Source organism: Virgibacillus litoralis, assembly GCF_017873675.1.
GTDB classification, from domain to species: Bacteria; Bacillota; Bacilli; order Bacillales; family Amphibacillaceae; genus Lentibacillus; species Lentibacillus litoralis.
This window is the reverse complement of sequence record NZ_JAGGKK010000021.1, coordinates 1-57,671: the sequence shown is the minus strand read 5'-3', so window position 1 is coordinate 57,671 and position 57,671 is coordinate 1. Positions and strand designations below refer to the sequence as shown.

General features: G+C 35.6%; 60 protein-coding genes, 2 pseudogenes and 1 riboswitch (1 of these 63 running past the window's edge). Of the genes and pseudogenes, 17 read left to right on the top strand and 45 right to left on the bottom strand.

Going from position 1 to position 57,671, the window contains the following annotated elements; translation table 11 throughout:
* The 4 genes from buk to J2Z82_RS16340 form a co-directional block, all read right to left on the bottom strand.
* On the bottom strand, nt 1-327 hold the 5' end (the start) of the coding sequence (buk, locus tag J2Z82_RS16355; RefSeq protein WP_209481893.1) for a butyrate kinase. 759 nt of this gene lie to the left of the window's left edge; only the first 327 of its 1,086 coding nucleotides appear in the window; the start codon lies at nt 325-327; the stop codon falls past the left edge of the window.
* Nucleotides 328-358: 31 nt separating this feature from the next.
* A complete protein-coding gene (gene bcd, locus J2Z82_RS16350; protein WP_209481892.1) occupies nt 359-1,453 on the bottom strand; it encodes a branched-chain amino acid dehydrogenase in 1,095 nt (364 codons plus the stop codon).
* Between the two features lie 13 nt (nt 1,454-1,466).
* Nucleotides 1,467-2,369: a phosphate butyryltransferase gene (gene yqiS, locus J2Z82_RS16345; RefSeq protein ID WP_209481891.1), complete on the bottom strand. Its 903-nt coding sequence runs from the start codon at nt 2,367-2,369 to the stop codon at nt 1,467-1,469.
* Between the two features lie 109 nt (nt 2,370-2,478).
* Entirely contained in the window at nt 2,479-4,554 is a 2,076-nt protein-coding gene (locus J2Z82_RS16340) for a sigma 54-interacting transcriptional regulator (protein WP_209481890.1), read from the bottom strand.
* Between the two features lie 139 nt (nt 4,555-4,693).
* Here J2Z82_RS16340 and J2Z82_RS16335 point away from each other — a divergent pair, with 139 nt between their 5' ends.
* Together J2Z82_RS16335 and J2Z82_RS16330 are read left to right on the top strand one after the other, a co-directional pair.
* Nucleotides 4,694-4,924, top strand: coding sequence for a DUF2627 domain-containing protein (locus tag J2Z82_RS16335; RefSeq protein WP_209481889.1), 231 nt, complete (start codon nt 4,694-4,696; stop codon nt 4,922-4,924).
* 45 nt (nt 4,925-4,969) lie between these two features.
* Nucleotides 4,970-6,319 carry an aspartate kinase gene (locus J2Z82_RS16330; protein ID WP_209481888.1) on the top strand — a complete coding sequence of 450 codons (1,350 nt, stop codon included), beginning with the start codon at nt 4,970-4,972 and terminating at the stop codon, nt 6,317-6,319.
* Between the two features lie 70 nt (nt 6,320-6,389).
* On the opposite strand, the gene spo0A is transcribed toward J2Z82_RS16330, so the two are convergent.
* The 26 genes from spo0A to J2Z82_RS16200 all read right to left on the bottom strand — a co-directional run bounded on the left by spo0A (nt 6,390) and on the right by J2Z82_RS16200 (nt 28,126).
* Nucleotides 6,390-7,169, bottom strand: a complete 780-nt coding sequence (gene spo0A / locus J2Z82_RS16325) for a sporulation transcription factor Spo0A (RefSeq protein ID WP_209481887.1) — start codon at nt 7,167-7,169, stop codon at nt 6,390-6,392.
* A 252-nt stretch (nt 7,170-7,421) separates the two neighbouring features.
* On the bottom strand, nt 7,422-8,705 hold the full coding sequence (gene spoIVB / locus J2Z82_RS16320) for a SpoIVB peptidase (RefSeq protein WP_342453655.1): 1,284 nt from the start codon (nt 8,703-8,705) through the stop codon (nt 7,422-7,424).
* Between the two features lie 303 nt (nt 8,706-9,008).
* A complete protein-coding gene (gene recN, locus J2Z82_RS16315; protein WP_209481885.1) occupies nt 9,009-10,730 on the bottom strand; it encodes a DNA repair protein RecN in 1,722 nt (573 codons plus the stop codon).
* Nucleotides 10,731-10,746: 16 nt separating this feature from the next.
* Entirely contained in the window at nt 10,747-11,196 is a 450-nt protein-coding gene (ahrC, locus tag J2Z82_RS16310) for a transcriptional regulator AhrC/ArgR (RefSeq protein ID WP_092492614.1), read from the bottom strand.
* Nucleotides 11,197-11,215: 19 nt separating this feature from the next.
* Nucleotides 11,216-12,046, bottom strand: a complete 831-nt coding sequence (locus tag J2Z82_RS16305; RefSeq protein ID WP_209481884.1) for a TlyA family RNA methyltransferase — start codon at nt 12,044-12,046, stop codon at nt 11,216-11,218.
* 67 nt (nt 12,047-12,113) lie between these two features.
* Nucleotides 12,114-12,698, bottom strand: coding sequence for a hypothetical protein (locus J2Z82_RS16300; protein ID WP_209481883.1), 585 nt, complete (start codon nt 12,696-12,698; stop codon nt 12,114-12,116).
* A 682-nt stretch (nt 12,699-13,380) separates the two neighbouring features.
* A complete protein-coding gene (locus J2Z82_RS16295; protein WP_209481882.1) occupies nt 13,381-14,271 on the bottom strand; it encodes a polyprenyl synthetase family protein in 891 nt (296 codons plus the stop codon).
* Complete coding sequence (locus J2Z82_RS16290; RefSeq protein ID WP_209481881.1) at nt 14,268-14,501, bottom strand: exodeoxyribonuclease VII small subunit; 234 nt, start codon at nt 14,499-14,501, stop codon at nt 14,268-14,270. The genes J2Z82_RS16295 and J2Z82_RS16290 overlap by 4 nt, the downstream gene beginning before the upstream one ends.
* Nucleotides 14,494-15,843, bottom strand: a complete 1,350-nt coding sequence (gene xseA, locus J2Z82_RS16285; RefSeq protein WP_209481880.1) for an exodeoxyribonuclease VII large subunit — start codon at nt 15,841-15,843, stop codon at nt 14,494-14,496. The genes J2Z82_RS16290 and xseA overlap by 8 nt, the downstream gene beginning before the upstream one ends.
* Complete coding sequence (gene folD / locus J2Z82_RS16280) at nt 15,833-16,693, bottom strand: bifunctional methylenetetrahydrofolate dehydrogenase/methenyltetrahydrofolate cyclohydrolase FolD (protein ID WP_209481879.1); 861 nt, start codon at nt 16,691-16,693, stop codon at nt 15,833-15,835. Before folD ends, xseA begins: the two co-directional genes overlap by 11 nt.
* A 14-nt stretch (nt 16,694-16,707) precedes the next feature.
* The gene (gene nusB / locus J2Z82_RS16275; protein WP_209481878.1) at nt 16,708-17,088 is read right to left on the bottom strand and encodes a transcription antitermination factor NusB; all 381 of its coding nucleotides are present in this window, start codon (nt 17,086-17,088) and stop codon (nt 16,708-16,710) included.
* 225 nt (nt 17,089-17,313) lie between these two features.
* The gene (locus tag J2Z82_RS16270) at nt 17,314-17,700 is read right to left on the bottom strand and encodes an Asp23/Gls24 family envelope stress response protein (RefSeq protein ID WP_092492607.1); all 387 of its coding nucleotides are present in this window, start codon (nt 17,698-17,700) and stop codon (nt 17,314-17,316) included.
* 12 nt (nt 17,701-17,712) lie between these two features.
* Complete coding sequence (gene accC / locus J2Z82_RS16265; RefSeq protein WP_209481877.1) at nt 17,713-19,074, bottom strand: acetyl-CoA carboxylase biotin carboxylase subunit; 1,362 nt, start codon at nt 19,072-19,074, stop codon at nt 17,713-17,715.
* A gap of 13 nt (nt 19,075-19,087) precedes the next feature.
* Nucleotides 19,088-19,594, bottom strand: a complete 507-nt coding sequence (accB, locus tag J2Z82_RS16260) for an acetyl-CoA carboxylase biotin carboxyl carrier protein (RefSeq protein ID WP_209481876.1) — start codon at nt 19,592-19,594, stop codon at nt 19,088-19,090.
* A 532-nt stretch (nt 19,595-20,126) separates the two neighbouring features.
* Nucleotides 20,127-20,690, bottom strand: coding sequence for a SpoIIIAH-like family protein (locus tag J2Z82_RS16255; RefSeq protein WP_209481875.1), 564 nt, complete (start codon nt 20,688-20,690; stop codon nt 20,127-20,129).
* A 12-nt stretch (nt 20,691-20,702) separates the two neighbouring features.
* Nucleotides 20,703-21,338 (bottom strand): stage III sporulation protein AG, encoded by a 636-nt coding sequence (gene spoIIIAG / locus J2Z82_RS16250; RefSeq protein ID WP_245251756.1) that lies wholly within the window; start codon nt 21,336-21,338, stop codon nt 20,703-20,705.
* Entirely contained in the window at nt 21,335-21,967 is a 633-nt protein-coding gene (gene spoIIIAF, locus J2Z82_RS16245) for a stage III sporulation protein AF (protein WP_209481873.1), read from the bottom strand. The genes spoIIIAG and spoIIIAF overlap by 4 nt, the downstream gene beginning before the upstream one ends.
* Nucleotides 21,968-21,980: 13 nt before the next feature.
* Nucleotides 21,981-23,156 carry a stage III sporulation protein AE gene (gene spoIIIAE, locus J2Z82_RS16240; protein ID WP_209481872.1) on the bottom strand — a complete coding sequence of 392 codons (1,176 nt, stop codon included), beginning with the start codon at nt 23,154-23,156 and terminating at the stop codon, nt 21,981-21,983.
* 36 nt (nt 23,157-23,192) lie between these two features.
* Nucleotides 23,193-23,585, bottom strand: coding sequence for a stage III sporulation protein AD (gene spoIIIAD / locus J2Z82_RS16235; protein WP_209481871.1), 393 nt, complete (start codon nt 23,583-23,585; stop codon nt 23,193-23,195).
* Nucleotides 23,586-23,591: 6 nt separating this feature from the next.
* Complete coding sequence (spoIIIAC, locus tag J2Z82_RS16230) at nt 23,592-23,798, bottom strand: stage III sporulation protein AC (RefSeq protein ID WP_092492599.1); 207 nt, start codon at nt 23,796-23,798, stop codon at nt 23,592-23,594.
* Nucleotides 23,799-23,816: 18 nt separating this feature from the next.
* Complete coding sequence (gene spoIIIAB, locus J2Z82_RS16225) at nt 23,817-24,332, bottom strand: stage III sporulation protein SpoIIIAB (RefSeq protein WP_209481870.1); 516 nt, start codon at nt 24,330-24,332, stop codon at nt 23,817-23,819.
* The gene (spoIIIAA, locus tag J2Z82_RS16220; RefSeq protein WP_209481869.1) at nt 24,277-25,257 is read right to left on the bottom strand and encodes a stage III sporulation protein AA; all 981 of its coding nucleotides are present in this window, start codon (nt 25,255-25,257) and stop codon (nt 24,277-24,279) included. The genes spoIIIAB and spoIIIAA overlap by 56 nt, the downstream gene beginning before the upstream one ends.
* Before the next feature lie 178 nt (nt 25,258-25,435).
* A complete protein-coding gene (efp, locus tag J2Z82_RS16215; RefSeq protein WP_209481868.1) occupies nt 25,436-25,993 on the bottom strand; it encodes an elongation factor P in 558 nt (185 codons plus the stop codon).
* A gap of 19 nt (nt 25,994-26,012) precedes the next feature.
* Complete coding sequence (locus J2Z82_RS16210) at nt 26,013-27,074, bottom strand: M24 family metallopeptidase (RefSeq protein ID WP_209481904.1); 1,062 nt, start codon at nt 27,072-27,074, stop codon at nt 26,013-26,015.
* Nucleotides 27,075-27,088: 14 nt separating this feature from the next.
* Nucleotides 27,089-27,520 carry a type II 3-dehydroquinate dehydratase gene (gene aroQ, locus J2Z82_RS16205; RefSeq protein WP_209481867.1) on the bottom strand — a complete coding sequence of 144 codons (432 nt, stop codon included), beginning with the start codon at nt 27,518-27,520 and terminating at the stop codon, nt 27,089-27,091.
* A gap of 90 nt (nt 27,521-27,610) precedes the next feature.
* Entirely contained in the window at nt 27,611-28,126 is a 516-nt protein-coding gene (locus tag J2Z82_RS16200) for a YqhR family membrane protein (RefSeq protein WP_245251755.1), read from the bottom strand.
* 277 nt (nt 28,127-28,403) lie between these two features.
* Between J2Z82_RS16200 and J2Z82_RS16195 the strand changes: the two genes are divergently transcribed.
* A complete protein-coding gene (locus J2Z82_RS16195; protein WP_209481865.1) occupies nt 28,404-28,778 on the top strand; it encodes an SA1362 family protein in 375 nt (124 codons plus the stop codon).
* Nucleotides 28,779-29,280: 502 nt separating this feature from the next.
* Here J2Z82_RS16195 and J2Z82_RS16190 read toward each other — a convergent pair.
* The 4 genes and pseudogenes from J2Z82_RS16190 to J2Z82_RS16175 all read right to left on the bottom strand — a co-directional run.
* Complete coding sequence (locus J2Z82_RS16190; protein WP_209481864.1) at nt 29,281-30,171, bottom strand: patatin-like phospholipase family protein; 891 nt, start codon at nt 30,169-30,171, stop codon at nt 29,281-29,283.
* 81 nt (nt 30,172-30,252) lie between these two features.
* Entirely contained in the window at nt 30,253-30,672 is a 420-nt protein-coding gene (gene mntR / locus J2Z82_RS16185; RefSeq protein ID WP_209481863.1) for a transcriptional regulator MntR, read from the bottom strand.
* A 215-nt stretch (nt 30,673-30,887) separates the two neighbouring features.
* Nucleotides 30,888-32,654 (bottom strand): annotated as a pseudogene (locus J2Z82_RS16180) (vitamin B12-dependent ribonucleotide reductase); the annotation flags it as partial.
* Nucleotides 32,655-32,963: 309 nt separating this feature from the next.
* Nucleotides 32,964-33,758: pseudogene (locus tag J2Z82_RS16175) on the bottom strand (ribonucleotide reductase N-terminal alpha domain-containing protein); the annotation flags it as partial.
* A 435-nt stretch (nt 33,759-34,193) separates the two neighbouring features.
* Between J2Z82_RS16175 and J2Z82_RS16170 the strand changes: the two are divergent.
* Nucleotides 34,194-34,565, top strand: coding sequence for a rhodanese-like domain-containing protein (locus J2Z82_RS16170; protein ID WP_209481860.1), 372 nt, complete (start codon nt 34,194-34,196; stop codon nt 34,563-34,565).
* Nucleotides 34,566-34,587: 22 nt separating this feature from the next.
* On the opposite strand, the gene gcvPB is transcribed toward J2Z82_RS16170, so the two are convergent.
* The 3 genes from gcvPB to gcvT are packed head-to-tail and all read right to left on the bottom strand — an operon-like array spanning nt 34,588 to nt 38,508.
* A complete protein-coding gene (gene gcvPB, locus J2Z82_RS16165; protein ID WP_209481859.1) occupies nt 34,588-36,045 on the bottom strand; it encodes an aminomethyl-transferring glycine dehydrogenase subunit GcvPB in 1,458 nt (485 codons plus the stop codon).
* Complete coding sequence (gene gcvPA, locus J2Z82_RS16160) at nt 36,038-37,387, bottom strand: aminomethyl-transferring glycine dehydrogenase subunit GcvPA (RefSeq protein ID WP_209481858.1); 1,350 nt, start codon at nt 37,385-37,387, stop codon at nt 36,038-36,040. Before gcvPA ends, gcvPB begins: the two co-directional genes overlap by 8 nt.
* 14 nt (nt 37,388-37,401) lie before the next feature.
* Nucleotides 37,402-38,508: a glycine cleavage system aminomethyltransferase GcvT gene (gene gcvT, locus J2Z82_RS16155; protein ID WP_209481857.1), complete on the bottom strand. Its 1,107-nt coding sequence runs from the start codon at nt 38,506-38,508 to the stop codon at nt 37,402-37,404.
* A gap of 169 nt (nt 38,509-38,677) precedes the next feature.
* Nucleotides 38,678-38,766, bottom strand: a riboswitch (glycine riboswitch).
* Between the two features lie 138 nt (nt 38,767-38,904).
* On the opposite strand from gcvT, the gene J2Z82_RS16150 reads away from it, so the two are divergent.
* Both J2Z82_RS16150 and J2Z82_RS16145 read left to right on the top strand, forming a co-directional pair.
* Nucleotides 38,905-40,563 (top strand): DEAD/DEAH box helicase, encoded by a 1,659-nt coding sequence (locus J2Z82_RS16150; RefSeq protein WP_209481856.1) that lies wholly within the window; start codon nt 38,905-38,907, stop codon nt 40,561-40,563.
* Nucleotides 40,553-41,347, top strand: coding sequence for a YqhG family protein (locus J2Z82_RS16145; protein WP_209481855.1), 795 nt, complete (start codon nt 40,553-40,555; stop codon nt 41,345-41,347). Before J2Z82_RS16150 ends, J2Z82_RS16145 begins: the two co-directional genes overlap by 11 nt.
* A 677-nt stretch (nt 41,348-42,024) precedes the next feature.
* Here J2Z82_RS16145 and J2Z82_RS16140 read toward each other — a convergent pair.
* Together J2Z82_RS16140 and J2Z82_RS16135 are read right to left on the bottom strand one after the other, a co-directional pair.
* On the bottom strand, nt 42,025-42,204 hold the full coding sequence (locus J2Z82_RS16140; RefSeq protein ID WP_209481854.1) for a YqzE family protein: 180 nt from the start codon (nt 42,202-42,204) through the stop codon (nt 42,025-42,027).
* Between the two features lie 65 nt (nt 42,205-42,269).
* Complete coding sequence (locus tag J2Z82_RS16135; RefSeq protein ID WP_209481853.1) at nt 42,270-42,764, bottom strand: shikimate kinase; 495 nt, start codon at nt 42,762-42,764, stop codon at nt 42,270-42,272.
* A gap of 102 nt (nt 42,765-42,866) precedes the next feature.
* Here J2Z82_RS16135 and comGA point away from each other — a divergent pair, with 102 nt between their 5' ends.
* The 9 genes from comGA to J2Z82_RS16090 all read left to right on the top strand — a co-directional run bounded on the left by comGA (nt 42,867) and on the right by J2Z82_RS16090 (nt 47,877).
* The gene (gene comGA / locus J2Z82_RS16130) at nt 42,867-43,883 is read left to right on the top strand and encodes a competence type IV pilus ATPase ComGA (RefSeq protein ID WP_209481852.1); all 1,017 of its coding nucleotides are present in this window, start codon (nt 42,867-42,869) and stop codon (nt 43,881-43,883) included.
* Nucleotides 43,840-44,895, top strand: coding sequence for a type II secretion system F family protein (locus J2Z82_RS16125; protein ID WP_209481851.1), 1,056 nt, complete (start codon nt 43,840-43,842; stop codon nt 44,893-44,895). Before comGA ends, J2Z82_RS16125 begins: the two co-directional genes overlap by 44 nt.
* 14 nt (nt 44,896-44,909) lie before the next feature.
* Nucleotides 44,910-45,233, top strand: a complete 324-nt coding sequence (gene comGC, locus J2Z82_RS16120; protein ID WP_209481850.1) for a competence type IV pilus major pilin ComGC — start codon at nt 44,910-44,912, stop codon at nt 45,231-45,233.
* Nucleotides 45,233-45,664, top strand: coding sequence for a competence type IV pilus minor pilin ComGD (gene comGD, locus J2Z82_RS16115; protein WP_209481849.1), 432 nt, complete (start codon nt 45,233-45,235; stop codon nt 45,662-45,664). Before comGC ends, comGD begins: the two co-directional genes overlap by 1 nt.
* The gene (locus tag J2Z82_RS16110; RefSeq protein WP_209481848.1) at nt 45,651-45,992 is read left to right on the top strand and encodes a type II secretion system protein; all 342 of its coding nucleotides are present in this window, start codon (nt 45,651-45,653) and stop codon (nt 45,990-45,992) included. Before comGD ends, J2Z82_RS16110 begins: the two co-directional genes overlap by 14 nt.
* Nucleotides 45,940-46,389: a ComGF family competence protein gene (locus tag J2Z82_RS16105; RefSeq protein ID WP_209481847.1), complete on the top strand. Its 450-nt coding sequence runs from the start codon at nt 45,940-45,942 to the stop codon at nt 46,387-46,389. The genes J2Z82_RS16110 and J2Z82_RS16105 overlap by 53 nt, the downstream gene beginning before the upstream one ends.
* Nucleotides 46,361-46,732 carry a type II secretion system protein gene (locus J2Z82_RS16100; RefSeq protein WP_209481846.1) on the top strand — a complete coding sequence of 124 codons (372 nt, stop codon included), beginning with the start codon at nt 46,361-46,363 and terminating at the stop codon, nt 46,730-46,732. The genes J2Z82_RS16105 and J2Z82_RS16100 overlap by 29 nt, the downstream gene beginning before the upstream one ends.
* Before the next feature lie 128 nt (nt 46,733-46,860).
* Nucleotides 46,861-47,559 (top strand): helix-turn-helix transcriptional regulator, encoded by a 699-nt coding sequence (locus tag J2Z82_RS16095; protein WP_209481845.1) that lies wholly within the window; start codon nt 46,861-46,863, stop codon nt 47,557-47,559.
* Between the two features lie 75 nt (nt 47,560-47,634).
* On the top strand, nt 47,635-47,877 hold the full coding sequence (locus tag J2Z82_RS16090; protein ID WP_092492571.1) for a DUF2626 domain-containing protein: 243 nt from the start codon (nt 47,635-47,637) through the stop codon (nt 47,875-47,877).
* A 421-nt stretch (nt 47,878-48,298) separates the two neighbouring features.
* Here J2Z82_RS16090 and J2Z82_RS16085 read toward each other — a convergent pair whose 3' ends face one another.
* Complete coding sequence (locus J2Z82_RS16085; protein WP_209481844.1) at nt 48,299-48,925, bottom strand: MBL fold metallo-hydrolase; 627 nt, start codon at nt 48,923-48,925, stop codon at nt 48,299-48,301.
* 172 nt (nt 48,926-49,097) lie between these two features.
* On the opposite strand from J2Z82_RS16085, the gene J2Z82_RS16080 reads away from it, so the two are divergent.
* Nucleotides 49,098-49,265: a DUF2759 family protein gene (locus J2Z82_RS16080; RefSeq protein ID WP_209481843.1), complete on the top strand. Its 168-nt coding sequence runs from the start codon at nt 49,098-49,100 to the stop codon at nt 49,263-49,265.
* A gap of 461 nt (nt 49,266-49,726) precedes the next feature.
* Here the strand turns inward: J2Z82_RS16080 and J2Z82_RS16075 are convergent, their stop codons facing one another.
* From J2Z82_RS16075 to J2Z82_RS16060, 4 genes are all read right to left on the bottom strand, one after another.
* On the bottom strand, nt 49,727-51,631 hold the full coding sequence (locus tag J2Z82_RS16075; RefSeq protein WP_209481842.1) for an LTA synthase family protein: 1,905 nt from the start codon (nt 51,629-51,631) through the stop codon (nt 49,727-49,729).
* 222 nt (nt 51,632-51,853) lie between these two features.
* Nucleotides 51,854-52,825: an ROK family glucokinase gene (locus J2Z82_RS16070; protein ID WP_209481841.1), complete on the bottom strand. Its 972-nt coding sequence runs from the start codon at nt 52,823-52,825 to the stop codon at nt 51,854-51,856.
* The gene (locus J2Z82_RS16065; RefSeq protein WP_209481840.1) at nt 52,825-53,037 is read right to left on the bottom strand and encodes a YqgQ family protein; all 213 of its coding nucleotides are present in this window, start codon (nt 53,035-53,037) and stop codon (nt 52,825-52,827) included. The genes J2Z82_RS16070 and J2Z82_RS16065 overlap by 1 nt, the downstream gene beginning before the upstream one ends.
* Nucleotides 53,038-53,108: 71 nt before the next feature.
* Entirely contained in the window at nt 53,109-54,566 is a 1,458-nt protein-coding gene (locus J2Z82_RS16060; protein WP_209481839.1) for a spore germination protein, read from the bottom strand.
* Nucleotides 54,567-54,701: 135 nt separating this feature from the next.
* On the opposite strand from J2Z82_RS16060, the gene J2Z82_RS16055 reads away from it, so the two are divergent.
* A complete protein-coding gene (locus J2Z82_RS16055) occupies nt 54,702-55,565 on the top strand; it encodes a hypothetical protein (RefSeq protein ID WP_209481838.1) in 864 nt (287 codons plus the stop codon).
* A 267-nt stretch (nt 55,566-55,832) separates the two neighbouring features.
* Here the strand turns inward: J2Z82_RS16055 and J2Z82_RS16050 are convergent, their stop codons facing one another.
* Complete coding sequence (locus J2Z82_RS16050) at nt 55,833-57,374, bottom strand: rhomboid family intramembrane serine protease (protein WP_209481837.1); 1,542 nt, start codon at nt 57,372-57,374, stop codon at nt 55,833-55,835.
* Nucleotides 57,375-57,671: the final 297 nt, after the last annotated feature.

Sequence of the window (57,671 nt, the reverse complement as noted above, 5' to 3'; positions counted from 1 at the left end):
CGCATGTTCACCGTTATAACCAATCTTTAAGTCTTCAAGCATTGCCTCATTTACTTCATAAGTTCCACCCTCAATCGGACGCAAAAGACCCCCCCGGCCACAAACAGCACTCAGTTTTGAGATATTTATCCCTTCATAATCTAGTTGTTCGAGTATTACTCTCCTTCGAAAATCGTATTGATCTATCACACGGCTGAACTGTGCTATGTTATCAGCATCGTGACGAATTGTCTTTTCAAAAATACAATTTTCATTATCGAATACACCTATTTTCGTTGATGTTGATCCTGGATTAATGACTAATATTCTAAAGAGTTGATTTAACAATTCTACTTACCTCCGTAACCTAAGACTGGCTCTACCGTCTGCTAAGAGTATGATGACCGTTTAATAGAAATTGACTTCGTGATGTGCTAACTGACTTAATCCGTTCCTCAGCCATGCGGTCTGCTGCAACATATGTTGGTACGTTATCGCGCCTGGAGATTTCAAATACACGAGTTAAACTGTCGTATATCGTTTCAACTTTTTTCATTGCTCTATGCTGATTGTAGCCATTAAGCTCATCCGCAACATTAATTACCCCGCCAGAGTTAATAACATAGTCTGGTGCATAAACAATTCCTTTTTCATGAATGATATCACCATGTTCTGTTGATTTAAGCTGGTTGTTGGCGGATCCAGCAATTACTTTAGCTTTTAATTGCGGTATAGTATCATCATTTATTGTTGCTCCCAAAGCACATGGGGCATAAATGTCACAATCTACAGCATAGATATCGTCTGGTCCTACTGCTTCAGCACCAAATGCATCTACAGCACGCTGCACTGCTTCTTTATTTATATCTGTAACAATTAATTTCGCACCCTCTTCATGCAGGTATTCACACATTGTGTAAGCAACATTTCCGACACCCTGTACGGCCACTGTTTTACCCTCAAGAGAATCGTTACCATATGCTTCCATTGCAGCCGCTTTTATTCCTTTATAAACTCCGTAAGCCGTTACTGGTGAAGGATTACCGGATGATCCGAATTCTGGTGAGATACCTGTAACAAAGTCTGTCTCCATATGAATTAAATCCATATCTTGAACCGTAGTCCCTACATCCTCAGCAGTAATATAACGACCATTTAGGCTTTGGATATATCTGCCAAAGGCCCGGAATAACTCCGGATTTTTGTCTTTTTTAGGGTCTCCAATAATAACTGTCTTTCCCCCACCAAGGTTAAGACCAGCCGCTGCGTTTTTGTATGTCATACCTTTTGCTAAACGCAGTGCGTCCTCAATAGCGTCAGCTTCAGAATCGTATGTCCACATTCTTGTTCCGCCAAGAGCAGGTCCAAGAGTAGTATCGTGAATCGCGATAATTGCTTTTAATCCAGAATTTTTATCCTGACAAAAAACAAGTTGTTCATAATCATAACTTTCCATATAAGTAAAAATTTCCATAATAATGTTCCTCCTAAAATGTTTTTGAAGATACTAGTGCTAAAGATAAAGAATATAATTTACTATCACTTGAGTCAGTTCGAGATGTTAATACAATTGGTGCTTTTGCCCCGCTAATGACAGCGGCAACCTTTGCATTGGCAAAATACATAAATGATTTATATAGTGCATTACCTACTTCAATTGTAGGTACCATTAAAATGTCTGCATTCCCTGCTACTTCAGAGTGTATACCTTTGTGATCGGAAGCTTTACGGGATACAGCATTATCAAATGCTAAAGGTCCATCAATTGTACACCCCTTAATCTGATTACGTTTTTGCATCTGAGTTAACAAAGCAGCATCCGTAGTCGCTTGCATTGCTGGATTGACAACTTCGACCGCAGCAAGCACGGCAACATTCGGGTTAGATATATTAACTCCTCTGGCAACCTGAACCGCATTGTTTATAATTTGTTCTTTTTCCTGCAATGTAGGCGTTAAGTTCATTGCCGCATCAGTTAAAAAAACAAGTCGATCCTGATTTGGAATTTCAAATAGCGCGACATGTGATAAAACACCGCCAGTGCGTAAGCCGCTTTCTTTATTCAAAACTGCTTTTAACAATTCTTTAGTGGAAACATTCCCCTTCATCAGGATATCGGCTTTTCTATCATGGACTGCTTTAACAGCAGCATCAGAAGGCTTACTGTCGACATGGATGATAGTTATCTGTCCCTTCGTCAAATCCAATTCGACGGTTCTTGCCATTTTTTGGATTTCTTGTTTAATGCCAAATAATAGAAAAGAACATAATGACTGATCTACAGCCTTTTTAACAGCAAGTAATACCTCTTCATCTGCTGCATTTGCTATCGAGACAACTTGATTTTTTTCGCGTTGAGCCTGTTGTTTGAGCTCTGTTAATGTCTGCATTGGATACCTCCAGCCTCCCTAACACTATATATATGCAAAATCTGTGCCAACACCTTAAACATTGAAAGCGCTTTATTCATATAGTTTCGGTCCATGCAATATATTGCGTTTATGAAAAATTTTGCATGTCATCTTTTTCAATCTTGTATTTTTCAAGTTTATAATAAAGATTACGTATTGAAACATTTAATTCTTTTGCGGTTTGTGTTTTATTATAGTTATTTTCTTTGAACACATTTCGGATAAATTCTTTTTCATAATGTTCAACAGCATCTTGTAATGTTTTGTTTGCTGTTCCATCTACCTCCATCTTATCTTTAGAAGAATCAGGAGAGGTAAGTAAATTGGGGATATGCTCTTTTTTAATTACCTCTTCGTTCATATCCATATAAATCATTGCTCGTCCAATCATATTTTCCAGTTCCCTTACATTGCCAGGCCAATGATAATTCTTTAAATATTCACTTGCATCATAATTTATTGCTTGAACATTTCTTCCATAATCCTGGTTTATTTTACGAATCAGATGTTCGATAAGACTCGGTAAGTCATTTATACGCTCCTTCAATGAAGGGATGTATATAGGTAACCGATTCAAACGATAATAAAGATCTTCTCTGAATTTTTTATTCATAATGGCTTTTTCCAAGTTAACGTTTGTTGCTGTTATAATACGAACATCAATTGTAATAGGGTCAGTTCCTCCTACACGGACAATTTCCTGCTCTTGCAAAACACGCAGCAGTTTCGCTTGCATATGGAGTGACAGCTCACCAATTTCATCAAGGAAAACACTCCCATGGTTTGCTTCTTCAAACAGCCCCTTTTTACCACCTTGCTTAGCACCCGAGAAAGCACCTTCCTCATATCCAAATAGTTCGCTTTCTAATATCGTCTCAGCAATTGCAGCACAGTTAACTCGGATAAATTTATTATGTTTACGGTCACTCTCATTGTGTATCGCATGTGCAAATAACTCTTTCCCTGTGCCAGATTCGCCACGAAGCAGGACAGTAGCTGGTGTTTTCGCTCCTACTTTCGCTTGCTCCAAGGCTATTTTCATCTCAGATGATGGACCTATTATGTCATCAAACGTGTATTTCGCTTCCAAATTACGAATAATTTGCCTTGCACGTTTTAGCTCACTTGTCAGCGACTGGATTTCTGATACGTCATGTAAAACCCCGACACTTCCTTTTAATTTTCCATCAACAATAACCGGTGCAACATTTACTAAAACGTCTTTTTTAGCTGGTCCTACTTTCATACGAACTCCCCGCACACCACGTCTTGTTTTGAGAACCTTCATATGCATGCTTTCACCTTCTGAAATATCAGCGGTTGCTGGTTTACCTACAATATCAGCTTCTTTTAAACCTGTAATCCTTGTGTAAGCAGGGTTTATCATGATCCCAGTTCCATTTTCATCTACAACCGTTATCGCTTCATCAGAAGACTGTATAATAGCTTCTAGCATCGTTTTTATTTCTTTTAGGTCGGTATTTTCTTCAGCTAAATTCATTACTTCTGTAATATCTTTAAAAACAGCAAAAGCACCAATTAGCCGATCATCAGCATTTATAATCGGAATTCTTGTTGTAATGACTTTCTTATCATTTTCTAATACAAGTTTTTGATTAACTTCCCTTCTTCTGCTGCGCAAAACATGAGGCAGCCTTGTATCAGCAATAATATTTTTTATATCTTGACCTTTAAATTTATCTTTCGAGATACCTACAATACGTTCAGCACCTTTGTTAACGAACTGAACGATTTCCTGGTTATTAATAACAATCATTCCGTCACGAATGTTGTTAAGAATTAACTCCTGATTATCTGTTTGAATTCTTAATCGATCTAGTAATGATTCTTTTTCTTCAAATAGCTCGGATATTATGTATGCGACGGTACCAGGTATAACAACAGTCTTACGATTTCTTCTCTCTAGTAACTCTTCTAGAACTTTCTCATCACCTGTTGCCTCAATAATGATATCAATATCTTTATTAATCCAGTTTTCCCAAGTATAATCGGAAGGAATACCATACTTTTTTGCTTTCTTTAAACCTGGCGCTGTACTGTTTCTATCCACCACACCAACAATCTTCATGCGGTCTGTATTATATAGTATTTCTAATAAAGTACTGCCGCCTTTACCAGCACCAACAATAAGTACTCGTTTCATATGTATCCCCACCTTGCAATATTTTGCATCTTTAATAATACTTTATTCTGCAGTTCTAAGCAAATTTTGATTTATTCCTATTTCTTATAATATTTGCTATACTAAAAAAATGATGATTTACTAATAAAGGGGAAGAAACATGATTCGTATAATTGCGGTTTTATTATTACTTATCCCAGGGCTTGTTTCTGCATTTGGTATAAAGCTTATTCGCGACACATTGTTTGATGATGTTCACCCAATATTCTTCAATATTGGAATACAGTTTGCAGCTGGTTTTATATTATTTTTAGGTGGAATCGCCTTCATCGGTGGATTTATTGTCCATCGCGACCGAAAAAGACAACAGAATAAAAAGAAGAGAAGATAATTTTAATATAAAAAGAAATAAAAATTTATTGGAGTGGTAGAAAAAATGAAAGTAGCAAAATTTGGAGGAAGTTCTGTAGCAAATGGAAATCAAATTAAGAAAATTGGAGCAATTATTAAAAGTGACCCTGCAAGAAAACTTGTAATTGTATCTGCTCCAGGTAAAAGGCACCAAGATGATACCAAAATGACAGATCTTCTTATTCAATTAGGAAATATAGCTTTCCAAGACAAGCCTTATACGGATAATTTAAATGTTATAATGAATCGCTTTTCAGAGATTGTAGAGGAACTCCGAATTTCCCCAACGATCCTGGATGATATTAAGAATAATATACAGGCAATTATTAACAATAACGAATCGGACCAAATGAAGATGGATGCGTTGAAATCCATTGGGGAAGACAGCAGCGCCAAACTAGTAAGTGAATACTTAAAAACAATTGGATTAAATGCACGTTATTTGAACCCAAAAGATGCAGGAATTATCGTCAGTAATGAACCTGGCAATGCACAGATATTACCAGAAAGCTTCTCAGAGCTTTATAAATTACGCCAGTATGACGAAATAGCGGTTATTCCTGGATTCTTCGGGTTTACAAAAGAAGGAAAACTGATGACCTTTTCTAGAGGAGGTTCAGATATTACCGGATCAATTGTTGCAGCAGGAATTAAAGCGAAATTATATGAAAATTTTACCGATGTCGATTCAGTTTATACTGTAAATCCGAGTATCGTATCAAATCCGAAAGAAATTACTACTTTAACATACAAGGAGATGCGTGAATTATCATATGCTGGTTTTTCCGTATTTCACGATGAAGCACTAATCCCTGCATTTCAACAAAAAATACCTGTATGTATAAAGAATACAAATAACCCAGATGCTCCGGGAACAATGATTGTCTCTGAAAAAAATAAGAGCAGAAAGTGTGTCGTTGGGATTGCAAGTTCTAAAGGCTTTTCAAGTTTATATGTAAGTAAATATTTAATGAACCGTGAAGTTGGATTTGGACGAAAATTACTGCAAATATTAGAGAGAGAAAATATCTCTTTCGAACATGCTCCATCAGGAATTGATGAAATGTCAGTAATAATTCGAAATAGCCAACTGTCAGCTGCTAAAGAGGAAATAATAGTAAACAGAATCAAGGATGAGTTACACCCTGACAGAATTACGTTTCATCGAGACCTCGCTATGATAATGATTGTTGGTGAGGGTATTGTGAGTACTTTAGGTATAGCACAAAAAGCAACAACCGCACTTACGGACGCACATGTTAATATTGAAATGATTAACCAAGGTTCATCTGAAGTGTCAATTATGTTTGGTATTCAGTCTGAAGGATTGGATCGCGCAATACCGTCCTTATACAATGCTTTTTTTGGTAGTTAAGAAAAATATCTGGCGATACAAAATAAAAAACCTGTATGTGAATGCTATTTACATACAGGTTTTTTATATCTTAACTTGCTTTATGTTCCAATCGTAATCGATCAGCTACCATGGCAATAAACTCTGAATTCGTAGGCTTTGCTTTAGAAATACTAACGGTATAACCGAATAATGCTGATATCGAATCAATATTACCACGACTCCACGCTACTTCAATTGCATGACGGATAGCTCGTTCCACGCGTGATGCTGTAGTATTGAATTTTTTTGCAATATCTGGATAGAGAACTTTTGTTATGGAACCTAATAGTTCTATATCATTATAAACCATTGTAATGGCTTCCCTTAAATACATATAACCTTTAATATGTGCTGGAACACCGATTTCATGAATTATATTAGTTATACTTGCCTCTAAATCCTTTTTCTTACGCTCTTTATTATTTGCCTTTTTAGGACTTGATTGTAATGTGATATTTCCTTGTACTTGGCGGATTTGATCAGAAAGATTATCCAAATCGAACGGTTTCAAAATAAAATATGACGCTCCTAAATCTACAGCTTTTTTCATAACTTCTTCCTGTCCAAAAGCAGTAAGCATAATTACGTTAGGATATTTTTCCCTTTCTGTGCCACGAATAGTATTTAACACTCCCAAACCATCTACATGAGGCATGATAATATCTAAAACCAAAACATCCGGCTGCATCTCCTCCAACATTTCCAGACATTCTCTTCCGTTATACGCAACACCAATAACTTCAATATCCTGCTGATCTTCAAAGTACTCTTCCATCAGCTGAACAAGTTCCCTGTTATCATCGACTAAACAAACTGAAATTTTCTCCACTAAAACTTCCTCCTTTTATGTAATTCGAACTTTATCCAAGTAACATATTCGACATAAGATTCAAATATCCTTTTTTTTATCAAAAAACTTTGGTTTTTTTTGCATTAACTTTGATTTTCTCTTATTATCTTGCTTTATCGATATAATTCGATATAATTTGACAAAAATGTGACAGTTTTGTCGAAAAATATATATAAAGTATAACATAAAAAAGACTTGTCATAGGTGATTTCCTATAACAAGCCCTTTTTATTAGCTTGCTTTATCTTTTTCATCATATATTTCTATTCCTGCTTCTTGTAGCATCCATTCAATGTGAACACCGTATCCTGAGGTTGGATCATTAACAAATACATGCGTCACTGCGCCAATAATTTTACCATCCTGAATAATTGGACTACCACTCATTCCTTGAACAATACCACCAGTTTTCTCCAAGAGTTCAGGGTCCGTAATTTGAATAATCATTCCTTTAGTTGCCGGAAAGTTTTGCGGCACACTACTTACGACCTCAACTTCAAATTCTTCAACTTCCTCACCCTCAACAACTGTAAGGATTTTTGCTGGACCTTCTTTGACCTGGTGAGAAAGTGCGATAGGCATAGGTTTGTCATATTTTCCATTTTTTATCGGACTATTCAACTCGCCAAAAATACCATACGGACTATTCTTGGTGATACTTCCAATTTTATTATCTTTAACCGAAAACTTAGCCTGTTTTTCACCTGGTGTACCATTGTTTCCTTTTTCAATTGAAGTTACATTCGATTGGACAATAGTTCCATTATGAATTTCAATCGGCTTTTGTGTATCCATATCGGAAATTACGTGTCCAAGCGCTCCATATTTCTTGGACTTTGGTTCATAAAATGTCATTGTCCCAATACCTGCAGCGGAATCCCTTATATAGAGTCCAATACGATATTCCTCTTCCTTACTATCCTTAACAGGGTCTAATGTCGTTTCAATCGTTTCCTTTCCCCGCTTAATCGTTAGCTCAAGCTTTTTATTTTCTTTCCCCGCTTTTTCTACATACGGTTTTACATCTTTCATTTTTTTAATTTCGTTGCCATTTATTTTCAGAATTACATCACCCACTTGGATATTTGCATCTTCCCCTGGTGACAACATTCCATTACCACTCTTAATTTGGTGATGTCCAACTACAAGTACTCCCAATGTATGAAGTTGTACACCAATGGATTGACCTCCAGGAGTCACACGAATATCATCAAGTACTGAAACATCCACTTTTTTTATTGGAAGTCCAGCGACTTCATAAATGAGCTGACTATTTCCAGGTTCTTTTGCATAAAATTCGGAGGAATCAATAGTGTGGTTACTATTACCCGAGGAACCGATATCTACATTGCTCCCAAGGACTGGAACATCTATAGATGAAGGTTGGTTATCAAATGTTACAACTTGATTAGGAATGGCAAGGTAATCTTTGATTGGTGTTATAAATGGTACTGCCAAAACTGCGGTTAACAGCAGGACACCTACCCATATTCGAATATTATTTATATGCTTCACCCAATTCACTCTCCTCGTTTCCTAACCCATACCAATAATTTATTCATCTCTGTACTTCTAATTTGACCTAACTGCATGTGTTTTAAACTGGTGAAAAATAAGAAAAGATGTGTAACATTTCCTTTTTAGTAAATTGGGGAACAATATGTATTGGAAAACCTAAAATTTCGTTAAAAGCTTTTATGAATGCGAAATTTTTACTTTCAAAAGCTAACGTTATACTTTTGCAGTAAGAAATACATTATAAGTGTAAATAAAAAAGCCAGATAGTATAGCATCTGGCTTTTGTTTCTAGTTTATCCATTAAATTTTGGATTTATAGGTTGATGCTAATTCAAGTAATTCATTAGCATGTTTTTGAGCAGTTTCTGTTAATTTTGTTCCAGTAATCATTCTGCCCAACTCATCAGTTTTTTGTTTTACTGACAGTTCTAACACTTCAGTTGAGGTTCTTTTATTTTTTTCCAATTTCTTAATAAGCTTGTGTGTGTCTGACATTGCAGCAACTTGTGGCAAATGGGTGATACATAAGACCTGTGATTGATTTGATATTTGGTAAATTTTTTCAGCTATAGCCTGAGCGACTCGACCGCTAACACCTGTGTCAACTTCATCAAAAATCACACTTGTAACACCCTGATGCTTTGCAAAGATCTTCTTTAACGCAAGCATAATCCGTGATAATTCACCACCTGAAGCAGTTTTATTTAATTCTTTTAGTGGTTCACCTGGATTAGTTGAAATTAGAAAATGTATATAATCAAAACCATTTTTATGCAATTTAACATTTTCTTTAAAGGTTCTCTGTTCTGTACTTTCTTTGGTATCAAATTGAACTGAAAAAGAAGCTTTCTCCAAATAGAGACCTTTTAGCTCTTTTTGAATATCTTTCTTCAATGATTGGGCTGCTTTTTTTCGCAAATCATGTAATTGTTTTGCTTCCAAGTATGCATCCTGACTAACTCCATTAATTTCTTCTGCCAACTTGGATAAATGTGAGTCTTTGTTTGTTATTTGTTCGATTTCTTCTTCAATTTTACCCATATACTCCAAAATTTCATCTACAGATGACCCATATTTTTTCTTTAAGCGATTTATTTCATTTAATCTAGACTCAATTTCGTTAAGTCGTCCTGGGTCATATTGTAATGTATCAATATAATTACGTAAATCATACATAAGTTCTTCAATCAAAAAATAATGATTTGACATTTCCTCAGCCTTTTCAGCAATAAAAGAGTCATATTCCTGGTTATCTTGAAGTGCTTGATTCGCTTCATTTAACCATTCGATCCCTTTTTGTTCACCATAGAGAGCATTATATGCATCCTGGAGTCCTGTATAAATTCGCTCAAAGTTCACTAATTGACTACGTTCTTCGCTCAACTCGACATCTTCGTTTGGAACTAACTCAGCTTGTTCCAGTTCACTAATTTGAAATTGCAGTAAATCTAAACGATGTGTCATTTCCTGCTCATTTTCACTTAACTCTTTATAACGCTTTTTTAGTGATGAGAGCTTTTCATATAACTTGGTGTATTCATCTTTAGATTTATTAATTTTCTTTTCATCAAATTGGTCGAGTAAGTCGATATGATTTTCTGAATTCATAAGTGATTGTGTTTCATGTTGACTATGTATATCAATTAAATACTTTCCAAACTCTTTTAATATTGCCAATGTTACTAATTTACCGTTCACTCGGCAAATACTTTTTCCACTCGCAGTAATAGTTCTATGTAATACAACCATTTCATCTTGGATGTCAATACCATAATAATTGCCTGTAGCATAAATTTTGTGATCTTTAGAGTCGAGAGTAAACAAGCCTTCAATTTCTGCTTTACTCGTCCCGTGCCGTACAAATTCAACTGATCCTCGGCCACCAGCAAGTAATTGCACCGCATCAATAATAATTGATTTACCTGCACCAGTTTCTCCTGTTAAAACAGTAAGACCCTCATTAAATGTAATAGATATTTTATCAATAATAGCGAAATCCTGTATAGACAGTTCTGTTAACACATATGTCCCCCCATTACTAAAGCATACTTATAAAACGATTCTTAATAGAATCTGAATCCTGCTCCGTTCTGCAAATAATTAAACATGTATCATCACCACAGATGGTTCCCATAATCTCTTCCCATTCTAAATTATCGATTAAAACGCCAATGGCATGAGCATTTCCAGGTAACGTTCTTAATACTATAAAATGACTAGCATGTTCAATTTTAACAAAAGCATCTGTAATTAAGCGCTTCAATTTATCTAAAGGATTAAATCGTTGATCTGCCGGTAGACTATATTTATAATCACCATTCACTGATGGAACTTTAACAAGATGCAATTCTTTAATATCTCGTGATACTGTAGCTTGGGTTACATTGTAGCCAAGTGATTTTAATCGATCAACCAGCTCGTCCTGCGTTTCTATTTCACTATCGGTAATTAGTTCGCGTATTTTAATATGACGTTGGATTTTACTCATGGAAAGCCTCCATATACTACTAATAATTTTGTTTGGTTATTGTCAATTCCTGATGGGCATCGTCTACTATTGTTTCTAATTCAATATCTGATGGCCTAAATCCTTCTTTTTCAGTTTTCCAGCCCCAATGAGCCAAAAATTCTATATTACCTTCGCCTCCTGTAATAGGAGAATAGGTTAGACTAATTAACTCAAATCCTTCTTTTTCAGCAAAGTCTGTAATTTTTCTTAATACAGCAAGGTGTACACTTTTATCACGTATAATTCCTTTTTTCCCGACTTGATCTCTTCCAGCTTCAAATTGCGGCTTTATTAATGCAACTATGTCACTATTGATTCTTAATAATTGGCTTAGAACTGGTAAAATTATTGACAGAGAAATAAATGATACATCTATTGTTGCAAAGTCAGGTGAACCATAACTTATCATTTCAGGAGTTACATAACGGAAGTTAGTCTTTTCCATTACCACCACACGTTCGTCATTTCTTAATTTCCAATCTAATTGATTATATCCTACGTCAATCGCATAGCAAAGTCGTGCACCATTTTGTAATGCACAATCGGTAAATCCACCTGTTGATGATCCCACATCAACCATAATTCTGTCTTCGAGAGAAATAGCAAAATAATTTAATGCTTTTTCGAGTTTTAATCCGCCACGGCCCACATATGGAAGCGTCTTTCCTTTTACTGTAATTGGAATATCTTCATCAACCTTCATTCCAGGCTTTTCTAGTCTATGCTGCTCAGAGAACACTAACCCAGCCATAATTACCCGTTTTGCCTTTTCTCTAGTTTCGATTAATTTTCTGTCTACTAACATAATATCTAAACGTTTTTTAGCCATTAAAAAGTTTCCTCTGCGTAATTATTTGGATGTTTAAAAAAATGTGTACCTAAAGTCATTTAACCAATTATTTTTTTTTCTCTTTTGGCAGTATGCGAATTTTAAAGTTACTTTCTATAAAGGCTATAACCTTCCCTGCAAAAGATATTATTTTAGTCGAAGCATTTATTGCTAAGTATTTGCCAATTGCTTTTCCACCCACTGTAAATGCTGCAACAAAACTGGTAATTAATACTGATAATACGATTTGTATTGTTGAACCGTCACCCTGTCCAAAAAGGTTAGCTATTTGGAGTACGACTATTGCAGATGCCGTACCACTAACAATTCCAGATATATCGCCAATCACGTCATTACAAAAGCTAGCAAACTTATCAGCATTTCGAATTATAATAACTGATTCTTTAGCACCTTTTACCTTTTCCGCTGCCATTGCGTGAAACGGCGCTTCATTTGCTGCAGTTGATGCTATACCTAGCATGTCGAAAACGACTCCAATTAATACGATGATAAATACAATGACTAAACCTACAATCCAGGCTACTTCACTTAAGATAGAGGATGAGATTATTGAAAAAATAGCCGCTAACACAAATGTGATAACGGCAATAATTAAACTAAATTTAACTGATTTTCTTATTTGTGATTTCATTTTCGACCTCTAACTAATTTGGATATGTAAATTAGGAATGGTCATTTAAAAGGTTAAAATTGCGGCTTTAGGTCCAGTAGGTTTTCCCAGATGACAACCCATTGTTACCAAACAGGCGGTTCCCCTTTAATATCATCTTAGCTTGGTTTCCCAAAGCTAGACTGGATTACCACTTAGTCCGCACTATATTCCCTTTTAAATGTCTTTGGAACAGTCTAGGAGATTTCCTCAGCAGTCTTTAACCGCCCCCTAGCCTCTTTTGCAGTGTTGATTTCATAGAGATAAAAATAATCAAGCTAGTGGCCACTTGGCTTGTTATTTACGACTCTAATCCCCTCACCACCACTCAAGGCAGGCTACGCTGCAAATAAGGTGTCCCTTTCCCTATTCTACAGGTTCATACCCCATTCCATAGTGATCCCTAGGCTTAGTTATCACCACAGATATGGGCCTCCGCGGTAATCGGGTCAACGCCCACATGCCTTTGTGGATCGCCCGAAAACCTTAACTCCCAGCACTGACCCAAGGCTGGGCGCCTCAAGCCAACACAAGGAACTTCATCGATGTGCCCTTTGGCGGATTTTTAGGCCCGCCTTCAGAAACGGAAGACTGACTAGAATACTGCACCATTCCTATTATAATTTTATTATACCATATTATTAGAAATAATTCTAATAAGTGCTTAATAATCACGATTGCTAAAATAATCTGTAAGCAACATTAAATAAGATATCTCGGCATTCGCATTTTTCAAAGCATTTTTTGCCATTTTTACATAATATTGCTTTTTCTCTATAGCTCCATCTAACCCCAGTAATTTTGGGTATGTATTTTTTTGGTTAGCCTCATCACTACCCACGGGTTTACCAATTTTATCCGGATCCCCAGTTACATCCAAAATGTCATCTTGTACTTGAAATATTAATCCTAAATAATAAGCAAATTCATCTAAGTATTCAACCTGTGTATCCGTTGCTTGCCCAATGTATGCTCCAGACCTAATTGCAAACCTAAGTAATTCTCCTGTTTTTAGTGTATGAATTGTTTCCAGTTCTTGAAGGGTAATTTCTTTCTTTTCTGCTTCCATATCAAGTATTTGACCTGCCACCATACCCTTAGGTCCACTTGCTTCTGCAAGAAGTTTGGTAATATATACTTTCTGCGCATCTGATAAGTAGGAATCATTTGTAATTAGTTCAAAACTATAAGTTAATAAAGCATCTCCAGCTAAAATGGCTGTTGCATCGTCAAATACCTTGTGATTTGTTGGCTGGCCGCGACGAAGATCATCATCATCCATTGCTGGTAAATCATCGTGAACAAGTGAATACGTATGGATCATTTCAAGAGCTATCGCAGTGGATAATACTTTTTTCATGTTTGTACCATATGCCTTAAAGCCTGCCAGCAATAATATAGGTCTAAGGCGTTTTCCTCCAGCCTCTATGGAATATAGCATGGATTTCTTTAAGCGAACAGGAATGTCCAAATTGTGCATATGGGTTTTCATTTCTTCTTGTAACATTGATTTATTCTCATTAATAAAATCATTTAACTTTTGCTGCACAATCATTCTTCCTCCTGTACCTCAAATGATTCAAGTTCGCCCTGCTCATTCATAATTTGTGTCATCTTTTCTTGAACATTTGTTAATTTATCGCTGCATACTTTGGAAAGCTTCATCCCTTCCTGGTAATAAGTTATTGCTTTTTCCAATGGAACATCGCCTTCTTCTAACTTTCCAACAATTTTTTCTAATTGTACCATTGCTTCTTCAAATGAAATATTGTTTTCCTTATCCATTGTTCTCCTCCTTTACGTCTAATACACGACATTCAAGTGTGCCATCTGATAGTTTAACGTCGATTTGGTCATTTTCACTTACACCATATATAGAATTAATAATATTGCCTTTTTGCGCATATGGTATGGCATAACCACGTTTCATCGTTTCAAGCGGATTTAATAACGATAGTTTTTCAATAGCACTATTTAGGCTGGTTGATTTCTGTTCTACTATTTTGTCCATCAAATAATTAGTTTGCTTTATGAACAGCTTCAGTTCCTTCCTAGCACGTTCAATCTGCCGCTCTGGGTGCTGTGCTTCAAATCTTGTGTTTATATTAATAAGTGCGTCTTTTTTCTTTTTCCACTCTGAATTAAACGTTTTCTCAAGACGTTCAACATGTTTATCCAATTCTTGCTCTTTTTGGGTTATTAAATGTTCGGGATATCGGAATGCATAGGATTGTTTTATACGATTCAAATGTTGTTTGGAACTCAGTACATTTTCGTTCATCATTCTTGTTAGTGAACGTTGCATTCCGTTAATTCTATCAGTCAATTCAAGTTGAGATGGTACTGCAACCTCTGCAGCACCAGTGGGGGTAGGAGCACGTAAATCAGCGACATAATCACTAATTGTAATATCGGTTTCATGGCCAACTGCTGATATCACAGGTATCGATGATTGAAAAATTGCATTTGCAACTTTTTCCTCGTTAAAACTCCATAAATCTTCAATGGAACCTCCGCCACGCCCAACTATTAAAACGTCAAAACCACCTTGCTGGTTAGCTGAGTTTATTGCGTTGTAAATAGATTGTACTGCATTTGGTCCTTGAACAAGTACAGGGATTACAGTAGTTTTTACAATTGGATATCTTCTTTCTATTGTTGTAACAATATCACGAACAGCTGCTCCGGTAGGTGAAGTTATAACACCAATACTTTTAGGAAACCTCGGGAGTTCTTTTTTATGGCTTTTATCAAAAAAGCCTTGTTTATGCAATTTCTCTTTAAGTTGTTCAAATGCTAAATATAAAGATCCAATTCCGTCCGGTTCCATTTGCTGGATATACAACTGATATTGACCATACGGCTCAAAAACACCGATCTCACCTTTTATTAAAACATTCATACCGTTTTCAGGTGTGAACTTTAACGTACGATTATTGCCTGCAAACATTACTGCTTGTATTCTTGTATTATCGTCTTTTATAGTTAAATACATATGTCCTCGACTATGGTGTTTAAAATTGGATATTTCACCTTTTAGCCAAATATTTTTTAAATGGGAATCAGTGTCGAACTTTCGTTTGATATATTTTGTTAGTGCAGTAACAGTTAGATAATTATCTTTCACTTTTAGACAATCCTTTAGCTGCTTTGATCGTATTTTGCAAGAGCATTGTTATCGTCATTGGTCCTACGCCTCTAGGAACAGGTGAAATATAAGAAGCCTTTTCGGATACAGCGTCAAAGTCGACGTCTCCAGTTAAAGAACCATCTTCTAAGCGATTAATTCCAACATCTATAACTGCAGCGCCATCTTTGATATGTTCTTCACGTATTGCATTAGGTCTTCCAACAGCTACAATTAATATATCTGCTTTTGATGTGAAATCTATTAAATTGGTTGTTTTTGAATGGCAATATGTAACGGTAGCATTTTCATTTAATAATAATTGACCAATAGGTTTTCCAACAATATTACTTCTGCCAATAACGACAGCGTGTTTTCCTTCAATTGTAATATCGTATGATTTTAACATTGTTAATATTCCATATGGAGTACAAGGTAAAAATGTGTCTTCACCTGTAATCATTCGTCCAATATTTATTGGATGGAAACCATCAACATCTTTAGCTGGACTAATAGCTTCGATTACATGTTGTTCATCTATGTGTTCTGGGAGTGGGAGTTGTACTAAAATTCCGTGGACAGATGGGTCATTATTTAATTCCTGTATTTTCATCAACAACTCTTTCTCAGAAGTAGATACCCCCATTTCTATAACATCAGAAGATATGCCGGTTTCCCCAGAGGCTTTTTTCTTTCCATTAACATATGACTTTGAAGCGGGATTATCTCCAATCAATATTACAGTTAAATGTGGAACTAACCCTTGTTCCTTTAGAAAAAGTACTTCCTTACTCATTTCCTCTTTTAGTTTATGTGCTAGTTCTTTTCCTTTAATTATGTCAGCAGACACAGCTGTATCCCCCTTTATGCAATGATTTTTGACAAAACACCATTTACAAATTTCCCTGATTTTTCATCACCGTACATATTAGCTAATTCTACCGCTTCATTTATAGATACATTTGTTGGGATATCATCTATATAGTTAATTTCCAAAATAGCAATACGTAAGATTGTTTTCTCGACTGAAGCGATTCGATCAATTGTCCAATTTTCCAAATGATAAGAAATAATATCGTCAAGACCCGCCTTTTTTTCTGTTACACCTTTAACAAGACTCATTAAAAAAGCATCTATTTCTATTGTTTCAAGGTGTTCTTCCACTGCTTTATCAGGGTTGTTATCATTAATATCCAATTGAAAAAGTACTTGAAATGCCTTTTCTCTAGCTGTATGTCGGTTCATCTTTCATAGCTCCTTTTATTCCATATCTATCCCAAATAATAACATGATTGTGTATGCAAAGCTAGAATCAAACCAATCACAGAAATCTTAGCTAATTTTTAAAGGAAATCACCTAGGAATTTGTTTCTTATACACCCTTATACTGTTGTCCACAACCTAAATGAAATAAACCTTCATAGAAAACAAATTAAGGTCAAAAGAATTTACTTCTTTTGACCTTGATTTTTATTCGTTTTCCTCTGCACCTTCCATATGGATACCAACTACATGCACATTAATTTCATCAATTTCCAGTGCTGTCATATTTTTTAATGTTTGCCTAATATTTTCCTGAAGCTGTTGTGCTACTTTTGGAATAGATACTCCAAAGTTTAAAACAACAAATAAATCGATAAGTATTCCAGTTTCGGTAAGTTCAACTTTCACACCTTTACCATGTGACTTTTTACCAAAGCGTTCCACAACTCCAGTTGCGAAATTACCCCGCATTGATGATATACCGTCTACTTCAGAAGACGCTATACCAGTTATTACTTCAATTACTTCAGGTGCAATTTCAACTTTACCTAGGCTCGAATCGTCACTTACGTTCAATAATGGCTGTTCGCTCATCTTTTCACTCCTTTAATCTTCCTTCTTCTGTACAATTGGATTATCCTCAAGGAATTTCGTATTGAAGTCTCCTTTTACAAATACATCGTTATCCATTATAAGGCGATGAAATGGAATTGTCGTATCGACACCTTCTACAACAAATTCATCCAAAGAGCGCTTCATTCTGTTTATGGCTTCTTGACGAGTAGGACCATATGTTATTAACTTCGCAATCATTGAATCATAAAATGGAGGGATGCTATAACCAGGATATGCAGCAGAATCAATTCGTACCCCAAATCCACCAGGTGGTAAGTACATTTCAATTCTCCCAGGTGAAGGCATAAAGTTTTTGAAAGGATTTTCTGCATTGATCCTACATTCGATTGCCCATCCATCAAATTCGATTTCATCTTGTTTAAATGATAAGTTTTCATTATTCGCAATTCTAATCTGTTCTTTAATTAAGTCCACTCCAGTAACCATTTCTGTTACAGGGTGTTCGACTTGGATCCTTGTATTCATTTCCATGAAATAAAATGATTGACTAGTTCGATCGAAAATATATTCAATTGTTCCTGCACCAACATAATCAACTGCCTTAGCGGCTTTTACAGAAGCTTCACCCATTTTAGAACGAATTTCAGGTGTAATGGCTGGGGATGGTGTTTCTTCGATCAACTTTTGAAGTCTCCGTTGAATTGTACAATCCCTTTCACCTAAGTGTACAATATTTCCATGCTGGTCGGCTAATACCTGAATTTCAACATGCCTAAAGTCCTCTATGAATTTTTCTATGTACACACCTGGATTCCCAAAAGCTTTTTCAGCTTCTTTTTGTGTTACTCGGATTCCTTTAATCAAATCTTCTTCTGTTTTAGCAATTCGAATACCTTTTCCGCCGCCACCAGCTGTTGCTTTAATGATTACAGGATAACCAATTTCATTTGCGATCTTAATGGCTTCCTCTTCGTTTTCGATAATACCTTCTGACCCTGGCACAATGGGTACATTAGCAGCTTTCATCGTTTCTCTGGCAACATCTTTTATCCCCATTTTTTGTATGGATTGGGCAGTGGGGCCTACAAACTTAATATTGCACGCCTTGCAGATTTCTGCAAAATCAGCATTTTCAGCAAGAAAGCCATAGCCAGGATGAATTGCATCAACTTCGGTTAAGGTAGCTACACTCATGATATTAGTGAAATTCAAGTAACTGTCTTTACTTAACGTTGGTCCAATACAATAAGCTTCATCTGCTAACTGAACATGCAATGCATCTTTATCTGCTTCAGAAAATACGGCAACAGTTTCAATTTCCATTTCTTTGCATGCCCGTATTATACGAACAGCTATTTCTCCCCTGTTTGCGATTAACAGCTTTTTAATCACACGCTACATCCCCTTATTTAGTCTTTACTCTAAATAGTGGTTGACCATATTCTACTAATTCGCCATCTTCCACTAAGATTTCAACGATTTCACCTGAAACTTCTGCTTCAATTTCATTAAATAGTTTCATTGCTTCTACAATACAAACAACAGAGTCGTTTTCGACTTTAGATCCACTTTTGACATACGGATCACTTTCCGGATCAGGTCCAATATACAGCGTACCTACCATTGGAGAAACAATTTCGTGATCGAAGTCTGTTGCTTTTTCTTTTTCAACTGGTTCTGTTTCTGATTGTTTCACTGCTTTTTTCTCTTCAGGTGCTTTAGGTTCTTCTGCTTTAATCTTTTCTGCAGGTTTTTCTGCAGGTACTTCATAAGCTTCGTTCAACTTAACACCTTGGTTGTCATTAGACTTTTTCATTGTAACAGTCGTTCCATTTGTCTCGTAACTAAACTCATCAATTGTTGATTGATCTACTAATTTTATTAATTCACGTATTTCCTGTACTTTTAACATGTCTGGCACCCCTTCATTTATTACAAATTAACAACAGGTACTAATAACTCCTCTTAACATTCTACGACAAGTATTAGTAAAACTTCAACCCATAATAGACTGCAGTATGTTTAACAATCTGCTTCTAATGTGTAAAACGTTTTCACGCTACAATTATATCAATGATATCTGGTTTATGCGAATAATTTTATTACAACATCAGAAAACTTGACTTAGGGTTAAAAGATGAAGCTTAGTTGCACTAAAGCAGTAAAAATAAGAATTATACTTTCCTGAACAAAGGCGTAAGCGCCCTGTTTAGTGCCGTATGGACTGGACTGACCCGTGTGAGATAAAGGATACACGAAGAGCGTAAGCGATTCGATGTTGACTTATCGTAGACACGGGGAGGGAAGTCCACTAGGCGCTAGGCGCTGGAGCTGGACGTCGCTGATTCGGAAGTCCAGTTATCCACAGCACTTAAATTTTATAATTTCCTAAACAAGAATGCAAAAACCGGACGAAATAATTCGTCCGGTCTTATATCAGCTGCCTAGCTTTCAGTTGGTTGAACATTAACATCTACAGTTATCGCACCAAACTCATCTTTTACCATCTGCATAATGTTAACTACTTCAGTTTTGTTTAATTGATCAACTTTGACATGTACATGCACCTTATCCTCATCATGACGAACCAATACATCATTATATTCAGCTGAAGCTACAATTGATTCTTCTAATATTATTTCCTTTGAAGAAATACTGTCTAACTGGTTAATCTTATCCCTAGCTTCATTTTTTTCTTGAATACTTGCGTTACTCGAGGCAACGACATCGTCCAAACGATCTTTTGCTGCACTTCGCTCATTCTCTACTTCCATACGAAGTGTAGTAAAAAACTGATCCTGCCCCATGTTGGAAATGTCGTCTACGTCTGCATCGGTATCACTTGCGTCGCTTGCCTCTGAATCAGGTGATGAAGCCTCTTCAGATGAATCATCTCCTTCAGGTAAATAAGCCAAATCACCACTATCCGGGGATGTAATATAATAAACACTCAACACAATCATTAAACTTAACATTGTTAAAAGCCACACTGTTTGTTTTTTCAACATAAATAAATCCTCCTAATTTTTTGGCATTACTGAAACTCTATGTGTTGGAACATCGAGTACACGAGATACCGAATCAATTACCCATTTTTTTACCGTTGCATGATCAACCCCCTTTGCAACAACGAATACCCCTCTTACCTCAGGCTTTTTTATTTGTATAAGCAACGGGACTTCTTTGTCTCCTTGTCTTACCAGTACAACTTGTGTCTCTTTCGTATTATCTTCAATTTCTCTTGTCCCGCCATTTTTATCAGACTCTGTTGTAGATTGCTGCCCTGCAATTAAATTTTTTTCATAAACTTTAACATTAGTAGATTCTAGATTCACCATTACTTCAACGTTTGAAACACCTTGAATCTTATCAAGCATTTCTTTTAAATTATCTTCATAACTCTTCTCTATTTCATCTGCATTTGAGGTGTTTTTTGATTTATCCGAAAAAGTTTCCTCTGCTGGTTTTTCAGCTTCACTCGTTACATTGTTAAGCGATTGATTATCATCTGTTGCTGAAGTTGAAAAAATATTTCCGATTATGATTAATAACAGTCCAACTAAACCAACGACTAAAATGTATCCTGCCTTTTTAGATAGCTTGCCTCCATGTTCGGATTTTTTTATTTGTAAAAAGTCCTTTATTTGTTTCTTCAAGGTGTACCTCCTTCCCACAAGATTGTTAACTTCTTGTTGTCTATCTCCCATGTATCCTGTAATAATAATTTGATTCCATTTACATCTAACTGATTAACTTCATTCACTAGTGTCTTGTCCGTATTAATTACAACATCGTCAATAGCACTCACTTCTCCCTCCCCTTCAGGTGATTCATTAAGATACACAATGACTTCATCCAGATTCTCATCAGTAAGCTCGTTTTCTGCAGAGAGTTCAGTCTGTGGAAACTCAATATCTGATATCGCTAACTGATAATCTTCCTGTAATGGCTTTTTTGCCAGTTCCTTTAATTGGACAACCGTTTGTTCTAAAATATATGCATTCTGAGACTCTTGTATTTCACTTTTTTGCATTTTAATTGAATTTTCTACTTGTTCCCCCTCTGATTGCTGCTTCATGATTTGTGAATATGACTTCTCCAGAGCCTGTTGGGCATTAAAATCAAACAAGAAAAATAATGGCTTTAAAAAAATTAATATTAATATTAAACCAACAACTAATTTGATATATTTTTTCATTGATGTTGCTGGAATTAATAAATCGACTATAGAAGCTAGTAAAAGAAATATAATAATTTGCGTAACCCATTCAGTAAGGATCTCCATTTCCAGGCCCCCCTTAGCGTAGGAGAAGTGTAATATTACTTGCTGCAACCAAAATGACTATTGCTAGAAAAAACATTAACGTTACCGCTAACAAACAGGCCAGAATATATACAATATAATTGCTTATCGTGTTTAGGCTGGTTATTATCGGTCCATCACCAATCGGCTGAAGGACAGCTGCTGCCAGCTTGTATATCAGCGCAATAGCAAATATCTTAAGTGCAGGAAATACTGCTATTAAGACAATAATTAAGACACCAACGATTCCAATGGAGTTTTTTAGCAACAAAGATGCACTTAAAATAGTATCAGCGGCATCAGTTAAGGTTCTCCCGACTACCGGAATAAAGTTTCCAGTAACAAATTTAGTTGTTTTCATCGCTACTCCATCACTTATGGCACTGGATGCCCCCTGGACTGACATTACTCCTACAAACACTGTTAAAAACATTCCTAAAGCTCCTAAACCAACTGTTTTAAATAAATTTGCTAAATGTGTCACTTTATAATTATCATTCAAGCTGCTAACAATTAATAAGAGAGCTGATAAAAATAATAAGGGTAAAATAAACTTTGAAACTAGCACACCGCTAAAATTTATAAGAAAGATTACAAGAGGCTGAAAAAATGAAACAGTAATAATATTTCCAAGTGTAGCCATAATACTTAACACCAAAGGAAGTAAAGCGATCATGAAACCACTCATCGCGTCAATTGCTTCTTTAGCATAAGAAACAGCCAAGTAAAAACTGTTTAATGCCAAAAAGATTAGAACAATATAAACTACAAAATATGCAATTTTGCTTACAGTACTTTCTTCAAATGCTGCATGCATGGTCTGCAAAACCATTGAAAATAACGTAAGCATTAATAATAGTCCAAGTAATTTCCCATTCATAATGAGCTCATGAAGAAAATATTCAATAAAACCCCATAACGTGTTTTTTATTGAAAAAGAACCGTTATCCTTAATGATTTCAGTAATGCTTGTTTTCTCGAGCTCTGGTAAATACCCTCCATAATCATTAACTAAGGTATGCCAAAAGGATTGCATGCCATCTAGAGAAATATCATTTAGCATATTATCTTGTATATCGTTTGAATTGGGTTCAGCAGAAACAGTTTGTTGTCCAAATAGAAGTACTAGCAGAATTATAAGAATACTGATAATCAACTTTTTTTGTACCATTCAGCATACGTACTCCTTTCAAAGTCTTGTCCATTTCTAGGCTGAAGGTATAAAACTTAATATTGCTTCGATGACAGCAGTAATTATTGGAATTGCTAATAGCAGAATGAATATCTTTCCGGCAAGCTCAATTTTAGATGCTACTGAACTAAGCCCTGCGTCTTTCGTTAAATTTGCTCCAATTTCCGCAATATAAGCAATCCCAATTATTTTCAAAATGGTATTTATGTACATACCATCAATACTGGCTTTTTCTCCTAAAGACTCAATTAATTGGAAAATAATGCCAATTTGTTTGATGATTGCTAGGAATATCAGGACTCCGGTTACAACAATTACAAAAAATGCAAAAGAGGAATTCATATCTTTCAAAACGATATATAAAATGCTTGCAACAATTCCTAGAACAACAATTTGTATGATATCCATCTATCACTACCCCTGGAAAAGGAATACAGACTTTATCTGCTGAAATAGATCAGAAAGTTGATTAACAACAATTACCAGCACGATTACAAATCCGACAACTGTTGCAAAGTGTGCAATATCCTCTTTGCCCATTTGTTTTAAAATTGTATGAATGATAGCTACAATAATTCCAATACCTGCAATTTGAAATAAAATTGACGCATCAACAGCCATTGATGTACTCCTTTCCCTCTAAATGAGCAATAATACAATGAATAACCCACACAATAACCCCAAACTTTTGGCCATTTTACTATATTTATACTGACTGTCCCTTGCATCTTCCAACTCTCGATCCAAGTGTTTTACAGTTAAATGAATATGTTTTTTCTGTTGTTCAAAATCATGCTGACCTAGTGTTCGACCGAATTGCTGCAAAATTTCTTCTTCATTTGCACCAAACGCCGATTCCTTCATCAAATCATTCAGGTGTTGATCCCAGACATTGTATAAATTAACACCTTGTTCAGTTAATAATGAACGACTTAATCGGTGAAAAAAGGATCTTGTTGGTTCAGGAATTTGCTTTGCAATTGTTTGAAAAGCATCGTGTAAGGGCAATTGACTATATAAGATTTCTGCCTCCAATATCTGCAGTGCATTTTTCATTTGTCTGATATGCTTCGGTCTTGCGTTTAATTTCCTACTAAACTCAAACCCTATTAATGTTGTTGTGCCTATGAAAAGAAGCGCTCCAATCCACTTCATTCTTAAAGCACCTCGTTTTCTGTAAAATATTTTCTTCTTTTTGATTGTATATACGGTGAATATATCCAGGCTGCCTTTGTCTATCCAACAAGACTATTCGTTGAAAAACATCGTACTCGAATAACGGTTTTAATGATGGTCGCTTCTTTAACTCCTCGATAGATTTCCCATGTATTGTACAAATAACTGTTACTCCTGTATTTATTGCCTCCATTAATGCTTGTACATCATTAGCGCTGCCGATTTCGTCCACTATAAGTACTTCAGGTGACATTGATCGGATCATCATCATCATACCTTCAGCTTTCGGGCAAGCATCCATTACATCGGTTCTTAAACCTAAGTCATGCTGTGGTATTCCTTTTTTCGACCCGCCTATCTCTGAACGCTCATCTATTATTCCAACTTTTTGTGCTGAGACAGTACTCCATCCTGTGCCAATTAAACGCGCAACGTCACGTATTAATGTGGTTTTTCCTGTTTGTGGTGCACCAATAAAAAGTGTGTTTTGATAGCTACTATCTATATAAAGGTATGGAATAAGTGATAAGGCAGCTCCGATTTTCTGTTTAGCAATACGTATATTAAAGAAGGCTATATATTGAATGGCCTTAACTGCTCCATTTAATGTATTCACTTTTCCAGATAACCCAACACGATGGCCACCTTCAATAGTGACATAACCTTCACGTAATTCATCTTCCATACGGTACAATGAAAATTCACTTAATTGATTAAGCACAAAAAGACTTTCGTTGCGATCAGGAATTATTGTCTCAATCCACTCTGTATGATCATCGAAAATTAATTCGACCGGTTGATTTAAGCGAAAACGAATCTCTTGCATAATCTCCCAACGATCTTTAATTTTGGATTGTATTGCTTGTCGAATTCTTTCTGGAAATAGGCGCAATATCTCTTCCATAACATGTCCCCACTTTTTATAGTATCTTTTTAATAGATATATGTTTTTAAGGAGAGATTATGACTAATGAAAAGCCATTAGAAAACTTAGTTTATGGTGAAAGGAATTATTGCTTTCTTAACTGCTAAAAAAAGAACGATCCTTTTAATAGGATCGCTCTTCTCAACTTATCTTTTTTCTATGCTCTTGAAACATATTTGCCATCGGATGTATTAATAACTAATACTTCTCCTTGATTAATGAAAAATGGAACTTGCACAATTAGTCCAGTTTCTAATGTTGCAGGTTTTGTGCCACCACTAGCTGTATCACCTTTTATACCTGGCTCTGTTTCTGTTACGGCTAGTTCCACATTATTTGGAAGTTCTACACCAATTACTTCGCCTTCATAGGTGATAATAGATACTTCCATATTTTCTTTTATATAGGGCAGTTGGTCTTTTAGCTGACTGGTTTGTAGCTCCAGCTGGTCGTATGTGTTTGTATCCATGAATGCATGACTGTCACCGGAAGCATACAAATACTGCATTTTACTGTGTTCGATGTGTGCCTTATTTACTTTTTCACCACCACGGAATGTTTTTTCCTGGATATTCCCACTACGTAAGTTACGTAATTTTGAACGAACAAACGCCGCACCCTTTCCTGGTTTCACATGCTGAAAGTCCATAACCTGCCAAATATCATTATCAACCTCAATCGTCAATCCTGTCTTAAAATCATTTACTGAAATCATCTCTAATTCCTCCTCTATCCTATAGATGAATTAACTCTTTAGATGAATGTGTTAATCGTTCATTTCCGTTTTCTGTAATAACAATATCATCTTCAATACGACATCCACCAACATTTGGAACATAAATTCCAGGTTCAACAGTTACAACCATCCCAGTCTCCAATTTCTTATCAGACTTGAATGATAGACCTGGCCCTTCATGTACCTCCATCCCCAGTCCATGTCCGGTTGAATGCCCAAAATAATCGCCATAGCCTTTTTCTTTAATATAATCTCTTGTAAGTGCATCTGCTTCTTTACCAGTTATTCCTGGTTTCACACCTTTAACACCAAGTAATTGTGCTTCCAGAACTGTGTTGTATATTGTTTTCAGTTCATCGTTTATTTCACCGACGGCAACAGTTCTAGTAGTATCTGAACAATACCCATTAAATAGTGCACCGTAATCCAGTGTGACAAGCTCACCTGATTCAATCTTTTTTTCTGAAGCTACTCCATGGGGCAATGCAGCACGGTACCCCGATGCGACAATTATATCAAAACTGGACGATGCTGCTCCTTGTTTTCTCATAAAGAATTCTAGTTCGTTTGATATATCTATCTCTTTTACACCTGGTTTAATATAACTCTGAATATGCTCATATGCATCATCGGCTATCTTAGCAGCCTGCTTTAAAATTGTCAGTTCTTCGTCTGTTTTGATTAAGCGAAGTTCTTCAACTAATCCGCTTACAGGTATTAATTCCATATCAAATTCTTTCTTATAAACTTCATAAGTAGAGAAAGTCACATGATCTTTTTCAAAACCAACGCGTTTAACATTTATTTGGTTCAATTGACTATTAATTTCTTCATGAATTGACTTTTTATGTTCAATTACGGAAAAACCTGAAGCCTGTTCGTTAGCTTGTTCTATGTAACGGAAATCTGTAATGAATCGTGCTTCGTCTCTACTAACTATTACTGCACCTGCAGTTCCAGTAAACCCTGTTAAATAAGTTCTGTTGATTGGACTAGTAATTAATATGGCGTCAAGATTATTTTCCTGTAAAGCCTTTCGTAGCTTATCCAATTTCTCCATCATACCATCCCTTTCTATTTATTTTCTAAAAATGCTAGTGCTGCCAAGCGGTAACTTTTCATTCCAAAGCCTACTATCTGTCCATAACATGCTGACGCAAGCATCGACTGTTGGCGGAAAGCCTCGCGTTTGTGTACATTTGAAATATGGACCTCGATTACTGGTGTTTCAATAGCCATAATAGCATCACGTAAGGCAATACTTGTATGGGTGTAAGCAGCTGGGTTGAAAATTATTCCACTATATTTTCCGTTAGCCTGTTGCAGGCGATCAATCAATTCCCCTTCATGGTTTGATTGAAAGCAATCTAGCTCATGCCCATGTTTTTGTGCTAAGTTAGCTACCTCGGTCTCAATGTCACGTAACGTAAATTCCCCATAAACTTCCTTTTCCCGTTTTCCTAATAAATTAATATTAGGGCCATTTAATAACAAAAGACGATTCATTGGCATTTCATTCCTTTATCATTCGTATAATTACCGGACTGTTTTAGTTTATCATAAACAAAAACTTTTGAATAATAGTAAAACCATAGATTAATTCTGCTTTTCTTTTAACTCGTCTTCCTTTCTTATTGTATCAGCATAGTCATATGAAATGGAATATCCAATAAAAGTTCCATATAATATAAAGAGACATAATGTGGAAACAATTGTATACCTATTCAGATCCATTAAATTTGGTATATTTGGGAATATTGGCTGTACGATATAGAAGACAATAACCCATAAAATAATTCCATAACCGACACCCATCCAAAGTGAGCCAATTTTTTTGAAAATCCCGTAATAAATAAACGCTGTTAACAGTGAAAGGACTCCAATCATCAAAATGGATAAAGTATTTCCCAGCCAACCATCTGTCCAATCAGCAGTTATCCAGGAACGGATTAGATAACTTTTTGGCGCAACTTCTGAGAAACTAAAGTAATACATAATTACACCAATAGAACTAGCAATTAATCCTCCTACAAAACCGGTAGTTAAAGATCTGGACAAAAGAGACATAGGTTGTTCCCGTTTATTTTGCTCTAAATTTTTATCCTCTTTCAATACAAACACCTCCATTTATATTGTTACCAATTGCTATAAAACCAATCACTTCATTGTAATTACAATAATTTTTATGTAGTTAAATTAGCCATTTTCTAGTAAAATAAAAGAAATACAGTTTAATTGATAAGATTATTTAAGAAAAAAATACAGTATTGAATATTTTGGACAGGAACGGAAAGAATTTAAAGTAGCAAAACGTTTTTTTAAATGATGATATAAATGTAGAAAATAGTGGTATAGATTAGTATGCAATAATCGAAAGGAGGTTGTGCAAATGGTTCGCAATAAGTTTTCCGCGTTTGTTTATGTAATAATAGGATTGGCTGTCATTGGAGTAATTGCACAGCTGTTTACAAATACAGCTTCCTTCCTTACTAACATAATAATGATGCTTGGATTTGGCATAGCAGTTTTTGCGGTAATCTATTTTGTCTTCATTAAAAAAAGAACCGCTTCCCACGATACTAAGAAATATAAGCAGGCAGTGAAACAATCAAAATCAAAATATACAAACCAAAGCGACAAACCACGTCCTACTTCTAAACGTCCACAGCCACTTCAAATGAAAAAGAAGCTAAATAAACGTGCATCTCATTTACGGGTGATAGACGGTAATAAGTCAAAAAGAAAAAATCGAGCTACTTTTTAGATAACGGGTTCACTTTAGAGATGCAACCATTAAAAATACACACGAGATTTCGCTAGTGAAACCTCATGTGTATTTTTATTGCTATATCAAGATAAGTCACAACGAAATTCATAAGAGAGAAAAATTTATTGTAGTGGATGTGACTTATGGTGTGAATTCAGCGGTATGTGAATCACACAAACCAGTGAAGTGAATCGTGTTTCCGCTAAATGGGTAAAAAAGCCGTATTGAAGGTTGAATCGGTTCCTGGTTCCGTTATTTACCTAATAACAATGAATAATGCGGTTAAAAAGGCTGAATAGCGGAATGAGGATCCGTCCAACCGTGGACACCAGCCTATCCAGTGAATAAATACACTTAAACTCGGCTGGGAAGAGATATTAGAAAAAAATGGCTTGGGAGTATCCAATCCATTTTTTACTGTAAATTTAACGGTTATAATTATGTGATTATTGATGAGACTAAATTTATGTAAACCCGTCACTTTTTAGATAGCCCGGTTTTATTTTGGCCAATATTTTAAGAATTGATCAGCCCTATCTTTACCCATTTTAATTAATTGTTCTTTCGTTAATTCACTAACATTAAAATTCGTTGATTCAACATTCTCCACTGGGATAAAAATTATGTTACTTATTTGAGATTTGGATATATAGCGTGCATCATGTGCCTGTATCATTGTTGAAAATAAAGCATGAAACATATCAAGTGCATTACTTATTTTACGTGGGGACTGCTGTTCAGGATACCCGCTTAATTTCACCCCTAGTATAGGACGTTCATTTCGTTTGTTTTCATTTTCAAAAATCCATAATGGAAAGTTGCTCAAAAGACCACCGTCAACAATCAGGCTCTTCTGTTTTGATTTGCCCGGCAATTTTTTTGGCATAAAAAAATAAGGAAATCCTGCACTCATTCGAACAGCTTTTGAAACGGAAAAATATTTTGGTTCTATTCCATATACCCTTTCCAAATCATCTGGTATTACAACTAATTTGCCAAGTGAAATATCACTGACTACCACTTTAAGATAGTCAGGTTCTAAATCATTAAACGTATAAATATTTTTATTAGCCAACTGTGTGTATAACCAGTTCTCCAGTTTATCGCCTTTATATAACCCCATTTGAAAGTATAGAAAAATCCATTTTGAATATGGAATTAACGTAGTCCATTTTGGTGCATCCAAAAGTTTATGCACATCTAGATCTTGTATTAATTTCTCAATTTCATCAATATTGTACCCTGCCGCAATCAAGGTGGACATTATTGCTCCTGCAGAAGTTCCAGCTACACGTTCAATAGATAGACCTTTCCCTTCAATACTTCGAAGCGCACCAATTAGTGCATAGGCCTTCACTCCACCACCAGAAAACACGCCATCAATATTCATGAGTTCTCCCCTTGTAAAACCTTTATTATATATTAGGAGGATACAGGTAAAATTAGAACTCATTCACATATATAATTTTAGTTATCGCTCGTCGTTTGCTTTAATCTTTTTTAAATCATCAATACGATTCATATCTTCTTTAAAGTATTGTACTAAGTCACCAATTCTGTCTATTGAATTCCAGCTTAGATGATGCTCTATACCTTCAACATCTTCGTAAATTTTGTCATTATCTACACCAATAATTTCAAGAAAATTCTCAAGTAGCTCATGACGAAAAACTAATCGCTCGCCAATCTTCTTTCCTTTTGATGTTAAAATAAAACCTCTATATTTCTCATAATTTAAGTATTCATCTTTATCAAGTTTCTGCACCATTTTAGTCACTGATGATGGGTGGACTATCAGGGCTTCTGCAATATCGGATACACGTGCATAACCTTTTGATTCAATTAAATTATAAATTTGTTCAATATAATCTTCCATGCTAGGTGTCGGCATAAACTCAACTCATTTCAAAGAATAAATTTTTAGTATGTGCAACAATGTTTCTATAAAAATAATACAAGATATTTACGAATTAAACAAGTATTCTATTAGATAACAAAATTAAAGGCTATAAGTGCGCAGTATAAGGAGTCTTTTCCAAAAATTACAAAAACAGCCAAATCAAAAGAGAAGAACCAACTTGTAGTCGATTCTTCTCTTAAAAAAACTTATAAACCACATTTAAGCTGAGCTCCACAGCTTGTACATGTGTTGCATCCACCAATATCTTCTACATTGCCTTCTCGGCAAACTGGACACGTATCGCCAACTTCAGAACCAATCATAACGTTAGTTTTATCTAATTCCTGGATAGTGTCCATCAATACAACTTTAGGCTTTTCAGTTTCCTGAAATAGTTCAGTCTGTTCACCTTCCGAGTTCTCTTCAGCTTTAAGCGTCAGAACTTGTGAATCTCGACTGCCATCTACATAAACAGTTCCACCTTTAGCACCACCGTTGTAGAGTCTGTGGTATACATTTTCTACTTGATCAACGGTATACCCTTTTGGTGCATTTACTGTTTTGGAAATCGAGCTATCAACCCAACGCTGGATAACACACTGAGTATCGGCATGTGCTTCTGGTGCTAGGTCCATCGCTGTTACAAAGAATTTAGGCAGATTTTCTGAATCCTGGTCAGGGTTCCTATCCAAGTATTCTTGTACAATTTCGGCCTTAACTTCAATAAACTTCCCTAACCTACCACTTCTATAGTAGGAAAAAGAAAAATATGGTTCTAATCCCGTGCTCACGCCGACCATCGTGCCTGTCGACCCAGTCGGAGCCACAGTCAGAAGATGTGAATTGCGAATACCATATTCAAGAATGCCTTTTTTAATATCTTCAGGCATTTTCTTCATATAACCGGTATTGATAAATGCTTCACGCAGCAATTGTGTTTCTTCGTCCGTTTTACCAATAAGGAATGGAAAACTTCCTTTTTCTTTAGCTATCTCAATTGATTCACGATATGCAGTAGTTGCAATTGCTTCGAATATTTGATCAACTAGCTTATTACCTTCAGATGATCCATATTCCGTTTCGCAATAGATCAGAAGGTCATGCATTCCCATAACACCTAGTCCAACTCTGCGTTCGCCAAGTGCTTGTTTTTTGTTTTCCTCTAAAAAGTATGGTGTTGCATCAATTACATTATCTTGCATACGCACGCCAGTTTTGACGGTTTGTTTCAATTTCTCAAAGTTTACAGTGCTCGTATCTTTGTCAGCCATTTCTGCCAAGTTAACGGCTGCAAGATTACAAACAGAATATGGAGCAAGTGGCTGTTCCCCACACGGGTTTGTTGCTACTACTTGGTCCCCATATGCTTTTGCATTTGTCATTTCATTAGCATTATCAATGTAGAATATTCCTGGTTCTGCTGAGTATGTTGCACAAATGTTTATCAAATTCCACAGCTCTTTAGCCTTCACTCGGCGATAAACACGTACACCATATCCCATTTCTTCCCACTTTCGGACATCGCCAACTTTATCCCAGTTCTCGTTATATGCTTTCATTTCTTCTTTTGTATAATTTTCAACATCAGGAAAACGTAAATCATAGGTATCATCATCTTCAACAGCATCCATTAGTTCTTTTGTAATACAAACAGAAATGTTCGCTCCTGTTAAGAACTCTGGATTATGAACAGAATAGGTGCCCCCAGTTACTAACTTTTCTTCTGCTTCACGGATGGCAGCATCTGTAAAACCACCTTGTCCTGGCATGGTATTATAGTTCAAGATACCTTGATACAAATCTACTTCTGTCTCCGTTAATGGTGTGAATTGCAGTTTTTCCTGTGCCAGACGCTTAATTTGTTCATCTTCGGTATTTTCTATCAGATAGCGCAGAATTCTAGGATTTTGCATTTTCGAGATAATAAATTCAATAATATCAGGGTGAGAATCTACTAACATGATCATTTGAGCCAAATTGTTGCGTTGATGCGTTAAATCAACTCTCTAAGTCACCTTAGAGTTCAGACCATATCTTCCACATTTAAATGTGTCCTCGCGCTTCGAAATCACTTGATTTCTACTCTACTCACTTCCGTCCGAGACGTGCTTTCGATGGTCGTTGAACCTTCTTCTATACAAAGCTTGGCTGCTGATTGTCTTTTTCCACTCGCTGTTTTTTTGCATTCACGCTTACTGTTTCCAGTTACGTTGTAGCCAGCAAGTCATTAAAGAGTTTCCAGCAATTCACGAGGTTAGTTTATAGACGAGGCACTTTTATTTACCACGTCTTGATCCGCCTTGCTCTACCAGATGTGTAAGTTTTGCGATATCATCCAGCCAGGAAACAGATCCTGATGACTTTCCGTTTACACCTCTTGCTAACGTATTACGAGGTCTTAGCGTTGATCCATTTGTTCCAACTCCACCACCCCTGCTCATAATTTCCATTACCTGCTTACGATGATCAGATATTCCTTCTCGTGAATCTTTAATATAAGGCATGACATAACAGTTAAAGTACGTCACATCAGTTTCGGCACCAGCACCGTATAATACGCGTCCTGCTGGAATAAAATTCAACGATCCTAACTCATCCGTAAACTTTTCAAACCACTCCTTCTGCTTCTCTTCTGTCGTTTCGACGGCAGAAAGCCCCGTGGCGTTTCTTTTTGCAATTTGTTCATAATAAACTTCCAAAGGTTTATCAATAACATCGAGCGAACGCCTTACAATACCTGTAGAAGCTTCTTCCTCATTATCCAGTACAGATACGAACTGTGAATCCACATGAATATCTGCTTCTTTATGTTGCCAGTCTATTGATTTCACATAACCCAGTCCACGTGCAGGAAACTTCGGATCTGCTTTCACAGTTAATACGACAAAATCGCCTTCTTGCAAAGTCTTTTTTTCAGTGTCCTTAAAAGCATATCGATCCAGCATAACCAAACGTGATACACCTTTGTGTGTAATTTTCATATCCTCAGTAATTGGGTGTACTTGCGGAAACGATTTGATGTCTTCATTTAGCATTTTAATATCTATTTTTTTTCCACTCTCAACAGCAATCGACATTTTTTGATCGCTCCTTTAACTATTTATTTGTTATAATATAAGATATCATAACTGACACACTAAAAACAATATATAGTGTTAATATTTTAAAATAAATACTATATATTGAGGTTTGAACGAATGAAAACTAATCTGTCAATCATCAAAGCGTGATAATATATCGAGAAAAATAGAGAAAATTTAAGGAAGTTACTAAAAATCCAGTATTCCTCACCTTTTTCATATACATTATATTATTTCTTAAATACCTGCTAGTTTATAAAGTGTTAATACTGCATTACTGTGCTTTTTTAGCACTTATTGATCTTCAGTTATAACTCAAAAATAAGTAAAAAGTCCTAACAATAAATTAAAATAAGAAAAATACTTTGAAATAATAGCTAATCCACAATATAATAGAATAGACACAAATGAAAGTTACGGGGGATATAAACAATGGAATTTTTAGTAATAGGAATTGTCATATTAGTCGGAGTTGGAGTTTTCCGGTATTTCAGACAAAAAAACGTCGTCACCATATTAACCGAAGATCAATTTCGTAAAGGTTATCGCAAGGCACAGCTAATTGATGTAAGGGAACCACAGGAATTTAAGAAAGGTCATATTCTTGGGGCCAGAAATATTCCAGTGACACAAATGAAGCAACGACTTGTGGAGATGCGAAAAGATAAGCCATTATACCTTTATTGCCAGAGTGGTTCCAGATCAGCCAGGGCGGCTCAGTTACTTCATAAAAAGGGATATACAGATATAAATCAGCTAAAAGGCGGATTTAAAAAATGGACAGGAAAGATTAAAAACGGATGAGGTAATTACCTCATCCGTTTTTTTACTTTTCATATCGTAATATCGGTTTCCTTGCTGCTGTAGTTTCATCCATACGTTTAACAATTGTGTTGAAAGGAGCTTCTTGAACTAACTCCGGATTATGTTTCGCTTCATCGGAAATTTCCGTCATTGTATCGATAAAACCATCCAATGTCTCTTTTGATTCCGTTTCTGTTGGTTCAACCATCATTGCCTCTTCTACGTTTATTGGGAAATAAATCGTAGGTGGATGATAGCCATAGTCTAACAAACGCTTAGCAATATCTAATGTCCGCACACCTAACTTTTTCTGTCTTTTACCAGATATAACAAATTCATGCTTACAGTGCTGCTGATATGGTAACACGTATTCCTTCTCTAATTTACGCATCATGTAGTTTGCATTTATTACTGCGTATTCACTCACCTTTTTGAGCCCTTCAGCACCCATAGTACGAATGTACGTATATGCACGTAAATTTATACCAAAATTCCCATAATAAGGTTTTACTCGCCCAATTGAATCAGGACGATCATAATCAAAGGTATATAAATTATCTTTTTTAACAAGTAAAGGCTTTGGCAAATATGCAGCCAATTCACTGCTTACACCTACTGGGCCTGAACCTGGACCACCGCCGCCATGAGGGCCTGTAAAGGTCTTATGCAGGTTTAAGTGTACGACATCAAATCCCATGTCCCCAGGTCTTGTATATCCCATAATTGCATTTAGGTTTGCCCCATCATAGTACAACTTACCACCAGCACCATGAATTATTTCTGCCATTTCCAAAATCTCAGTTTCAAATAAACCTAATGTATTTGGATTAGTAAGCATTAAGGCTGCAGTATCGTTACCAACAACTCTTTTAAGATCCTCTAAATCTACTAAACCTTTATCATTAGATTTTACTGTAACTGCGTCAAAACCTGCCACTTTTGCTGAAGCTGGATTTGTTCCGTGCGCCGAATCAGGTACAATTACTTTTGTCCGATTGTAATCGCCATTTGCTTCATGGAATGCACGAATCATCATTAATCCAGTCCACTCACCTTGTGCTCCTGCGGCTGGCTGTAAAGATACTTCATGCATGCCAGTTATCTCTCTTAGCGACTTTTGCAGATCATACATCATTTCCATGGCGCCTTGCACACTTTTTGGATCCTGGTGTGGATGAATATGACTGAATCCGTCAAGTCTTGCTATATCTTCATTTATTTTAGGATTATATTTCATAGTACACGAACCAAGTGGATAAAATCCGGAGTCCACACCATAATTCCGTTTTGATAATGCTGTATAATGACGCATGATTTCCAGTTCACTAACCTCAGGTAAATCTGGTGCATCTTTTCGAATGTAAGAATCCTCAAATTCGCTGTCTAGATTAAATTCTGGAACATCAAACTCTGGAAAACTATATCCTGTTCTTCCTTCTTTACTACGTTCAAAAATTAACGGAAAATCTGTATTAGCCATGAATATCCCCCAATTCTTTTACAAAAGTATCAATTTCTTCTTTTGTACGAATTTCAGTTACAGCAATTAGCATATGTCCTTTTAATTCAGGGTAAGCCTGTTCCAGATCATACCCGCCAATTATACCTTTATTTAAGAGCTTTTCATTTACAGTTGCAACATTTTCAGGAAGCTTTACAACTAATTCGTTGAAAAATGCCCCCTCTGAAATTACTTTAATTCCTGTTTCCTCTAATCTTTGCTTGGCGTAACGCGCTTTTTGCATATTTAATACTGCCATTTTTTTAATACCATTCTTACCGATCGAACTCATTGCTACAGAACTTGCAAGTGCATTTAATGCTTGATTTGAACATATGTTTGATGTTGCCTTATCGCGTCTGATATGTTGTTCTCTTGCCTGCAGAGTGAGTACAAAACCGCGCTGTCCATCTTCATCAGTCGTTTGTCCCACTAAACGTCCAGGTACTTTGCGCATTAATTTATTAGTTGTCGCAAAGTATCCACAGTGGGGACCGCCAAATTGTGCAGGAATACCAAATACTTGAGTATCCCCTACAACTATATCAGCGCCAAACTCACCTGGAGGAGTTAAATACCCCAACGCTAATGGGTTACTGGAGACAATAAACATCGTCTTCTTTTGTTGACTGATCATTTCATTTATTTCATGCAACGGTTCGATTTGACCAAAGAAGTTTGGATACTGCATAACGACACTTGCAGTATTCTCATCCAATTCATCATTTAGTTGCTTCAAATCTGTGCGCCCGTCATGATGATCAATTTCAACAATTTCAAGGTTTGGTCCTTTCGCGTATGAATCTATAACAGCTCTTGACTCAGGATGGATAGCCTTTGATACAAGTATTTTTTTACGCTTCGTTTGACCAGCACTTAAATTCACAGCTTCCGCTAATGCTGTACCGCCATCATACATGGAAGAGTTGGCGACTCCCATGCCAGTTAATTCACAAATCATTGTTTGAAATTCAAAAATTGCTTGTAATTCTCCTTGTGATATTTCCGGCTGGTATGGTGTATATGCTGTATAAAATTCTGATCTTGAAATCACATGATCAACAACCGATGGAATAAAATGATCATAAACACCAGCGCCTAAAAATGAACTGTATTCTATCAGATTGGCGTTTTTCTTTGCCATAGCTGCTAGTTCTTTTTTTAACTGCGCTTCATTTACTGGTTTTTTGAGCTCCAATTCACCTTTAAAACGAACTTGATCGGGTATATCAGAAAATAGCTCTTCAGATGACCCAACACCAATTGTTTCAAGCATATCCTTTTTATCAGTTTCAGTCATTGGTAAATAACGAAATTCCATGTAGAAAACCCTCCCTATTTATCGCGTTTGTAAAATGGCGTTTTAACCACTACTGCCTTTAGTCTTCGTTTGCGTACTTGTACAAACAGCTCTTTACCTAGTTCAGCATACTCGCTTTTCACTAGTGCTAGCCCGACATTTTTTTGCAATGTTGGTGACTGTGTTCCAGTAGTAACAAATCCTACTTCAGCATCTTCGGCGTAAACATGATATCCCGTACGCGGAATACCTTTATCAATCATTTCAATACCAACAAGCTTTCTATCCGGTCCATTTTCTGCCTGCTGCTTTAACACTTCTTTTCCAATAAAATCAGTTTCCTTTTTGACCTTAACCGCAAACTTCATACCGGCCTCAATTGGTGTTATATCTTTTGAAAGTTCCTGCCCGTATAATGCTAATTTTGCTTCAAAACGTAGTGTATCTCGTGCACCAAGTCCGATTGGTTCCACACCTTCATCCTCGCCTGCCTCAAGAATCAGTTGCCACAGATTCCTTCCATCTTTAGCGTCTACATAGATTTCAAATCCGTCTTCTCCTGTATACCCAGTTCTGGATACAATTGCACCTGAATCAATTGTAGAGAAGTAAACGGGATCTTCAAAACGGAAAAATTTGATTTTACTTAGATCGGTCTCTGTCAAGCGTTGCAGAATTAATTCAGCCTGTGGACCTTGAAGTGCTAACTGTACATACTTGGATGATACGTTTTCAATTGAAACCCCTGTGTCGTTGTTTTCTGTTAACCATTCAAAGTCTTTTTCTGTATTGGCTGCATTCACAACTAATAAATAGTGGTCTTCCTCCAGCATGTAAACAATAAAATCATCAACTGTACCACCATCGTGGTAACACATAAATGTATATTGTGCACGCTTTGGCGTTAATGTGGAAACATCGTTTGTTGTTACTTTTTGTAAAAAATCCTTGCTGTTTGGACCTTTTACCATAATTTCACCCATGTGCGAAACATCAAATAATCCAGCTTTTGTTCTGGTAACTTCATGCTCATGCTTTATACCTTTGAATTGTACCGGTAAGTCCCAGCCGCCAAAATCGACTGTCTTCCCCCCTGATTTTTCATATTCAGGAAACAATGGGGTTCTTTTGAGCTCACTCATTCCATCCACTCCTTTAATTAATCTTCCACATAAAAATAGAGATTTCTCTGATATACAGGGAAATCTCTGTCCTTCAACCTGAAAGTTGCATGCCAAGGAACTGAATACAAATTCCTAAAAGCACTTGCTTCGTTGGTGGTTTACCAAAAGTAAACACTCTCCAGAGTTGCGTCATACAAGAGTCTTTTTGCCTGAGAGATTCACACAATGTTTGCTCCTTCGGCGTTACATAAAAGTAAGCTCTCCCCTTGTACTCATTCGCATAATGAAATTAGTTATTTTGGTTATACTATGTATCAGTAACTAAGAAATATCTACCTTATTATGAGTCTCATTATAGCATATGAATAAGGTAAAAAGTAGAGATAAGATAACTCTTTTAAAAGGAAGTATGTTATGGACCGCATCGAACTTCAAAAAGATTCCGTCTTTATAGATAAATTCGAAACAACTCTTGAAAAAGAAGGACCTTTCTCGCCTTGGGAGCTTTTCCAAATGACCTATCAAGCCGAATTAACTACTATGGCACCATCGTTTGAAGGTTTAAAATCTCTAGATTATTTGCCGCATATGGAATTCCTTGATCACCAAATTTCCTGTGCTAATCAAGTTATCGAAGAAATGAATGGACGCGCAATATTAGCTGATGAGGTAGGGCTTGGAAAAACAATAGAAGCTGGTCTTATTTTAAAAGAATATATGCTGAGAGGACTTGTGAAAAAAGTACTCATATTGGTTCCTGCGTCTCTTGTTAATCAATGGGCCAAAGAATTGAATGAAAAATTTTATATTCCCGCAATCACACACCGTAAAAATTATTCATGGGATCAGACCGAGGTCATGATTACATCTATTGACACAGCTAAACGCAGCCCGCATCGTGAACATATTCTTGATATTGACTATGACTTCATCCTAATTGACGAAGCACATAAACTGAAGAACCATAAAACAAAGAACTTTGCTTTTGTACGATCATTAAAGAAAAAATATTGTTTATTATTAACCGCTACACCAGTACAAAATAGATTGGTGGAAATCTTCAATTTGGTATCCATTTTAAAACCAGGTCATTTAGGTGACTATGGCTCCTTTCTAGAACAATATGGTAAAGATCGTAAAAAGATAAAACAGGATAAATATTTGAAACAATTAATCCAAAAAGTAATGATTCGAAACACGAGACAAAACACGGATTTTGATAATATAAAAAGAAAGATTGAAACAATATGGATTGACTTTAAAAAAGAAGAAAAAGATGTTTATTCGCATTTACAAAGTGTAACGGAGGTCTTTCCTACTTTCTCAAAAATCACATTGCTAAGAGAACTCTGCTCTTCAAGGGAAGCATGCTTTCTATCACTACAAAAGATGGTAACTAACCAAGAAAATGAACATGTAATAAAACCAATCACTGATAAAATTGAACAGCTTCCTCAACACGTAAAGGCAGAAAAAGCAGTAGAAGTAATAAAGCAATTGGGCAAGGAGAAAGTAATCATCTTCACTGAATATCGGGCTACACAACTATACTTGCAATGGTATCTAAAAGAGAACGATATTACATCAGTACCTTTCAGAGGCGGATTCAAAAAAGGGAAAAAAGATTGGATGAAACAATTGTTTGAAAATCATGCACAGGTATTGATTGCAACCGAAGCTGGCGGTGAGGGAATTAATCTCCAATTTTGCAACCATCTCATTAACTATGACTTACCTTGGAATCCGATGCGTTTAGAACAACGTATTGGCAGAATACACCGCTACGGTCAGCAAAATGATGTTCATATATATAATTTAGCTATTAGGGGCACCGTAGAAGAACATATCATGACGCTTCTGTATGAAAAGATAAATTTGTTTGAACAAGTTATTGGCCATTTGGATAGTATTTTAGCCGAACTAAATATAAATGACATTGAGTCTGAAATACAAACCATTTTTTCTGAGTCCACTTCTACTGGAGAAGCAAGAATAAAGCTGGATAACCTTTCTTCGATAATAAAACTAACACATGACCAGACTGAACTGAAGGAGGAGCAATATGGCAATTAAAAATTTACATGACTTTTTAGAATCTTATTTTACTGCAAATCACTGTGAATTTGTCCATAACAAAGATGGTGTTCTTACTGTACAGTTAACAGAGGATATGGACCGTGCCTTAATGAATCGGCCATTCTATTGGCATTACATTAAAAAGATCGGTAATCCCGGAGATCCATTGCAGCTTACGTTGATTACAAACCCTGAAAAAAGAGATGAAAAAGGTGAATGGATTCATTTCGGGAGCCCACGATTGCAGCAAATTCTTAATAAACTAAAACAGGAAGAAATATATACGAAATTATTTGAACGAATTGATACGAATCGGAAAACATCTTTATTTCCATGGTTGGTAGTGAACATTAAAATAAGTTATCAGGGAAAACAAAAAAGAGATGAAATCTTTTCTATTGGTCTGCACTTAATAAATGGCTCCATGAAAACAGACATGATGGAACTTTTGGGAGAAAAGTCGTTACAAATGACGATATCGGATTACTGCTATACTATTTCGCCGATAATCAGACTAAAAAGCGGATTTACCAGGATCGAATCTGTTCTTGAAAGTTATATTCATAATCAAACACACGATTGGGCAGAAGTATCAATTAAAACAATGGAAGAAGAAATCCAATTGCTAACCCATTTTTACAGTAGCAAAGATGATGAAGAAAATACGCAACAAGAAATGGATAAGGAAATTGGAGAAATTAAAAAGCGGTATAATCCCCGCATAACTTTCAACGTTATAAATGGTGGTATTTTTTATTTAGCAGAAAACGCCATTAGTTAAAAAAGTGGCTGTGACAAAAGTATTTAGTGAAAGTGAAATCCGAACTATGATTCAAAATTCTTGAAATAGAATTTGAATTAGTTCGGATTTTTGCAGTTAAGAAAGCATAATTTCTTTCTTACTGCATAGGTGCAACTATCGCATTCACCAAAAGGCTTGGTGAATGCCTAGTTTTCTAATGTAGCAGATTAGATATAAACTACGAAGTAACTGCAGGAATAAAATCTATAAACTCTCGTCCCGCCGTCCGGAGTCGCTACGGGCGGATGCTTTCCGCGGGCACGACCTCACCCTCCTCGAGAAGACCACTCTGTGGGGTCTTCGGAACGTGCTATTCCCGCAGGAGTCACCGCCCTCCGCTCCCCCGGACTACTGTAGTGCTGTCACAAATTTATTCTATAGCGATTCAGCGGAGGAAATACACGTAGACTCCTGTGGGAGCTGAGGCCTAGATGAGACTACGCAGCGACGTAGGAGCAAGGAGGCTCATCAGCCGCCCACGGAAAGCGAAGTGTATTTCCGAAGCGGCATAACAGTACTCAAATTCATTAAAAAGTAGTTCGCAGTATATATCAATTACGTATTAGATTCAACCATTGATAATGAACGTTCTAATTAACCTAACCTGTTATTATTCGTCATTAAAGTAGAGACTTTTAGTTATGTCCCCGCCTCTTTTATTCAGTCTTTTTTAGCAAAAGTTTAAAAGCAAATGGTAATATACCTAGCCACTTGGATGAATAAACTGGTGGATCTGTTTTATGTCTCGACTTTCTAAGTTTCTTTTCTTCCGCTGGAGTGTCAATATATGCTGTAATCTGTTCTGTCATATACTTTATATATTCATTCCCAGACATAATAACCACCTCATTCCATTTAGGTATTATTATTTTTTACGTCATGTATATATTTTATTCTTTAATTACTTTAATAAGGCTTTAATTTCTTCAGTTATTTCTATAGCTGATTTATTATCAGTATGTACTAGTATGTCTGTGTTTTTTTCATATAACTTTTGGCGACGGATAAATAAATCCTTCTTTTCCTGGACATTTTTACTCCATAATGGCCTGGTCTGGTCATATTCTAATCGTTCAGCTATCTCATCAAATGAAGTTTCTAAATAAACCACGACTCCGTTTTCCTTCATAAATAAAACGTTTTCGTCCCTTTCTACAATACCCCCACCTGTTGATATAATGTGGTTTTGTACAGGTGTATTTTTTAAAACTTCAGACTCGTACATTCGAAAAGTACCTTCCCCATTATTTTGAAAGATCTCAGCTATCGTTTGTTCATACACTTCCTCAACCATATTATCAGTATCAATATGTGGAACATGTAATAAACTACTCAACATTTCCCCTATAGTACTTTTTCCACTACCCATAAATCCAATTAAATATAGTGTTTTCATGATTTTAACCTGCCTTAAAAGTTTAATGAAATAATTTTTTTAAAAAAGAAGGAGTTTTGCAAACTATGTCGAATATAGTCTAACTAAGGAGGTGACATATTATTGAACACAGCTTCAAGACTTTCACAACAGCTTCTTCATTCCGCTATTACTACCAATGCTTCAGACATTCATTTCTACCCCTTCCCGAATCAAGCAGACATCTATTTTCGGATATTCGGAAAAAGAATCCTTCATAAAACGATTCCCATTAGTCAGTACCAATTACTGCTTACTTACTATAAGTTTACATCAGGAATGGATATAGGTGAAGTTCGCAAACCACAAAATGGAACAATTGACCATGATACGATGACAATTCGTTATTCCCTACGATTATCAACGCTTCCTGTTAATCATATGGAAAGCCTTGCAATCCGAATTCTCCCGCAGGAAGACAACCTTACCCTTGATAGGCTATTTCTTTTTCCAAACCAATTAAACAAACTTAAGGAATGGATCGCAAATCGTACGGGAATCATTCTGTTTACAGGTCCAACAGGAAGTGGTAAAACAACAACGTTATATGCCTTGCTTCAAACCATTTTAACAGAAAAATCTTATCAGACCATTACCTTGGAAGATCCGATTGAAAAGGATATAAATGACATCCTGCAGGTCCAAGTAAATGAAAAAGCGGGAATTACCTATCAGACTGGTTTAAAGGCAGCACTCAGACATGATCCTGACATTATAATGGTGGGTGAAATAAGGGACAGCTTTACTGCACAGTTTGCTTTTGATGCTTCCTTAACTGGCCATTTAGTTCTTAGTACGTTACACGCCAATAATGCATTGGGAACGATTCATCGCTTAATGGAGATGGGTCTCAAACGCTCTGATTTAAAGCAATCACTTATTTCGGTTGCAGCATTACAGCTACTACCTGTTCACGTAAATAATACTACTACGAGACGTGGTGCAATAATTGAGCTATTGGATGGAATCTTGCTGGAAAACACGTTGGATGGGATTGATATTAGTTCCAAGGAACAATTTCATACATTTCATCACTTACGAAAGAAGGCTTTTGCTTATGGCTTTATCTCTGAAGAAACTTATTTCTCAACTGGGAAGTAAATCGCCCAAAAAGGAAATGCAATTACGCTTTTTAAAACGAGTGGAACGGTTATTAACAAACGGATACCCACTGATATCTGCTCTCGAAATTATTAATTGGGATAAACAACTTAAACCGATTTCCACCTCCGTTATTACTTCGCTAAAATCCGGGAACTCACTTGATCAAGCATTAGAAAAAGAGAACTTCAACTCATTAATTACATCCTATTTATATTTTGTCCGGTCGAATGGTGATCTTCAAGCAAGCATTGAAAAATGTATCTCTATGTATGAGCACCGTATACTTTATTTAAAAAAATTCCAGGAAACAATACGCTACCCATTGATTTTGCTATTCGTGTTTGCCCTATTGCTCTATTTTGTTAAACAATCGGTCCTTCCTTCATTTATGGACCTATTTAATAACAACACTGGAACAGCTTCAACAGTAATGTTTTCCATTGTTTTGATTGAATTATTGGGAAGGTTACTAACTATCCTGATACTAATTATTGTTCTATCTCTTGTTCTCTGGCAAGTAATAAAACACAAAGTCAGTATCGAGAATCAAATTAAATTTTACCGATTTATACCTATTTATCATCAATATAAAAGAATGCAAACTTCCTTTTTGTTTGCCACACACATTAGTTCTTTACTAAAAACAGGAATGTCTATTAAGCAAATACTCTTTAATTTATCACAACAAAGAAAACAGCCAATCCTTTCATATTTTGCCTTATTGATGACTAAAGAGTTATCAAATGGAGTTTATATTACGAATTTATTGGCGAATTTACCACTGCTTGATAAACAGCTATCAACTATTTTCCAAAAAAATGCTGATGTAAATGCACTTGAAAGAGACTTAACAATATATGCAGAATTACAAACAGAAGAAATACACCGAAAAGTTATGAAAATTATTACCTATATGCAACCCGTTTTTTTTATCATTTTAGCAAGTTTCATCATTTTTATTTACGTCACATTAATGTGGCCGATGTTTCAATTAATTAAAACAATATAAAGGAGTTGGAAATATTGTTCAATAGCCAAAAAGGATTCACTTTAATAGAAATGCTCATTGTCCTTATGATTATTTCCGTATTAATTATTCTGATGGTTCCAAATTTAAGTGACAAGAGCAAAGAAGTATATGATAAAGGATGCAACGCCTTGGTAAGTGTAGTCCAGGCTCAGGTCGATGCGTATTATATAGAAAAAAATAGTTATCCAGTTGACCTAGAGGTTTTAGAAACTTCAGGTTATATTACAGAAGAGCAGAAGAAATGTCCAGATAATACTGACTTGCAAATCACAAATACAGACGGTAAAGCTATAGTCAGTATCTCCGCTGGAATTTAATGCGGTCTAAAAACGGTTTTACTTTAATCGAAGTTTTATTCGTTCTTGCCATTTGGTCCGTAATACTACTTATTAGTGCCCCATTACATTTTTCCATTCTTGAAAAGCAGGAAGAAGATAAATTTATGGATACTCTCGAAATGGATTTACTATATATGCAAAGCAAATCATATGGTTCAAGAAATTACTTTCGTTTAACTATTACTGATAATAAAAGTTATACCATAGCAAAAAATTCCAATAGAGTAAATTTAGTAGAACGAAGAATCCCTAAAGGATGGGAGATCGATTATTTAAACCTGCCAGTAATATCATTTAATTATAGAGGAACTATTATTGATCCTGGAAGTTTTATGATTCAGACAAAAAATAACAACTATAAGGTTACCTGTCCACTTGGAAAAGGGAGGTGCTATATTGTTAAACAATAAAGGATTCTCTCTAATTGAATCCCTTGTGGCCGTAACTCTTCTAATGATAATGATTTCAACTCTAATACCGATTACCAACTTATTAATCTACGAACGAGAAGTACTCCATCAAAAACGACTGTTTGGAAATGAATTACATGCTGAACTTCAGCCATATTTGTGGGATGATCAGGCTAGTATCCCAACTGAATATTCCAAAGAAGTTAATGAAACAAAACTTATATTTACTTTTTCAGCTGAAAATAAACTGCTGAAAGGATGTGTGGAATGGAAGAATGTTAAAAATAAAACTGACCAAATTTGCTTGTATGGATATTCTGCAAAATGAAAAAGGTTTTTCTTTTCTATCAGCTATTTTGACTATTTCTATTTTATTTATACTCATTCCCTTTACTGGATACCTATTAAATGGGGTTAATTATACATCCAATTATGAAGAACTTTCCGTTCAACAGTTCTATTTTTTTCTACGAGACGATGTAATAAAATCAACTGACATTATAGTTGAACCAACCAAAATCATTCTCAATCAGCACGACGGTTCAGTTGTTACAATTGAAAAATATCAGGATTTGATTAGGAGACAAGTCGATTCTGAAGGTCATGAAATATACTTACGGCATGTACAAAACATTTTTTTTAAGTCATCTGAATACGGCTTTCACGCCTCCATCATATCCACAAAAGGTGAGCAATATGAAAAAACAATTATCTTTTACCAGTAATAATGGATTTATTCTCCCTTATGTTCTCTTTGTAATAGCAATTGCGTTAATTACCATTACAGCAAGTATTAATATGTATCAAAATGAAATACAAATAACCAATAACCAAACAGACCAAATGAGAATAGAAACATTATTACAAATGGCACGAACAACGTTTAAAGAAGATATACTACTTGGAAAAGAAATGAATAGTAATCCTGTTTATTACAAGTTCCCTTATGGCAATGTACAACTGGATTATATAGTATTAGATGATGAAAAAGAATATCATTTATTTTTCAATATTACAACTGATTCTGAAGCCACCTTCACAATAACCAACAAACTACTTTTAGAATAATAATTTCAATATGTGTCATAATATCAACTATTAAGTTGTGTACATTTTTTAACAAATAAGCCTTTTCACACATTTCACCATTAATATTCACTATAATGAAAGTAACAAACATAGTGAGGTGATAATCGGTGGAACAAACGCTTAAAGTAACCAGTGTGTTAAGTGACCCAACAAGATTTAATATTTACCAGTATTTAATAAAGCACCATAAGGAAGTGGCTGTTATTGAGATAGCCGAATTATTCGATATCCACCCGAACGTAGCCAGGCTTCATCTATCAAAGCTGGAAGATATAAATATTGTTGAATCCTACTCCCAAAAAACTGGAAAAGGTGGTCGGCCAAGCAGAGTTTATCGACTTTCAGATGAAGTAATCGAGCTAAATTTCCCACATAGGGATTATAAATTACTTTCTACAATTGCAATTGAATCATTTGTTGAACTGGGAGAAGCCGGAAAACATGCATTATATCAAACTGGTTATAAATACGGAAATAAAGTAATGGAGCGATATAACAACGGCCCCTTGTTTGAGGAACTTACAAAAGAACAAAAAATTAACATATTAGAAGATGCTGGCATAATGCTCGGGATGTATCCGGACTTTCAATATAATGCTGATAAAAACAGCGTAACTTTTCAAATTAAAAACTGTCCCTTCAAAGAGGTCGCATCAACTAACCATGCTATGGTTTGTAAATTGCACAACAACTTTTTAAAAGGTATGTTTGAAGCATTGTTTACGAGTGTGGACTTAATTGAAAACGAGAATATGTTCAACGGTTGTGAAAATTGCACGTATGTGGCAAAACTTTCTATTGTTTAATAAAATTTATTTTACATTATCCTAATCGTGGTTTATAATAACAATGATAAGGTTACCTAAAAGGAGGGGGAAAACATGGATCGAATGTTTCGTGTCCTTGCCTTTTGGACAGGTATTTTCACAGTAATGTTTTATGTAGGAGACATGCAGAAAACAGCACTTCTATTCCTAGTTCAAACGGCATTTTTCCTAACAGTAAGTTATCTGAAATTATCAGAACGCATGTATATGTATTTATTCGGAGCTTACTGTACTGTATTTTTTATTGGATTTACATGGTATTCAGAATTCATATTAGTGCCAGGATTCGGGCATTAAACCAAAAACCCTGCTTACATATAATGATGCAGGGTTTTTTATTTTTTTGTGTTTACACTATTGACATGTTGTTAATATACAATTATAGTAATAACAGTAGCTTAACTTTTATCCCTAACCAACAAAAGAGCAGAGCACATCCCCCCTAAAGCCCTTCTTATAAGAAGGGCTTTTTTGTTGTTTAGCAAATTATAAAATTTAAGTATTGTGGATAATTGACTTCCGAATCAGCGACGCCCAGCTCCGACGTATAGGACGTACTAGTGCCGGTGACGCCACAGGATGTGGCGTTCTCGCCGGCCAGCACCTAGCGCCTAGTGGACTTCCCTCCCTGTGTCTACGATAAGAAATAAAGGATGTTTGCCTTAGACCGCCAGTTCCCAACTAACCCCGCGATTATTAGACACTGCTCTTTTAAGTGTTATCTGGTTGAGAAAAATGGATTATACTGTTTTTCATCTCCGATAGTTGTCTCTGGCCCATGACCAGGACTTACGGTATAAGATTCCGGTAATTTATAAAGGTCATTACGTATACTTTGCTCAAGCTGCTTAATATCCCCTCCCGGCAGATCAGTTCTGCCTATACCTCTATTAAATAATACATCTCCACTAATAACATGTTCTTGCTCTTGGAATATAAAACTAACACTACCAGGCGAATGTCCGGGAGTATGTATTATATCGAATGATATTGTTCCTAACTGTAATTTTCCTGGGGTTAAATAACGCTCAGCACTTTTAGTTTTTATCTCACTCCCTATAAATAGTAATGATCCATTTAACTTCGGGCTCTCCAGCCATGCTGCTTCTTCCTCGTGAATATAAACATGGATGTCATAGTAATTCCTTACTTGATCAACGCCACCAATATGATCGAAATGTGCATGAGTTAGTAAAATCGCTTTTGGTGTAAGATTTTTATCATTCAGATACTTTATTATTTTCTCAGGATCGCCACTGGGATCAATTACTATTGCATCATTAACGTTATGCACGATATAGCAATTCGTGCCTAGTGGTCCTAAAGACATGCTTTTAAAGATCATTATCAACCCTCCATTGAATATTTGTTCAAGAATTTCGTTACAATATAACTCGACAAATCCCATTTTATACTATAAAATAAGAATAGGAAACTGCTTGTTACATAATAATAAATTGAAGAACTCATAGTAAATTATCACAATCAAAGAAAGTTCACAAGGAGGATATTTTCATATGATTTTAGCAGTAATACTTTTACTTGTTACACTGTTGTCAGTAGTATCAGTAATCCGTCAATTGAAAATTAAAAATGTATTCGCACTTGGTTTCTCGGCCATTTCAGCACTAACCTTTGGCTTCTTCTCCATTGCGACCATCATTACCGAAGTAGGAAATTTATAACCATAAACAATAAAAACTAACTATTACAGTTAGTTTTTTTATTGTTTAGGAAATTATAAAATTTAAGTGCTGAGGATAACTGGACTTCCGATTCAGCGACGTCCAGCTCCGACGTACAGGACGTACTAGTGCCGGTGACGCCACAGGAAGTGGCGTCACCGGCCAGCGCCTAGCACCTAGTGTACTTCCCTCCCGATGTCTACGATAAGAAATAAAGGATGTTCGACTAAACCACCACATCCTGTGGCAACGTCGAACTACCCCACGTCCTGTGGGGCAGCTTACGCTCTTCGTGTATCCTTTATCAGGGAAAAGGAAGATCGACTAAGACCGCCGCTTTGCGCGGCAACGTCGACCCACCCTCAACGCTGAGCGCAGTCCATACGGCGCTGAACAGGCGCTTGCGCTTTTGTACTTGTAAAAAAGCTGATCCACATAGTGGATCAGCTTTTTCAATTCACTTATTTACTTTTTGAAAAATCCACGAATCTAAATAGATCCCCATAAATAATCTCGTCTGAATATCCTAGTTCTTCTTCTACTTTTTCTTTAATAGGATCACATGCGGACTCTGCTCTACTTTCAGAAGTTTCGTTTTCTTTAGGTTCAATTGGTTCTCCAGTTTTGCGATTATAGCAAATGTCACTTGTCGAAACGTATTTCTGACTTACAAAGTCTCCATTTCGCAATGCTATATAATCTTTGCGGTCTTTACTGAACAAGTCATTACCGAAGTATATATCATTTTTAGTTGATACACCCAACATGTGTAACAATGTTGGTTTAATATCTATTTGACCAGATACTTGAGACATTACTTTACCATCTTCATGCCCTGGTATATGAATAAACATCGGTACTTCTTGTAACTGTACATGATCATATGGTGTGATTTCTTCTTTGCCTAAATATTGACTCATAGCTTTATTATGATTTTCACTAATACCATAGTGATCACCCATAATGACAATAATCGAATCTTTATATATTCCAGCATCTTTTAACTGTTTAAAGAATTTTTCAATTGCTTCATCAGTATATCGGACTGTTGGAAAATAATTATTAAGCGTAGCGGAATTTGAGTCATATTTGTCAATAGAGCTATCTTCTTCACTTAATTCAAATGGAAAGTGATTTGTTAGTGTAATAAACTTTGAATAGAACGGCTTTTCCATCGACTGTAAATACTTAATAGATTGTTCGAAAAATGGTTTATCCTTCAAACCCCACCCAACAGAATTTTCTTCATTGACTTCATAGGCTTCTTCACCATAAAAATGATCGAATCCTAGGCTGTCATACATTTGATCTCTATTCCAAAAGCTTTTGTTATTCGAATGAAATACCGATGATTTATATCCTTCTTCCTTCAAAATCTCTGGCATTGCATTATACTCATTCTGACCGTGCGTAAAGAAAACGGCACCTCTCGATAACGGATAAAGTGAGTTTTCAGTCAAGAATTCAGAATCAGAAGTTTTTCCTTGCAGTGTTTGATGGTAGAAGTTTTCGAAATAATAGGTACTATCATCATTAACTAAACTGTTTAGAAATGGTGTTACTTCTTTACCATTTACTTTTTTATTTATCACAAAGTTTTGGACAGATTCCGCTGAGATAAAAATAACGTTTTTATCTTCTGCAATACCGTGTAAAGGTGATTTACTGTCACTTTGAATATTCTGGTTTACATACTCTTTTATATCAGGTAATTCATTGCCATCTGCAAAGACACGCTGTGTTTTCACCTTTGAATGAACTGCTAAATCGTAAACGTGATAATTAAACAGCCCAATATTTTTCACCAAATATTCACGGTCAAATGCACGGGTGAACAATTGAGGTCTTTCCATCTCAGCTAGGAAAAAGTTCCCTGCAAGCAACATTAATGACATCGCTAATGCAAAAACTCTTCCACTTTTTTGATAGTTGACTGACATAGCATATGGTATTTTTTTACTTAAATACCATATAATTGCTACATCCACAACAAATAAAATATCGTATACTTCAATTAACGTAAATATACTTGAACCTAAATCACCCATATTACTTGCCTGGAATAATTGTGGTACCGTTATAAAGTCCGTAAAAGAACGGTAGAACACAAGATTAAAGTATATAATAAACGTTCCAATTAATGCTGTGTAACGTAAAAATTTCATTTGTCGGGACTGCTTTTTAAACCATACACTTATTGAAAAGAATAAAAAAGCAGAAACAAATGGATTTATAAACAGGATGAATTCCTGCATTGTATTTTCCAAGTCAATACTAAATAAAAATCGATATATAAAATAAGTCTTTAATCCAAATAATAATGTTGCTATTATAAATAACGGCATTTTGACTCGTTTTAAGTTCATTTTAGATCCTCCTACAGTAAAACATTTAACATACTTTCATTAACTATACTTATTCATTTCTTTCAATACCCGTAACTACATTTTTAAAACGTGGCAAAAGGCCTACACTACTATATGACGTTTTTCTGCATCAAAAAGTTTCATAGAATTTATATTTTCTTATATTAACAGTAATTAGTTAACAAATTATTATATTAATAGAAGATCTTTAAAAAGTAAAGGTTAAAATGTGGTCTTCATTATCTTTTGTTTCACTAAAAATGCCGCACCAATTATTCCAGCATCATTTCCAAGCTGAGCAACTTTTAAATCGCATACTTCACTCACTCTGTCCAGAGCATATTCACGGAAGGCACCGTCAATACTATTTATAAACCCTTCCCCAGCTTTTGAAACTCCACCGCCTATAAGAATCTTGGAGGGATTTATAATTGTGGCAAGATTTGCGATTACTAACCCAAGAACATCTGCTGTATGGTCAATAACTTCTTTACTTAAAGCATCACCATTATTTGCTAACTCAAATATATCTTTTGTCGTTAAACTTCCATTCTCTTGATAGAAGGATGCTAAACGACTTGTTGGATTTGTTACAATTATATTTTTAGCTTGTCGAACTATGCCAGTCGCTGATGCAATTGTTTCTAAACACCCTCTTCGACCACAATTGCACCGATAACCATCTTTTTCAACTGTAATGTGACCAATTTCTCCTGCTGTTCCATTTTCACCATTTAAAATAGTACCATTGGCGATTATTCCGCCACCAACCCCTGTTCCAAGGGTGATAGCGATCAGATTTCTAGATTGCTCACCGGCACCTCGCCAATTTTCGCCTAGTACTGCAATGTTTGCATCATTTTGTACATATACAGGCATTTTAGATAGTTTTTTTAACACAGTCGCTATTTCCATGTTCTTCCATCCGATATTAACAGCTTCATACACACTTCCTGTCTCTTCATGTATAAATCCAGGAGCACCTAGTCCAATACCAGCAATTGAATCTCTCTTTAATTGGCCAATTTCAATTTTTTGTCTTAATGAGCTCCATATATCAGTCAGAATTGATGTACCACTGTCGGTAATATTAGTTGGAATTTCCCACTTATCTAGGATATTCCCTGCTTCGCTAATTATGCCAATTTTAATTGTTGTACCACCAACATCTATACCAATAATGTTTTGATCCATTAGGAACTCTCTCCTTTTTCAACTCGTATACGAGATGCTTCTTGTCTAAGGAGTAATGTGGCCTCCTGATATTCGTTTGGTTCAATAAATTGTGACTGATATAATTCTTTAACCTCAGCTTCCATTAATTCAAGATCTGCTAATCGATCACCAATATATATAATTGTTCCAAATCTTTTCAATAATTGTCGTATATCATAAATAGTCTTCATTTAATCACCATTTATAATTATACCAAAATGTGTTGAAATAAGGAACAACAAAAAACCCAAACCGAAAATTATTAACGATCTGGATCCTTTGGGTGTAAAAACGCTGGTCTTCTGTTTTTCAATGGCATTGGTGATCGAAGGAACACGTCACGAAATGCCCGATATGAAAATGGTAATAACGGCCAAAAATATGCAGTTTTAAATGAATTCATTCGTACTAAGTACAGAATCCAGAGTGTGATTCCAACTGCATATCCAATTGCTCCAAATGATGCTGTTACTAATAGTAGAAACATTCGAACCAATCGATTTGCCAAACTCAATTCATAACTTGGTGTCGCATATGTACCTATTGCAGCCACTGCTAAATATAAAACAACCTCACTGGAGAACAAACCAACTTCCACCGCAACTTGTCCCATTAATATTGCCGCAACTAGACCAAGTGCAGTTGCCAAGGATGATGGGGTGTGAATTGCGGCCAGCCTCAGCATATCAATTCCTACTTCAGCTATTAAAAATTGTGCAATCAATGGAATAGCTCCTGGCTCTGATGGACCTATATATTCTAGACCGGTTGGTAAAAACTCTGGACTTGTTGAAAAAAGGTAATAAAGCGGTAATATAAATAGTGATACAAAAACTGCAATAAATCGAATAAATCTTAGATAAGCACCAACCAATGGTTTTTGCCGATAGTCTTCAGCATGCTGTAAATGATGCCAATATGTTGCTGGGGTGATCATTACACTTGGTGATCCATCAATAATGATGAGAATATGCCCCTCATATAAATGAGCTGCAGCTGTATCGGGTCTTTCGGTATACCGGACAGTTGGATATGGATTCCAATGTCGTCCACTTATAAATTCATCAATTGTCTTTTCAGCCATTGGCAAACCATCAGTATCTATCTTCTGTAACACTTTTTTTAGTTTCTGTACGCGATCCTGATCGGCAATATCATCAAGGTAACAGATACAAATATCTGTCATGGATCTTCTGCCGATTTGCAGGTATTCCATACGTAAAGATCGATCACGAACCCTTCTCCTTGTGAGGGCAGTGTTAAAAACAATTGTTTCAACGTAACCATCTCGAGAGCCTCGTACAACTCTTTCTAAGTCTGGTTCAGCAGGTGCCCTTACTGGATAGGTCCTTGCATCAATCATGATTATTTCTTCAATACCTTCAACAATCAAAGCTGCTGGTCCACCAAGAACTAGATCAGCTGCCTTGTTGAGATCTTCAACACGATCTATTTCTATATAAGGTATATAAGTTTTGAATAGTTTTGTTAATGGATCCGGTTCCAGCTGCTCTGGTTCCAGCTGAGCCAATAATTTCATTATATAATGCAGGATTTCATCTTTTGCAAATCCATCAATAAGAAATAAAGCCATCTTTCTACCTGCGTACTCTAAATCCAGATAAATTACATCAAAGCTTTTATCGACAGCTAACCTATCTTTCATATAGTCGACGTTCTTTTGAAACGATGAAAATAACGATTTTTTTTCTCTCTCCATTAATGTGTCACCCTCATTTAGAAATCTATAACTAGTTTGTTACAAGTCATTTATTCTATTCTTGAATTAGCATAAACGGTTGTCCAAACTCATACATTTTATTTTAAGTGGTAATCACAAAGGGTGATAATTAAAATGAATAAGAGGCTTTTAATTTATATAGTAATATTACTTATAATTTTGCCTGTATTTGTCTACATCATGCAGGTAAAGACTGTTCCAACTATTACGTTTTTTCCAATGGACGAAAAGACAAGCTTTGAAATGGCAAATACTCGCCTTGATTTGATATCTGAAAAATCCAATGACTCCTATGAGATAATCTGGGAAAATGATTCAAAAAGTGATAAAGAAATATATTTAAGGCAAGATGCTTCATTAATATTCGATAATGGCATGTTAAGAGGGATCCGAAGTAAATGGATGGAAGATACAGATAGAATTCAAATAAAGGAAAAAATTTACGGAGAGGATAGTAGTTTTTTTCAAGCAATTTCCTATCATCATGGAGAGATTCATTATCCAGACGACCAAATCAAAAGTATACATAGAATGACTTACGATCAATTATACGTTATCGATTCACCAAACACTGTACTGGAATCCTTTAAAACCCCTAATAATAAATATGAAACCGAGTGGGCAACATTACTTGACCATACAACACATCAGCAATTGTTGTATTCGTGGAAGTTGCTAATCCGTCATTTTGATATTGCTAGTGAATCTTACATTTCCGTTCCACTAACAGAGCTTTACAAATATAATGATGAGCCTCTTCCATTACTAACACAAGAACAAACAAATCAGATTATTGGTCAACTATGGGAAGGAATCTATAAAAACTATGTTATAAATGCTAAAAATATTGAAAAAGACAAATTAAAAAGTTACGTGCCTTTAGTTTTATTTGATAAACAGAATAAACATTTAATCGTTTTATATGAAATAAATGGTAATAAGGAAAGACTGATTCAGCAATATCCAAAATTTCAATAAAAAGCTCTCACTGAGTAGTGAAAGCTTTTTTTTAGGCTTTTTTTAAGTTTCGTGATTTTCGCAGTTAGATATAAACTGCGATACTACTCAAACACATGTTGCTCTTTTTATTAGTTTCTTCTTTTCCATTGGCCATTGAGCGATGGAGTCCTGTCTATCTAAGCAGCAGCTGAAGAACCTACCTACAAGAAGCGTTTGTTTCACAGTTATGATGGTACACCACTGCATAAGTGCAACAAACTATTAGAAAATATACTTCTTTTCATTTCATTGATCAATAATCTTTTCATATAACTTTTTAATCTTATCACCGTTCGGATTAATTTTATATGCCTTTTTAATGCGTTCTTGTGCTTTATGTCGTTGTCCCTGATTATAATACAAAACAGCCAAATTAAAATGTACTTCAGCAAACTCGTCATTTATTTGAATTGTACCCTCTAAATCGTCTATAGCCAAATCAACCTTATCCAGCTTTATATAAGCATAGGATCTTTGAAACAATAATTCATCTGCAAGATCATCAGGGTTCCTTAACCCGATTGTAGTAGCCTCTACAATTTCTTCATAATCTTGCATTGCTGCTAACTGTTCTGTTTTCATCAGCTGATAGGATGGGCTATTCAAATTATGTTGAATGCCAAATGTTATTAGTCCAAAGATAATAATCGCATAAAGAACGAGCGCAGTAAGCTGTATAGATATCTTTTTCATCCTAGGCAAATGCAAGATGGCTGAAGCAATAAATCCTGTAATTAATCCTCCCAGATGTGCTCCATTATCAATTTGAGGAACCATGAATCCAAATACAAGGTTTATTCCAATAATAATAAGTAAGTTCTTCCCCATCGTTTGGAAAAATAACTTTCTATGAATTAACCCAAAAAATAGTAAAGCACCGAAAAGCCCAAATAACGCACCAGATGCACCCGCTGAGATGTTAGTTGTAAATGCAAAACTAGCCAAGCCACCACCTATACCTGCTAAAAAGTATATGAAAATAAAACGTATCGAACCATATATTCGTTCAACAGCCATTCCTAAGTAGTAAACAGCAAACATATTCATAAATAAGTGCAGGAATCCAATATGCAGGAACATAGAGGAGACAATTCGCCACCATTCACCATTTTCAATAATAGCAGGATTATATTTTGCTCCATGCGCAATTAGGCTTTCTGTCGATTTACTACTGCCATTTAGTTCGAGTAAAAAAAACATGATAATGTTAACACCCAATAAAAAATAGGTAAAAAATGGTTTACCATGTGAGAATACAGTTTCTGCCTCATTTTCTTTATTCTTCAGAGTATAATTTAATTGAGATTTATAGTAATTAACACGTTCTTCCATATCCTTTTCTAGCACTTCGCTTGAGATACTAAGACTTGAACTATCAATTGCTTCCTGAAGCCGTGAGTGTTCTACTTCTTTTTCTTCCTCCGATAAATAGTAAACCTTCATTTTCATTGGATTCTTTTCATTAAGTTGCATTGGTTTTTTAAGTATATCCCAGTCATCTACCGGTGAATGGGAGGAAATATATACGTTATGTATTTCAATATGTTTGCCCAGAAAAAAACGTTTCATTGCTTTTGCTTTCTGAAAAACAATCCTTATATCCTTTTTCAAATGATTTTTCCAGTCAAATCCTTTATGTATTAGGCGAACTACATATGATGTTTTATTTTCACACTTTTCAAGCCATATTTCCTCGCCATTTTCATTTATATACAGTATTTCGAAGTCATCTTCTGCAACTAGGTTATATGCTAGTTTATAAAATCTATATTGCTCAGATAGGTACATTCGTTTTCCTCCCTGAAACCATCTTACCAAAAATAAATTTATTTTTCTTTTATTGTATATTAAAAGAAGCTGTCATAGAACTTAGCGGTTCAGTTGCGGAGTACAAAAAAGAAATAGTGCTCTTGATTTTGTATGTATTCAACCATTTCCTGGCTAATCAACACCACCATTAAAGGAATATTTTAGAATAGGAAAGAGCACCAAAGGTACTGCACCCTAAAAGTTAGAGTTAAAAATCTAACTTTTAGGGTGTTTTTATATGGCTAAATATAGCAAAGAGTTCAAATTGAATATTGT

Excerpts from the sequence above, each read along its gene's own strand:
- J2Z82_RS16300 (WP_209481883.1), bottom strand. The coding sequence starts at position 12,698 with ATGAAATCACAAATAAGAAAATCAGTTAAATTTAGTTTAATTATTGCC.
- J2Z82_RS16255 (WP_209481875.1), bottom strand. The coding sequence starts at position 20,690 with ATGTTGAAAAAACAAACAGTGTGGCTTTTAACAATGTTAAGTTTAATG.
- gcvPB (WP_209481859.1), bottom strand. The coding sequence starts at position 36,045 with ATGGCTAATACAGATTTTCCGTTAATTTTTGAACGTAGTAAAGAAGGA.
- J2Z82_RS16090 (WP_092492571.1), top strand. The coding sequence starts at position 47,635 with ATGGATCGAATGTTTCGTGTCCTTGCCTTTTGGACAGGTATTTTCACA.
- mntR (WP_209481863.1), bottom strand. The coding sequence starts at position 30,672 with ATGCCGACACCTAGCATGGAAGATTATATTGAACAAATTTATAATTTA.
- J2Z82_RS16100 (WP_209481846.1), top strand. The coding sequence starts at position 46,361 with ATGAAAAAACAATTATCTTTTACCAGTAATAATGGATTTATTCTCCCT.
- spoIIIAB (WP_209481870.1), bottom strand. The coding sequence starts at position 24,332 with ATGAAGTGGATTGGAGCGCTTCTTTTCATAGGCACAACAACATTAATA.
- J2Z82_RS16305 (WP_209481884.1), bottom strand. The coding sequence starts at position 12,046 with ATGGCTAAAAAACGTTTAGATATTATGTTAGTAGACAGAAAATTAATC.
- spoIIIAC (WP_092492599.1), bottom strand. The coding sequence starts at position 23,798 with ATGGCTGTTGATGCGTCAATTTTATTTCAAATTGCAGGTATTGGAATT.
- nusB (WP_209481878.1), bottom strand. The coding sequence starts at position 17,088 with ATGAACCGACATACAGCTAGAGAAAAGGCATTTCAAGTACTTTTTCAA.
- ahrC (WP_092492614.1), bottom strand. The coding sequence starts at position 11,196 with ATGAGTAAAATCCAACGTCATATTAAAATACGCGAACTAATTACCGAT.
- J2Z82_RS16210 (WP_209481904.1), bottom strand. The coding sequence starts at position 27,074 with ATGGAGAAATTGGATAAGCTACGAAAGGCTTTACAGGAAAATAATCTT.
- J2Z82_RS16270 (WP_092492607.1), bottom strand. The coding sequence starts at position 17,700 with ATGAGCGAACAGCCATTATTGAACGTAAGTGACGATTCGAGCCTAGGT.
- gcvPA (WP_209481858.1), bottom strand. The coding sequence starts at position 37,387 with ATGGAATTTCGTTATTTACCAATGACTGAAACTGATAAAAAGGATATG.
- J2Z82_RS16340 (WP_209481890.1), bottom strand. The coding sequence starts at position 4,554 with ATGAAACGAGTACTTATTGTTGGTGCTGGTAAAGGCGGCAGTACTTTA.
- J2Z82_RS16170 (WP_209481860.1), top strand. The coding sequence starts at position 34,194 with ATGGAATTTTTAGTAATAGGAATTGTCATATTAGTCGGAGTTGGAGTT.
- efp (WP_209481868.1), bottom strand. The coding sequence starts at position 25,993 with ATGATTTCAGTAAATGATTTTAAGACAGGATTGACGATTGAGGTTGAT.
- J2Z82_RS16070 (WP_209481841.1), bottom strand. The coding sequence starts at position 52,825 with ATGGATCAAAACATTATTGGTATAGATGTTGGTGGTACAACAATTAAA.
- J2Z82_RS16195 (WP_209481865.1), top strand. The coding sequence starts at position 28,404 with ATGGTTCGCAATAAGTTTTCCGCGTTTGTTTATGTAATAATAGGATTG.
- accB (WP_209481876.1), bottom strand. The coding sequence starts at position 19,594 with ATGTTAAAAGTACAGGAAATACGTGAATTAATAAAATTAGTAGATCAA.
- spoIIIAA (WP_209481869.1), bottom strand. The coding sequence starts at position 25,257 with ATGGAAGAGATATTGCGCCTATTTCCAGAAAGAATTCGACAAGCAATA.
- J2Z82_RS16140 (WP_209481854.1), bottom strand. The coding sequence starts at position 42,204 with ATGTCTGGGAATGAATATATAAAGTATATGACAGAACAGATTACAGCA.
- spoIIIAE (WP_209481872.1), bottom strand. The coding sequence starts at position 23,156 with ATGGTACAAAAAAAGTTGATTATCAGTATTCTTATAATTCTGCTAGTA.
- comGD (WP_209481849.1), top strand. The coding sequence starts at position 45,233 with ATGCGGTCTAAAAACGGTTTTACTTTAATCGAAGTTTTATTCGTTCTT.
- yqiS (WP_209481891.1), bottom strand. The coding sequence starts at position 2,369 with ATGCAGACATTAACAGAGCTCAAACAACAGGCTCAACGCGAAAAAAAT.
- J2Z82_RS16145 (WP_209481855.1), top strand. The coding sequence starts at position 40,553 with ATGGCAATTAAAAATTTACATGACTTTTTAGAATCTTATTTTACTGCA.
- J2Z82_RS16290 (WP_209481881.1), bottom strand. The coding sequence starts at position 14,501 with ATGGATAAGGAAAACAATATTTCATTTGAAGAAGCAATGGTACAATTA.
- J2Z82_RS16080 (WP_209481843.1), top strand. The coding sequence starts at position 49,098 with ATGATTTTAGCAGTAATACTTTTACTTGTTACACTGTTGTCAGTAGTA.
- J2Z82_RS16295 (WP_209481882.1), bottom strand. The coding sequence starts at position 14,271 with ATGATTGTGCAGCAAAAGTTAAATGATTTTATTAATGAGAATAAATCA.
- J2Z82_RS16055 (WP_209481838.1), top strand. The coding sequence starts at position 54,702 with ATGAATAAGAGGCTTTTAATTTATATAGTAATATTACTTATAATTTTG.
- J2Z82_RS16125 (WP_209481851.1), top strand. The coding sequence starts at position 43,840 with ATGGCTTTATCTCTGAAGAAACTTATTTCTCAACTGGGAAGTAAATCG.
- J2Z82_RS16190 (WP_209481864.1), bottom strand. The coding sequence starts at position 30,171 with ATGAATATTGATGGCGTGTTTTCTGGTGGTGGAGTGAAGGCCTATGCA.
- aroQ (WP_209481867.1), bottom strand. The coding sequence starts at position 27,520 with ATGAATCGTCTTTTGTTATTAAATGGCCCTAATATTAATTTATTAGGA.
- J2Z82_RS16135 (WP_209481853.1), bottom strand. The coding sequence starts at position 42,764 with ATGAAAACACTATATTTAATTGGATTTATGGGTAGTGGAAAAAGTACT.
- J2Z82_RS16060 (WP_209481839.1), bottom strand. The coding sequence starts at position 54,566 with ATGGAGAGAGAAAAAAAATCGTTATTTTCATCGTTTCAAAAGAACGTC.
- J2Z82_RS16065 (WP_209481840.1), bottom strand. The coding sequence starts at position 53,037 with ATGAAGACTATTTATGATATACGACAATTATTGAAAAGATTTGGAACA.
- J2Z82_RS16105 (WP_209481847.1), top strand. The coding sequence starts at position 45,940 with ATGTTAAAAATAAAACTGACCAAATTTGCTTGTATGGATATTCTGCAA.
- J2Z82_RS16335 (WP_209481889.1), top strand. The coding sequence starts at position 4,694 with ATGATTCGTATAATTGCGGTTTTATTATTACTTATCCCAGGGCTTGTT.
- bcd (WP_209481892.1), bottom strand. The coding sequence starts at position 1,453 with ATGGAAATTTTTACTTATATGGAAAGTTATGATTATGAACAACTTGTT.
- J2Z82_RS16075 (WP_209481842.1), bottom strand. The coding sequence starts at position 51,631 with ATGAACTTAAAACGAGTCAAAATGCCGTTATTTATAATAGCAACATTA.
- spoIIIAD (WP_209481871.1), bottom strand. The coding sequence starts at position 23,585 with ATGGATATCATACAAATTGTTGTTCTAGGAATTGTTGCAAGCATTTTA.
- spoIIIAF (WP_209481873.1), bottom strand. The coding sequence starts at position 21,967 with ATGGAGATCCTTACTGAATGGGTTACGCAAATTATTATATTTCTTTTA.
- J2Z82_RS16330 (WP_209481888.1), top strand. The coding sequence starts at position 4,970 with ATGAAAGTAGCAAAATTTGGAGGAAGTTCTGTAGCAAATGGAAATCAA.
- J2Z82_RS16050 (WP_209481837.1), bottom strand. The coding sequence starts at position 57,374 with ATGTACCTATCTGAGCAATATAGATTTTATAAACTAGCATATAACCTA.
- gcvT (WP_209481857.1), bottom strand. The coding sequence starts at position 38,508 with ATGAGTGAGCTCAAAAGAACCCCATTGTTTCCTGAATATGAAAAATCA.
- J2Z82_RS16150 (WP_209481856.1), top strand. The coding sequence starts at position 38,905 with ATGGACCGCATCGAACTTCAAAAAGATTCCGTCTTTATAGATAAATTC.
- J2Z82_RS16085 (WP_209481844.1), bottom strand. The coding sequence starts at position 48,925 with ATGATCTTTAAAAGCATGTCTTTAGGACCACTAGGCACGAATTGCTAT.